At 65.6% G+C, this 57,671-nt stretch carries 47 protein-coding genes and 1 pseudogene (3 of these 48 cut by a window edge); 22 read left to right on the forward strand and 26 right to left on the reverse strand.

The genetic code is table 11. The features are described 5' to 3' along the window. The 4 genes in view from J3S28_RS20955 to glmS are tightly spaced (at most 17 nt apart) and all read right to left on the reverse strand, a layout consistent with a single transcriptional unit that may run on beyond the window. Positions 1-604, reverse strand: the 5' portion of a protein-coding gene (locus tag J3S28_RS20955) for an alpha/beta fold hydrolase (protein ID WP_207842682.1). Its footprint begins 446 nt before the window's first position; the window shows 604 of its 1,050 coding nt (coding positions 1-604); it begins with the start codon at positions 602-604; its stop codon lies off the left edge, out of view. Beyond that, positions 605-1,783, reverse strand: coding sequence for an alanine racemase (gene alr / locus J3S28_RS20960; protein ID WP_207842683.1), 1,179 nt, complete (start codon positions 1,781-1,783; stop codon positions 605-607). Then, positions 1,780-3,261, reverse strand: coding sequence for an NAD(P)H-hydrate dehydratase (locus J3S28_RS20965; RefSeq protein WP_207842684.1), 1,482 nt, complete (start codon positions 3,259-3,261; stop codon positions 1,780-1,782). The genes alr and J3S28_RS20965 overlap by 4 nt, the downstream gene beginning before the upstream one ends. Positions 3,262-3,278: 17 nt before the next feature. Further along, the gene (gene glmS / locus J3S28_RS20970) at positions 3,279-5,141 is read right to left on the reverse strand and encodes a glutamine--fructose-6-phosphate transaminase (isomerizing) (RefSeq protein WP_207842685.1); all 1,863 of its coding nucleotides are present in this window, start codon (positions 5,139-5,141) and stop codon (positions 3,279-3,281) included. Positions 5,142-5,537: 396 nt separating this feature from the next. Between glmS and J3S28_RS20975 the strand changes: the two genes are divergently transcribed. Both J3S28_RS20975 and J3S28_RS20980 read left to right on the forward strand, forming a co-directional pair. After that, on the forward strand, positions 5,538-6,824 hold the full coding sequence (locus tag J3S28_RS20975; protein WP_207842686.1) for an alpha/beta hydrolase: 1,287 nt from the start codon (positions 5,538-5,540) through the stop codon (positions 6,822-6,824). 106 nt (positions 6,825-6,930) lie between these two features. Next, positions 6,931-9,066 carry a bifunctional lysylphosphatidylglycerol flippase/synthetase MprF gene (locus J3S28_RS20980; protein ID WP_207842687.1) on the forward strand — a complete coding sequence of 712 codons (2,136 nt, stop codon included), beginning with the start codon at positions 6,931-6,933 and terminating at the stop codon, positions 9,064-9,066. 67 nt (positions 9,067-9,133) lie between these two features. Here the strand turns inward: J3S28_RS20980 and J3S28_RS20985 are convergent, their stop codons facing one another. After that, on the reverse strand, positions 9,134-10,546 hold the full coding sequence (locus tag J3S28_RS20985; RefSeq protein ID WP_207842688.1) for an alanine--tRNA ligase-related protein: 1,413 nt from the start codon (positions 10,544-10,546) through the stop codon (positions 9,134-9,136). 119 nt (positions 10,547-10,665) lie between these two features. Between J3S28_RS20985 and J3S28_RS20990 the strand changes: the two genes are divergently transcribed. Then, a complete protein-coding gene (locus J3S28_RS20990; RefSeq protein ID WP_207842689.1) occupies positions 10,666-11,520 on the forward strand; it encodes a dienelactone hydrolase family protein in 855 nt (284 codons plus the stop codon). A gap of 13 nt (positions 11,521-11,533) precedes the next feature. Here J3S28_RS20990 and J3S28_RS20995 read toward each other — a convergent pair whose 3' ends face one another. From J3S28_RS20995 to eccCa, 9 genes and pseudogenes are all read right to left on the reverse strand, one after another. Beyond that, positions 11,534-11,914, reverse strand: coding sequence for a hypothetical protein (locus J3S28_RS20995; protein WP_207842690.1), 381 nt, complete (start codon positions 11,912-11,914; stop codon positions 11,534-11,536). Beyond that, the gene (locus tag J3S28_RS21000; protein WP_207842691.1) at positions 11,911-13,452 is read right to left on the reverse strand and encodes a hypothetical protein; all 1,542 of its coding nucleotides are present in this window, start codon (positions 13,450-13,452) and stop codon (positions 11,911-11,913) included. Before J3S28_RS21000 ends, J3S28_RS20995 begins: the two co-directional genes overlap by 4 nt. Beyond that, positions 13,424-13,744, reverse strand: coding sequence for a type VII secretion target (locus J3S28_RS21005; protein ID WP_207842692.1), 321 nt, complete (start codon positions 13,742-13,744; stop codon positions 13,424-13,426). Before J3S28_RS21005 ends, J3S28_RS21000 begins: the two co-directional genes overlap by 29 nt. A 96-nt stretch (positions 13,745-13,840) precedes the next feature. Then, a pseudogene (locus tag J3S28_RS21010) lies at positions 13,841-14,545 on the reverse strand (HAD family hydrolase). After that, positions 14,538-15,875: a phosphoglucosamine mutase gene (gene glmM, locus J3S28_RS21015; RefSeq protein WP_207842693.1), complete on the reverse strand. Its 1,338-nt coding sequence runs from the start codon at positions 15,873-15,875 to the stop codon at positions 14,538-14,540. The pseudogene J3S28_RS21010 and the gene glmM overlap by 8 nt, the downstream one beginning before the upstream one ends. A 153-nt stretch (positions 15,876-16,028) precedes the next feature. Beyond that, entirely contained in the window at positions 16,029-16,574 is a 546-nt protein-coding gene (gene rpsI, locus J3S28_RS21020) for a 30S ribosomal protein S9 (protein ID WP_084895283.1), read from the reverse strand. Beyond that, positions 16,571-17,014, reverse strand: a complete 444-nt coding sequence (gene rplM / locus J3S28_RS21025) for a 50S ribosomal protein L13 (RefSeq protein WP_084838382.1) — start codon at positions 17,012-17,014, stop codon at positions 16,571-16,573. The genes rpsI and rplM overlap by 4 nt, the downstream gene beginning before the upstream one ends. 185 nt (positions 17,015-17,199) lie before the next feature. After that, a complete protein-coding gene (locus tag J3S28_RS21030) occupies positions 17,200-18,408 on the reverse strand; it encodes a type VII secretion-associated protein (RefSeq protein WP_207842694.1) in 1,209 nt (402 codons plus the stop codon). Beyond that, positions 18,405-22,406, reverse strand: coding sequence for a type VII secretion protein EccCa (gene eccCa, locus J3S28_RS21035; RefSeq protein WP_307797295.1), 4,002 nt, complete (start codon positions 22,404-22,406; stop codon positions 18,405-18,407). Before eccCa ends, J3S28_RS21030 begins: the two co-directional genes overlap by 4 nt. 293 nt (positions 22,407-22,699) lie before the next feature. Here eccCa and eccD point away from each other — a divergent pair, with 293 nt between their 5' ends. Next, on the forward strand, positions 22,700-24,184 hold the full coding sequence (gene eccD / locus J3S28_RS21040) for a type VII secretion integral membrane protein EccD (protein WP_207842695.1): 1,485 nt from the start codon (positions 22,700-22,702) through the stop codon (positions 24,182-24,184). Between the two features lie 35 nt (positions 24,185-24,219). After that, positions 24,220-25,626, forward strand: coding sequence for a type VII secretion-associated serine protease mycosin (gene mycP, locus J3S28_RS21045; protein ID WP_207842696.1), 1,407 nt, complete (start codon positions 24,220-24,222; stop codon positions 25,624-25,626). A 24-nt stretch (positions 25,627-25,650) separates the two neighbouring features. On the opposite strand, the gene J3S28_RS21050 is transcribed toward mycP, so the two are convergent. Both J3S28_RS21050 and J3S28_RS21055 read right to left on the reverse strand, forming a co-directional pair. Further along, a complete protein-coding gene (locus J3S28_RS21050; RefSeq protein ID WP_207842697.1) occupies positions 25,651-26,064 on the reverse strand; it encodes a TIGR03667 family PPOX class F420-dependent oxidoreductase in 414 nt (137 codons plus the stop codon). 107 nt (positions 26,065-26,171) lie between these two features. Then, complete coding sequence (locus tag J3S28_RS21055) at positions 26,172-27,140, reverse strand: 4-hydroxy-3-methylbut-2-enyl diphosphate reductase (RefSeq protein ID WP_207842698.1); 969 nt, start codon at positions 27,138-27,140, stop codon at positions 26,172-26,174. A gap of 69 nt (positions 27,141-27,209) precedes the next feature. On the opposite strand from J3S28_RS21055, the gene J3S28_RS21060 reads away from it, so the two are divergent. The 11 genes from J3S28_RS21060 to J3S28_RS21110 all read left to right on the forward strand — a co-directional run bounded on the left by J3S28_RS21060 (position 27,210) and on the right by J3S28_RS21110 (position 40,579). Next, complete coding sequence (locus J3S28_RS21060; protein ID WP_207842699.1) at positions 27,210-27,851, forward strand: lipid droplet-associated protein; 642 nt, start codon at positions 27,210-27,212, stop codon at positions 27,849-27,851. An 8-nt stretch (positions 27,852-27,859) separates the two neighbouring features. After that, on the forward strand, positions 27,860-29,104 hold the full coding sequence (gene xseA / locus J3S28_RS21065; RefSeq protein WP_207842700.1) for an exodeoxyribonuclease VII large subunit: 1,245 nt from the start codon (positions 27,860-27,862) through the stop codon (positions 29,102-29,104). A gap of 29 nt (positions 29,105-29,133) precedes the next feature. Further along, a complete protein-coding gene (locus J3S28_RS21070; RefSeq protein ID WP_207842701.1) occupies positions 29,134-29,409 on the forward strand; it encodes an exodeoxyribonuclease VII small subunit in 276 nt (91 codons plus the stop codon). Positions 29,410-29,481: 72 nt separating this feature from the next. After that, positions 29,482-30,084 (forward strand): DUF4245 domain-containing protein, encoded by a 603-nt coding sequence (locus J3S28_RS21075; RefSeq protein WP_207842702.1) that lies wholly within the window; start codon positions 29,482-29,484, stop codon positions 30,082-30,084. A gap of 71 nt (positions 30,085-30,155) precedes the next feature. Continuing rightward, the gene (locus J3S28_RS21080) at positions 30,156-32,405 is read left to right on the forward strand and encodes an MMPL family transporter (RefSeq protein WP_207842703.1); all 2,250 of its coding nucleotides are present in this window, start codon (positions 30,156-30,158) and stop codon (positions 32,403-32,405) included. 106 nt (positions 32,406-32,511) lie between these two features. After that, a complete protein-coding gene (locus J3S28_RS21085; RefSeq protein WP_207842704.1) occupies positions 32,512-33,687 on the forward strand; it encodes a sigma-54-dependent transcriptional regulator family protein in 1,176 nt (391 codons plus the stop codon). An 84-nt stretch (positions 33,688-33,771) separates the two neighbouring features. Continuing rightward, a complete protein-coding gene (locus tag J3S28_RS21090) occupies positions 33,772-35,583 on the forward strand; it encodes an NAD(P)/FAD-dependent oxidoreductase (RefSeq protein ID WP_207842705.1) in 1,812 nt (603 codons plus the stop codon). Between the two features lie 53 nt (positions 35,584-35,636). After that, the gene (gene glpX, locus J3S28_RS21095) at positions 35,637-36,644 is read left to right on the forward strand and encodes a class II fructose-bisphosphatase (RefSeq protein ID WP_207842706.1); all 1,008 of its coding nucleotides are present in this window, start codon (positions 35,637-35,639) and stop codon (positions 36,642-36,644) included. 55 nt (positions 36,645-36,699) lie between these two features. Then, positions 36,700-38,409: a fumarate hydratase gene (locus J3S28_RS21100; RefSeq protein ID WP_237341860.1), complete on the forward strand. Its 1,710-nt coding sequence runs from the start codon at positions 36,700-36,702 to the stop codon at positions 38,407-38,409. Between the two features lie 3 nt (positions 38,410-38,412). Further along, on the forward strand, positions 38,413-39,813 hold the full coding sequence (locus J3S28_RS21105) for a class II fumarate hydratase (RefSeq protein WP_207842708.1): 1,401 nt from the start codon (positions 38,413-38,415) through the stop codon (positions 39,811-39,813). Positions 39,814-39,946: 133 nt separating this feature from the next. Further along, positions 39,947-40,579, forward strand: coding sequence for a PIG-L deacetylase family protein (locus tag J3S28_RS21110; RefSeq protein ID WP_207842749.1), 633 nt, complete (start codon positions 39,947-39,949; stop codon positions 40,577-40,579). A 67-nt stretch (positions 40,580-40,646) separates the two neighbouring features. Here the strand turns inward: J3S28_RS21110 and J3S28_RS21115 are convergent, their stop codons facing one another. Further along, the gene (locus J3S28_RS21115; RefSeq protein ID WP_307797296.1) at positions 40,647-41,324 is read right to left on the reverse strand and encodes a L,D-transpeptidase family protein; all 678 of its coding nucleotides are present in this window, start codon (positions 41,322-41,324) and stop codon (positions 40,647-40,649) included. A 138-nt stretch (positions 41,325-41,462) separates the two neighbouring features. Between J3S28_RS21115 and J3S28_RS21120 the strand changes: the two genes are divergently transcribed. Next, positions 41,463-43,064 (forward strand): serine/threonine-protein kinase, encoded by a 1,602-nt coding sequence (locus tag J3S28_RS21120; protein ID WP_207842709.1) that lies wholly within the window; start codon positions 41,463-41,465, stop codon positions 43,062-43,064. Between the two features lie 76 nt (positions 43,065-43,140). On the opposite strand, the gene phoH2 is transcribed toward J3S28_RS21120, so the two are convergent. Continuing rightward, positions 43,141-44,451: an RNA 5'-3' helicase PhoH2 gene (gene phoH2, locus J3S28_RS21125; RefSeq protein ID WP_207842710.1), complete on the reverse strand. Its 1,311-nt coding sequence runs from the start codon at positions 44,449-44,451 to the stop codon at positions 43,141-43,143. Positions 44,452-44,768: 317 nt separating this feature from the next. Between phoH2 and J3S28_RS21130 the strand changes: the two genes are divergently transcribed. After that, the gene (locus J3S28_RS21130) at positions 44,769-45,446 is read left to right on the forward strand and encodes a GOLPH3/VPS74 family protein (protein WP_207842711.1); all 678 of its coding nucleotides are present in this window, start codon (positions 44,769-44,771) and stop codon (positions 45,444-45,446) included. Between the two features lie 3 nt (positions 45,447-45,449). Here J3S28_RS21130 and J3S28_RS21135 read toward each other — a convergent pair whose 3' ends face one another. From J3S28_RS21135 to J3S28_RS21145, 3 genes are all read right to left on the reverse strand, one after another. Beyond that, positions 45,450-46,313, reverse strand: coding sequence for an acyl-ACP desaturase (locus J3S28_RS21135; RefSeq protein WP_207842712.1), 864 nt, complete (start codon positions 46,311-46,313; stop codon positions 45,450-45,452). A 40-nt stretch (positions 46,314-46,353) separates the two neighbouring features. Then, a complete protein-coding gene (gene glyA / locus J3S28_RS21140; RefSeq protein WP_207842713.1) occupies positions 46,354-47,652 on the reverse strand; it encodes a serine hydroxymethyltransferase in 1,299 nt (432 codons plus the stop codon). Positions 47,653-47,723: 71 nt separating this feature from the next. Further along, positions 47,724-48,929: a DUF885 domain-containing protein gene (locus J3S28_RS21145; RefSeq protein ID WP_207842714.1), complete on the reverse strand. Its 1,206-nt coding sequence runs from the start codon at positions 48,927-48,929 to the stop codon at positions 47,724-47,726. Between the two features lie 97 nt (positions 48,930-49,026). Between J3S28_RS21145 and coaA the strand changes: the two genes are divergently transcribed. Further along, positions 49,027-49,959 carry a type I pantothenate kinase gene (gene coaA, locus J3S28_RS21150; RefSeq protein ID WP_207842715.1) on the forward strand — a complete coding sequence of 311 codons (933 nt, stop codon included), beginning with the start codon at positions 49,027-49,029 and terminating at the stop codon, positions 49,957-49,959. A gap of 10 nt (positions 49,960-49,969) precedes the next feature. On the opposite strand, the gene J3S28_RS21155 is transcribed toward coaA, so the two are convergent. Next, positions 49,970-50,752, reverse strand: coding sequence for an isoprenyl transferase (locus tag J3S28_RS21155; protein WP_207842716.1), 783 nt, complete (start codon positions 50,750-50,752; stop codon positions 49,970-49,972). 103 nt (positions 50,753-50,855) lie between these two features. Between J3S28_RS21155 and trhA the strand changes: the two genes are divergently transcribed. Then, entirely contained in the window at positions 50,856-51,482 is a 627-nt protein-coding gene (trhA, locus tag J3S28_RS21160; protein ID WP_207842751.1) for a PAQR family membrane homeostasis protein TrhA, read from the forward strand. 184 nt (positions 51,483-51,666) lie between these two features. Here the strand turns inward: trhA and J3S28_RS21165 are convergent, their stop codons facing one another. Then, positions 51,667-52,731, reverse strand: coding sequence for a 3-deoxy-7-phosphoheptulonate synthase (locus J3S28_RS21165; protein WP_207842717.1), 1,065 nt, complete (start codon positions 52,729-52,731; stop codon positions 51,667-51,669). Positions 52,732-52,991: 260 nt separating this feature from the next. Next, positions 52,992-53,438 carry an Lrp/AsnC family transcriptional regulator gene (locus J3S28_RS21170; RefSeq protein ID WP_084890754.1) on the reverse strand — a complete coding sequence of 149 codons (447 nt, stop codon included), beginning with the start codon at positions 53,436-53,438 and terminating at the stop codon, positions 52,992-52,994. 133 nt (positions 53,439-53,571) lie between these two features. Here J3S28_RS21170 and ddaH point away from each other — a divergent pair, with 133 nt between their 5' ends. Together ddaH and rocD are read left to right on the forward strand one after the other, a co-directional pair. After that, the gene (gene ddaH, locus J3S28_RS21175; protein ID WP_307797300.1) at positions 53,572-54,429 is read left to right on the forward strand and encodes a dimethylargininase; all 858 of its coding nucleotides are present in this window, start codon (positions 53,572-53,574) and stop codon (positions 54,427-54,429) included. A 56-nt stretch (positions 54,430-54,485) separates the two neighbouring features. Next, a complete protein-coding gene (gene rocD, locus J3S28_RS21180) occupies positions 54,486-55,676 on the forward strand; it encodes an ornithine--oxo-acid transaminase (RefSeq protein ID WP_372436050.1) in 1,191 nt (396 codons plus the stop codon). Here the strand turns inward: rocD and J3S28_RS21185 are convergent. Then, positions 55,634-57,671: the 3' portion of a thioredoxin domain-containing protein gene (locus J3S28_RS21185; protein WP_207842719.1), read on the reverse strand. The gene runs 2 nt beyond the window's last position; 2,038 of the gene's 2,040 nt are visible here — the last part of the coding sequence; its start codon straddles the right edge of the window (only 1 of its three bases is visible, at position 57,671); its stop codon occupies positions 55,634-55,636. The two genes, rocD and J3S28_RS21185, sit on opposite strands and share 43 nt — an antisense overlap. Continuing rightward, positions 57,645-57,671: the 3' portion of a hypothetical protein gene (locus J3S28_RS21190; protein ID WP_207842720.1), read on the reverse strand. The gene runs 225 nt beyond the window's last position; only the last 27 of its 252 coding nucleotides appear in the window; its start codon lies off the right edge, out of view; it ends in the stop codon at positions 57,645-57,647. Before J3S28_RS21190 ends, J3S28_RS21185 begins: the two co-directional genes overlap by 29 nt.

The following is a 57,671-nucleotide window of genomic DNA, read 5'->3' on the forward strand; positions in this document are numbered from 1 at the left end:
TCTGGAGTCCGCGACCCAGGCCCGCCTCGGCGATGCCGTGCGCCGCGGATGCAACCAGCCCCACGCCGATCACCCTTGTACCGAACAACTCCGGACGTCTGCTCGCCAAAGCCATGATGGCCATACCGCCCATCGAATGCCCGACCAGGACGACCGGTCCCACAGGCACCACTGACCGCAGGACGGCTTCGAGGTCGGCAGCCATCTGCGTGATGGTGCACGACTTGGGTGAGGCCTGCCCGGACTCGCCGTGGCCGCGGTGGTCGAAGAACACCATGCGTACGTCGTCACCCCACTGCGTGGCGAGGTCGCGGCGCTGGAAATGCCATGTCGACATTCGCAGGCAGAATCCGTGGACGAACACGACGGTCAATGGTGCATCCGAGGGTCCGACCTCCCGGACGGCCAGTGGCACACCGTCATCGGCGACGACGATACTCGCGTGGTCGTCGTAGATCAGACCGAAGTCCTCGATGGAGTTCGGATCCACAGACGTCGGTGCGCGACGGGTGATCGAACGCACGGCAGCGCCGACCGCCAGGGCGCCGAGGGTCGCGACACCGGCGGATCCGGCCAAGATCTCGAGCCGTCCAGAACGTTCCATCTATGTCGCCCCGATGTCGTGGGTGCTGCGCGGGCGGGTGTCGGGGGTGCCTACGGGTTCGCTGCTGTACGTGCGGATCGTGCGACCCCGGATGCCGGATACGATCTCGTAGTCGATGGACCCGATGGCCTCGGCCCAGTCCAGCGCGGTCGGTCCACCACCGGCACCCGTCCCGAACAGAATGGCCCGATCGCCTTCGGCGACACCACCACCGTCGGGTCCGACATCGACCACCATCTGGTCCATGCAGACACGGCCGACGCCGGGGAACCCGTGGCCGTTGATGTGCACCCGGAGTTGGTTGGACACCAGCCGTGGCACCCCGTCCGCGTAGCCGGCCGGCAGCAACGCGACAGTGGTATCTCGCGGCGCCACCCACGTGTGACTGTACGAAACCCCTTGCCCCGCTTTGATCTTTTTTACCGAGAGAACCTCGGCCGAGAGTGTCATGACCGGCACCAGCCCGAAGTCGCCGTACTCGGGTGCCGGAGAACGGCCGTAGACGGCGATGCCGGGCCGGACCAGGTCACGGGCGAGATCGGGTCTCATCAGCGTCGCCGCCGAGTTCGCGATGTGCTGCACCTGCGGACGCGCACCCACTCGAACCAGGTCGGCCACGGCCTCGTCGAAGCGCCGCGCCTGCAGGTCGTTCTCGGGATGCTGCGGTTCGTCTCCTCGTACCAGGTGGGTCATCGCACCGCGAAGGACGATCGATTGCTCGGCAACGGCTTTCGCCAGCCCGGCAGCGATCTCATCCCATTCCGCAGGCGCGACACCGTTGCGGGCCAGGCCGGTGTCGATCTTGACCGTCACCGAGGCGCTTTGACCGACCACCCGGGCCGCGGCCACAACCGCGTCCAGTTGTCTGGGCGAGGAGACGCCGACCTGGACGTCGGCAGCGATGGCTCCGGCGAAGTCGGAGCCTCGACTGTGCAGCCAGGCCAGGATGGGCGCGCTCACCCCGTCGCGGCGTACGGCCAGTGCCTCGTCGATCGTCGCCACGCCGAGTTCGGCCGCGCCCGCCGCGAGGGCGGCTCGCGCCACCTGCACCGCGCCGTGTCCGTACCCGTCGGCCTTGACGACCGCCATCACCTGCGCAGTCGTGTGCGACCGCAAGATGTCGATGTTGTGGGCGACCGCAGAGAGATCGATGTGTGCCTCGAGCGCCGGAGAGTTCATCGCTTGTCATCTTCCCATCCGGTCGGGCCGGCGTCGCGGGTCCGCTCGACGAGCAACGTGCGCAGCGTCGGTGATACTGCGCGCACCAGCGCCGATGCCCCGATCGGGGCAGCCCCTGTGGTATTCGACATCGATCCCGCGGACGCGGTGATCGCGGCACGGGCATGCACCCGCGCTGCGGCGGCGGCGGCGAGGGGGGCCGCGATACCGGCGGCGAGCAGGCTGCCCGCGATGCCGGAGAGCACGTCGCCCGCGCCGGCACTCGCAGCCCACGAGGATTGTGCGTCGTTGACCAGCACGTCTCCGTCCGGTGAGGCGATCAGGGTGGCCCGGCCCTTGAGCAGCACCGTCACGCCCAATTCGGCGGCGAGTCCGCGCACGGCCCCCACCCGGTCCGCACCCACCTCGGCGCCGGTGAGACGGGCGAACTCCCCCGCATGCGGGGTGAGCAGCGTCGGCGCGCTGCGGCCGACGACGAGCTCCCGATGCTGCGCCAGCAACGTCAGGCCATCGGCGTCGATGAGGACCGGCACATCGGTGTCCAACACGTGCCGCAGTCGCCGCAATCCGGCGTCTTCGGTACCTGCACCGGGCCCGACCACCCAGGCCTGCACCTTGCCCGCATCTTCGGGTTCTTCGGTCGCGATCACCTCAGGATAGTGCGAAAGGACTTGTGGCCCTGCAGCACCGGCGTACCGGACCATGCCGGATGTAGCCGAGACCGCTGCGCCGCTACACAACACGCCGGCTCCCGGATACCGCGCCGACCCCGCGACGATGCCGACCACACCCTGGCTGTACTTGTCGTCCGTCGGTCCGGGAAGAGGCCACAGCCGCGCGACCTCGTCGTCGGTCAGCTGTCGCAGCGTCGGCTCGTGCGCCGTGATTCCGATGTCTGCCAACACTGTTCGACCGCACTGCGGTGCCGCGAGTACATGTGCGATCCGGAACGCCCCGAAGGTGACGGTGACCGCGGCACGGACGGCGGGGGCGTTGACCTGACCGGTGTCCGCGTCGACCCCGGACGGCAGGTCCACCGACACGACCGGCACAGTCAATGACTCGACGAGGGCGGCAGCCGCGGGCCGCAGAGGTCCTCTACCACTGAGGCCGACGATTCCGTCGATCACGAGATCAAGTCCGGCAGAGAATGTCTCGACGACGCGTCCACCGGCGCGCCGGAAGCTCTTCAGCCCGGCGGCGTGCGTCCGCTCACCGCCGAGCAGAATCGCCTCGACATGGACCCCGCGGCGCCGGAGCATCGCTGCCGCGTGCAGCGCGTCGCCACCGTTGTCGCCGGCACCCGCCAGTACACCGACACAACGACCATAACAACCACCGTTGCGCGTACGTAGTTCCGCGGCAACGACATCGGCGACGGCGTGGGCCGCCCGACCCATCAGCACACCGCGTTCGAGCAGGTCCCCGGTCGCCTCTTCGGCGGCCCGGATCTGCTCGGCACTGAAGTAACCGATCATGGTCTGTGGTCGCGCCCTTACTCGACGGTGACGGACTTGGCCAGGTTTCGCGGCTTGTCCACGTCGTAACCCCTGGCCTGGGCCACCGCGGCGGCAAAGACCTGCAGCGGCACCGTGGACACCAGAGGCTGCAGCAGGGTGGGTACCTGCGGGATCCGGATCAGGTGGTCAGCAACGTCGAGCACGGTGTCGTCACCGTCCTCGGCAATGACGATCGTGGTCGCACCACGCGCCTGGATCTCGCGGATGTTGCTGACCATCTTCGAGTGCAGCACCGCTCTGCCCGTGGGCGACGGCATGACGATGATGACCGGGAGGTTGTCTTCGATCAGAGCGATGGGACCGTGCTTGAGCTCGCCCGCAGCGAATCCCTCGGCGTGCATGTACGCCAGTTCTTTGAGTTTCAGCGCACCCTCGAGTGCCACGGGGTAACCCACGTGCCGCCCCAGGAAGAGGACTGTGGGGCTGGCGCTCAGGGAGCGAGCCAATTCCCGAACCGGTTCGACCGTCTCGAGCACCTTCTCGACAGCGGCCGGCATTGCCTCGAGGGCAGCGAACTCGCGGGCGACCTCATCCGGGTACTTGGTTCCGCGCGCCTGTGCCAGCGCCAGCCCGACGAGGTACGTCGCGGTGATCTGCGCCAAGAAGCACTTTGTCGACGCGACACCGATCTCGGGCCCGGCGTGGGTGTAGAGCACCGCGTCGGACTCGCGCGGAATCTGGGCCCCGTTGGTGTTACAGATCGCCAGGACACGAGCCTTCTGCTCTTTCGCGTGCCGAACGGCCTCCAAGGTGTCTGCCGTCTCACCCGACTGCGAGATGGCGACCACCAAGGTCGAGCGGTCCAGAACCGGGTCGCGATACCGGAACTCGCTGGCCAGTTCGACCTCGACGGGGAGCCTCGTCCAGTGCTCTATGGCGTACTTCGACAGCAATCCGGCGTGATAGGCGGTGCCGCAGGCAACGACGAAGATCTTGTCGATGTCGCGCAGGTCCTCATCGGTCAGGCGCTGCTCGTCGAGGATGATCCGCCCGTTCTCGAAGTGCCCGAGCAGGGTGTCGGCGAGCGCCTGCGGCTGCTCGGCGATCTCTTTGAGCATGAAATAGTCGTAGCCACCTTTTTCGGCGGCGGCGAGGTCCCAGTCGATGTGAAAGGGCCTGCCGGGCTCGGCATTGCCCGTGAAGTCGGTGATCTTGTAGGTGTCGGCCGTGATCACCACCACCTGGTCTTGACCGAGCTCCACCGCTTCGCGGGTGTGTTCGATGAACGCGGCGACGTCCGAGCCGACGAACATCTCGTTCTCCCCGACGCCGACGACCAATGGTGTCGAGCGCCGGGCTGCGACGATCGTGTCGGCGTGATCGGCATGGGTGAAGACGAGCGTGAACGCGCCCTCGAGCCGGCCCAGCACTGCGTAGGCACTGCCGACGAAGTCACCCGCGGTAGGACCCGACGCGTACTGAAGGGCCATCAGGTGGACCGCTACCTCTGTGTCGGTGTCGGAGCTGAACTCGATACCGGCCTGTTCGACCTCGCTGCGCAATGCTGCGAAGTTCTCGATGATCCCGTTGTGGACGACGGCGATTTTGCCGTCAATGCTGGTGTGAGGATGGGCATTGCGGTCGGTGGGGCGACCGTGGGTGGCCCATCGGGTGTGCCCCATGCCGGTCGTACCGGCAAACGCGTCTCGGCCAAGGGTGGCGAGTTCCTTGTCGAGGTTCTCGAGCCGCCCGGCCTTCTTCTCCACCGCGGTGTGTCCGGCCCCGTCGAGAATGGCGACGCCGGCCGAGTCGTACCCGCGGTATTCCATCCGTCGCAGTGCCTCGACAACAATCTCGAGAGCATCGCGTTTGCCCACGTATCCGACGATTCCACACATAGTGCTACAGGGTACTTGCCGACTTCGGCAGGACAGAATCTTCAAACGTCAGCACGAAGTTCGTCATTCGAGATGACACGAAATGACGTTGTGGGCTACAGTGAGCGAACTCTTGGAGTTCACGGGCCAGAGCCCGCGAGAGTCGAGGGGGATGCGTCGGTTGGGACGCCATCGATACGTTCGATCCGTATGTCCTCCACCACCGGTGGTCAGTGATCCACCACAGTCGGCGTCAAACGTCCACCGAATTTCGGTGGACGTTTTTTTGGCGTTTAGCCAGGTCGCCCCATCGTCGGCAATTGCGCCATTTCCCTTCTGTAACCAGGTATTCCGCGCTGTTAGCCGGTACCTTTTTCCTGCAGGCTCATCGACGACCAAGGGCACCGAAGGACACCAATGAACTGGCTGTGGGAAACATCGGTGCTCGACGGCTGGGTGCCGTGGACCATTCTGATCCTGGGAATCCTGGGATTGGCATGGCTGATCCTGCTGTTCCAGAAGGTTTACCTCCTGTACGTGGTCCCACTGGCGGCAGTCGTGGCGATACTGCTGGTGATTCTGGCCAAATGGCTCATCGAAGACGTGTGGAAGCTGTTCTCCGACCCGATACCGCTCAACTGCTACATCTGGGGCGGACTCGCAGTGTTCGCGATCCTCCTCCTCGTTCCCCGGCTCATCCGAGGTAGCGGCGTCTTCGGCCGGATCATCACGGTGCTGGCCACCGTCTTTGCCGTGACGATGGCTTTTTCGCAGATCAATGAACATTTCAGTGAGTACCCGACGGTCGGGTCCGTGTTCGGGATCAACAACGTCAAGACGATCTCTCTCGAGGAAGCCCGAAACAACGACATCAAGACCGTCGAACTGAGTCAATGGAAGAAGCCGAGCAGCCTTCCCGGCGGGGGCGCCGTCATCACCGCCCCGATTCCTGGCACGACCTCGAATTTCAACGCCCGGCCCGCCAAGATCTATCTACCGCCCGCCTACTTCACCGAACCGCGTCCCTTGCTCCCGGTGCTGGTCCTGATGGCCGGGCAACCCGGCTCACCCGAGGATTGGCTCGTCGGCGGTCGCCTCACCCAGACCATGGACCAATACGCCGGCGCCAACGAAGGACTGTCCCCTGTCGTGGTGGTCGCCGATGCCACCGGCGACGAACTCGCCAATCCGCTCTGTATGGACTCCAAACTCGGCAACGTGGCGGCGTACCTCGCCAAAGACGTCCCGGACTGGACGAAGGGAAACCTGCAGGTCGACTCCGACCCCAAGGCCTGGGCGATCGGCGGACTCTCGTACGGCGGCACGTGTTCGCTTCAGATGACCACCAACTACCCCGAGATCTACCCGACATTCCTCGACATGTCCGGGCAGCTCGAGCCGACCCTCGGTGATCGCAAACGCACCGTCGACCAGGCCTTCGGTGGCGACTCGGCGAAGTTCACCGCCGTCAATCCGATGGACATCATGAAGACCAAGCAGTTCCCGGGAGTCGCGGGCGCATTCGTCGTCGGTAAGGACGACGCCGAGTACCGGCCAGGCCTGACCCAGGTGTTCCAGGCAGCGCAGGCGGCGGGGATGGACGTCCATTTCGACACCGTTCCAGGAGGACATTCGTTCGCCGTGTGGTCCGCTGGACTCAAACTCGAGATGCCATGGCTCGGCAAACGCCTGGGTTTGCCGTGAACTGGGCAATAATTCTGTTCACAAGCGACATTTCGCACACCGCTCGCACACTCACCCCGCACAGCGAGACACAGCTCGCACGTCCGGCAACGAACGAAAGGCGCCGATGAGCACGACCGACACCCCCAGCGAGGCACCCCCGTCCGAGCAGGCGGCGGCCCCATCGCCCCTCGCGAAGGTGTTCGGTGCCATCAGCTGGACTGCGCGCAAAGTACCGTTCACGACCACAGTCGTCGTGGCGATCATCGTCATCGGCATCGTCACCGGCGCCCTGTGGGAGACGGTCGGCGACAAGAGCTGGTTCAACGACATCGCGTACGGCTATCCACCGCTGACCGAGAGCAAATGGTGGACTCCGCTGTCGGGCATGTTGTTCAAGTCCAGTCCGCTCAGCTACCTCTTCATCACGCTGCTGTTCGCGATCTTCGTGGGCTGGAGTGAATGGCTCCTGGGCACGGTCAGGGTGGCGATCGTCACCGTCGTGGGGCAGCTCATCGGCGTGCTCGGTGCCATCGCCTTCATCGCGATCTTCCGTCCGACGAGCTGGGCCTGGGTCGATCACCTCGCCGAGGTGCGCGACGTGGGCGTCACCACCGCCATCGTCGCCGCGATCGCCGCCGCAAGCGCCACCCTCAAATCGCCGTGGCGCCTACGGGTCCGGGCTGTTCTCCTGGCGTATGTGGCGATCTCGTTCCTGTTCGAAGGCAAGCTGGCGGATGTGACCCACCTGATCGCGGTGGTGGTCATGCTGATCGTCGGCGAGCGGTTCTTCAGCAAGAGCGAGTCCGGTGTCATGCCTCGTACCCGCCAGGAAATCCGGATGATCAGCTTCCTCGGTCTGGTCCTCATCGGAGTCGTCAACATCGCGGTCGCGGTGTTCCCAGGTGACGGGCCGTTCGGGCCGACGGACTCGAACGACAGCCTCAGCTGGGGTTCGATAGTCAGCGTCCTGATCGTGCTGCTCATCGCCGACCAACTCCGCCGAGGCCGTAAATGGGCCTGGTGGGTCACCGTCGTCTATGGCCTGCTGTACATCGCCTTGCTGGTTCTGGTCCTCATTGCCGTGATCACCTCGAGTTTCGAGGGCAAGGGCGCCGTCACCGTCGGTACCGGACTTCTCTGGATCGTCGAGCTGACCCTGCTGTTCGGTGGCCGCTATGCGTTCATGGTCCCGCTGAACAGCCGGAAAGCCATGGCGGGCATGGGTGGTTCGAATCCCGCAGAACAGGTCCGCAGCCTCCTGAAGAAGTACGGCGGCAGCACCATGAGCTGGATGATCACCTGGGAGAACAACCAATACGCGTTCACCAAGGACGGCGAGGGCGTAATCGGTTACCAACGTCCCGCAGGCACCGTGCTCGCGTTGGCCGATCCCGTCTGTGCGCCAGAAAAACTCGAGGAGACCATCCGCGAGTTCACCGATATGGCCGAGAACAGCGCTCGGATCCCGTGCTGGTTCTCCGTCAGCGAGGCCACCGCCTCCATCGCCCGCGACATGGGCTGGCGAACCCTGCAGATCGCCGAGGACACGATCATCGACCTCCCGACGCTGGCCTTCAAAGGCAAACCGTGGCAGGACATCCGATCGGCTCTCAACCGGGCGAAGAAGGAGGGCATCACCTTCAAACTCACGACCCTGAAGGACGAACCCTTCGCAGTCGTGGCGCAGGTGCGGGCGATCTCCGAAGAGTGGGTGGGCGACAAGGGCCTACCCGAGATGGGCTTCACGCTCGGCAGTGTCGAAGAGGCCCTCGACCCCGAGGTCCGGGTGGCCCTGGCCATCGACGACACCGGGTCCGTACACGGCGTGTTGTCGTGGCTGCCTGTTTTCGGCAGCGGAGACACCATGCGCGGCTGGACGCTGGACGTGATGCGCAGACGCGACGACGGCTTTCGGCCGTGCATCGAGTTCCTCATCGCGAGTTCCGCCCTCGCGTTCAAAGCCGAGGGCGCCGAGATCCTCTCGTTGTCGGGAGCACCGCTCGCACGGGCCGAGGACGAGGCCGGCGAGGTGGTGGCGATGGACCGGATGCTCGACATGATGGGTGCAGCGATGGAGCCGTTCTACGGCTTCCGGTCGTTGCACGCGTTCAAGATGAAGTTCCAACCCCGCTACGAACCGGTCTACATGTGCTTCCGGGACGAGGGCGACCTACCGCGTATCGGAGTCGCGCTCACCCGCGCCTACCTTCCGAACGCCACTCCCGGTCAGATGATCAAACTCGCAACCACCCGGGAATAGCTCGATCGTGGTGGGTTTTGGTGAGCAAACCTGCAGGTCGCGCTCGCCAAAACCCACCATCATCGGATCAGTCGGCGGTGGCGCCGAGCTTGGTTGACGCCTGCGAACGAGCACGCTGCGCTTCGATCTCCGCATCGAACTCCGCCCGCCAATTCACCGTCATCGGCAAGCCACGTGTCACGGCCTCCTCGGCAGACAACTCGACCGGGAACCCGAACGTGTCGGACAACTTGAACAGATCCTTACCGGTCACCGTCTCGCCGGTCTTGCCGAGCCGCTTGAGTTCGCGCAGCCCCTTGCCGAGAGTGCGACGGAAGGACCGCTCCTCCTTTTCCAGCACCTCGATCACGTTCTCGCGGCGCTCGGCGACTTCCGGGTAGGCGTCGGTGTAGAGATCTGCGACCACCGGTACGAGCTGCGTCAGCAGCTTGTCCTGGACGCCGAGCTGGTGAGCGAACCGGATCGCCCGGCGCACCAGCCGGCGCATCACGTATCCCTGTTCCTTGTTCGACGGCACCACGCCGTCCACCGCGAGGAAGACCGCGCCACGGATGTGGTCGGCGATGACCCGCATCGCCACGGTGTTCTCGTCGTACCCGACCCCGGACAATTCCTCGATCTTCTGCACGATCGGCCACAGCAGACTGATCCGGTACACATCAGGACTGTCGATCGACGCGGCCGCGATCCGTTCGAGGCCACCGCCGTAATCGACGTTGAGTTTGGGCAATTCGGCGAAGCCCTCCACCGTCTTGGCGTATTGCATGAACACCGAGTTGCCGATCTCCATGTACTGCCCACCGTCGGAGTTCTGATGTGGGTACTTGCCGAACGCGGTGTCGTGCTCGACCTGCGGGAAGTAGTAGAAGACCTCACTGTCGGGCCCGCCGGGATCGCCGACCGGCATCGTCTCCGGTCCACCGGACCGCGACCACCAGTTCTTGTCGCTGTAGTACGCGATCCGCGCGCCCTGGTTGCCGACCTCGTTGCCGTGTTCTTCGGTCAGCAACACCACCCGGTCGGCGGAAACCCCGGCCTTGGTGAACAATTCGGTCCAGATGTCGGCGCTCTCGTCATCCCGCGGAATTCCGTTCTCGGGATCGCCCGAAAACACGGTCACGTAGATGCGATTCGGGTCGAGACCTACGATCTCGGTGAGGAAATGCCAGAACAACGGGATCTGCTCACTCTTGAAGTAGTCGCCGAGACTCCAGTTCCCGAGCATCTCGAAGAACGTCGTGTGCCGGTTGTCGCCCACCTCTTCGATGTCCTGCGACCTCAGGCACGTCTGCGAATCAGCAAGTCGCTTCCCCGACGGGTGTTCGGCACCGAGCAGGTACTTGAGTAGCGGCTGCATGCCGCTGCCCGTGAACAGCGTCGTCGGGTCATCTTTGGGCACAAGCGGTGCGCGGGGAATCACGGTATGACCGCGTTCGGTCATCAACGCGAGATAGGCACTGCGGATCTCATTGGCATCCATGCGGATTACTCTGCCAAGTTCGGGCCCTGAATGCGCGGTGAATGGCGTGGTCCGTCAAAATACCGAGCAGCGGGCCGGGGGTGCTGCCGGTCCGAAGCACGATCCCCTAGAGTCAGATCGTGGCCAACCCCAAGAAGCTCCTTTCGCAGCTGTCCAAGACCGGACCGCACAAGGTTCTGCGCGGCGACATGGCGATCGTCGGGTTACCCGGCACCCTCTATGCCCCTGCCGAGGGGAAGGACCTCCCGGGAATCGCCTTCGGCCACGGCTGGCTCACCGGCGCCAAGCAGTACTACAAAACCCTGGCGCACCTGGCGTCGTGGGGCATTGTCGCCGCGGCTCCGACCACCGAGAAGGGCATGCTGGCGTCGGATCAGGGACTCGCCGCCGACCTGGAGACAACGTTGTCGGTGATCAGCGAGGTCCGGCTGGGTGCAGGCGACATCACCGTCCACAAACATCGACTGGGTCTGACCGGCCACGGCTTCGGTGCCTCGGCCGCAACTCTCGCCGCCGCCCGAAGCGATCGGGCCAAAGCACTTGCCGCACTCTTTCCGGCTCCGACGAGCAGCGCGGTCCTGCCTGCCGCGCGCGAGGTCACGGTGCCGGCTCTGATCGTCGTCGCGCCGGGCGAACTCGAGTCGATGACGTCCAACGCGCTCGCTCTGCGGCGTGCCCTCCGCGCCGATCACACTGTGCTCCGGATGGCACCGCGGACCGAGAACCGGGGTCTGGCCGAAGGTTTCAGTGTGCGATCCAAGCTCGGAGCCGGCGGCAACGACAGGAAGACCCAGAAGATCAGCAGGGGCGTCCTCACCGGGTTCCTGCTCCATCAGCTCACCGAGGACAGCAAGTACGCCGCGTTCAGCGACCCGGACGCCGGCCTCGGCAAGCTCTTGACCGTCGATCCCGACGCGCTCCCGCCAGGCACAGAAGACCTGATCGATCCGCTGACCCGACTGTTGCGGAAGTAAGTTCTCCGACCGCTCAGCGGTCGGTGAGCCAGCCGCTCGAGAACGAGAAATCCATCGTCCCGTCCTGCTCGTCATCGTTGCGATGAGCCGGCAGCGGTTCGTCGGCGACGGGGACCGACGTAGGCGTCGGGATGGCCGCGGGCACCGAGGCCGCACCCCGCGCCCCGGGCGCCGGAGTGTGGGGACTGAGGTCGATGTCGTCGGCGGGCAACAGGATTGCACCCCGTGCCGCAATCGCTGCGCGGGTACTGCCGCGGCGATGGTCGGCGTTCTCGATTGCGATCCGAAGTCGTTCCTCGAGTGCGCGCTGTTGGTCTCGGTAGGTTCGCACCGCGGATCCGGTCTCTGCCCGTGCGCGTTCGGCGATCGAATCGAAGAGATCCGCGATGCTCATTGGTCACCCGCCAGGGCGAGAACACCGTCGTCGCCAGGTGCGGGTGGGCTTTGATCGGTGGCTTGCGGCGCGACCTGGGTGCTCGGCTCCGGTAGCCGCGCCGGGTGTGGATTCGGGACTTGCCCGCTGGGAGCCGTTCCAGGAGTCACCGGCACCGGGCAGGTGTCGGTTTCGGGCTCTGGCGTGGGTGGTGGTTTTTGCGTCTCGCTCGGTTCGTCGGTCGCACCGCTCTCGGGCGGGCCGACCGCAACAGGGTGATCGGGCCCGTCCGGCCCATCCGCGCAGCCTTGATCTGCGTTGTCCGGGGACGTTCCCCCGCCACTGACGGTCGAGCTCGAGGAACGGCAATCGTCTCCGACCTCGCGTTCGGTGGTCTTCTCACCCAGGGCCGGCGACGCCCCGTCCGGGGGCCCGGCGACCTGCGGAGCTCCGGCAGACCCACCGACCGCCTGCACTGGATGACCGTCGGACTGCACTGAGATCACGGCATCGACGACACCGATCACGGCCCCTGCCACCGCCTGGCTGACTGCTCCGACAAGCGGCCCCAGCAACCCGGTGAGTTCGGGGAGCTCGGTGCCACCCGACGACGCAACCGTTGGTGCGGTGATATGACCTGCGGCAGAGCCCGACCCTGCCGCGATCACCGCCCCGGCACGGGGATCGGTCACCGGCACAGCGGGAGTCGCCGGCGGCCCGCTCACTGGTTCAGCAGGCGTTGCTGTTCCCGAGGACGGTTCAGCCGTCCCTCCAGATCCGCCAGGAACCACGGGGCTGTCGGCACAGACCGGGCCGGAGCCATCCGCCGGGCCGGGGGCGGCAGCAGGAGCGCATGGTCTCGGCTGACCGCATGGGTATTCGGTGGTGTTGATGGCCTGAAGGCCGGTGCAGACCCCGGACAGAATGGCTTCCACCGCCTGATCGCAGGTGTTGACCGACGAGGTGAACAGGTTGACCGCGGCCGTGATCGCCGCGCGTAGTTCTTCTCGCGGAGCGGTTGCCAGCGATTCGACGATGCCGGTCCACGCGCGGATCGGCATGCCGAGCAGGATGTTCGCGTCGATGGTTCCGATAGCGGTGAACTTGGCAACCCGCGATATGTCGATACAGTCGGCGGCCACGAGCAATCCGGTCGCGAGCTCCCCGAGCGACGTGAGGTCCGCGTCTGCGCGGGGTAGGTGCGCCAAGAGCCGTTGGCGGGCAGCGGTTCCCGACCCATCGGGCCAACAATTGACCAGTGGTGCATCCTGCTCGTGCTGGTAGGCGACCTGGGCGGAGGCAGTGGTATGCACGTTCTGGAGGATCCGCCCATCTGCACGCAGTTGATGGGTGTTGATGTCCTCCGTCTCGAAGAACCGCGCCAAGAACGTGTCGAATGCCGGGAAGGCATCGAGACCCAAGCGCCGGGCCAGCGGAGCAACGTTGTCGAAGAAGCACACGCTCGCCCTGGCGACCTCGCGTACGGCCAAGAGCTCCTCGTCGAGAGCACTCGCCGACGGCGCAGGCGGGTTACCCATCGAGGCGACCTGGATCGCCACCGACGAACATGGCCGCGTTCGACGAGTCCTGCCCGGCCAGTGTGTCGGCGGCCGCGGTCAGCGCCTCACCGAACGTTCGGGACGAACCCGCGAGTGCATTCACCGACTGGGCCACCGCGAGAATGCCTGCGGCGTAGTCCGTCGCATGGGTGCCGTAGCGACTCCCCATGTGTGAGCCGAAGTCGCAGTCCACGAGTTCGGTCGCAGCGACGTGCACCGCTGCCGCGCTCTGCCCGAATACACCGCCCAGTGTTCGCAACGCCTCTGGGTCGACCCTGGTCTGATCAGCCATGTTGCCCTCCCGTGGATCAGACGCAGCGCCGACCGGGCCGGTTCCATGATCCGCCAGGATGATTCCGGACACCCTGCCGGGACGGTGTCCCTTGGTTCAGTCGAGCAGGTGCGCCACGGCATCGAGCAGAGCACGGGGACGCTGTGGCACGGGAACCGGCTGGACCAGCGTGAAGTCGCATCCCACGCCGCGGGCGCCACCGTCTGCCTCCTCGCTGTCCCCCACCATGAGTGCGCCCGGACCCGCAACGCCGAGGCTTCTCAGGGCCGAGGTGAAGATGGCCGGATCCGGTTTGGTGACACCGACCTCGTACGAGAGTGTGAACGTGTCGACGAGGCCACCCATGTCATGGACCTCGAAGACATCTCGGAGATCGAACGCGATGTTGCTGACCACGCCGACACCGATGCCTGCAGACCGAAGCGAACACAGGCACCGGGCAGTGTCGGGGTACGGCTCCCACGACCGCGGATCGATGACCCGCTCGTAAAGTGATTTCGCGTGCCCGGGCAAGGTCAGGCCGGAGCCCCGCAGGACCGCCAGGTACGCCTGTCGATGCAACGCAGGGTCGAGGTCCCGGCGCTGCCATGCCTAGCGGCCTTCGTCGTCGAGGTCGACGGGAATCCCCACCGGAGCCGTCATCCGGCGGATCAGCTCAGCCTGCGTATGACCCTGCAACGGATCGCCGGACCCATCGCGCAGGTGCGTGAACCACTCGGCGCGTTCGGTGAACCGGAAAAGTGTCCCCGAGAAGTCGAACAGGACGGCAGAATGTGCCGCGGCGGTGGACAATTCAGGCAGCCTCCACGGCCGCAGCGATCCTCGCGGCCACCGACTGCGCCTGCTCAGCGGTCGCCGCCTCGACCATCACCCGCACCAATTGCTCTGTACCGGAAGGGCGCAGCAAGACACGGCCCGTCGCACCCAGCTCCGTTTCCGCGTCGGCCACGGCCGCCTGTACGGATTGTGCTGCTGCCACCACATTCTTGTCTGCCACACGGACGTTGATCAGCACCTGCGGCAGGGCGTTCATGATCGCTGCCAACTCCGCCAACGACTTTCCAGTACTCGCCATCCGGCCCATGAGGGCCAGGCCGGTGAGGATACCGTCGCCAGTGGTGCCATGCGATGGGATGACCACGTGACCCGATTGTTCTCCGCCCAGAGAGAAGCCACCCGCCCGGAGTTCCTCCAGCACATAACGGTCGCCGACCGCGGTGGTGCGCACGGTGATTCCCGCGGCGGTCATCGCCAAGTGCAGGCCGAGGTTGCTCATCACAGTTGCGACCAGGGTGTCGTCCTTGAGGCTGCCCGCGTCCTTCATCGCGCTGGCGAGCACGGCCATGATCGCGTCACCATCGACGACGGCACCGGTGGCGTCGACGGCCAGGCACCGGTCGGCATCACCGTCGTGAGCCAGCCCGAGATCGGCTCCGTAGTCGAGCACCGCAGCCCGTACCTGGTCCAAATGTGTTGAGCCACAGTCGAGATTGATGTTCTCGCCATCGGGTTCGGCACTGAGTGCGATGACGGTGGCGCCGGCACTGCGATACGCCCGCGGTGCCGCGGTGTACGCCGCACCATGGGCACAGTCGACGACCACCGTCACGGGCTTGAGGTTCACGTCAACGATGCCGGACAGGTGATCGAGATAGGCATCGATGCCATCGGCAGCGTCGCGAACACGTCCGACTGCGGCACCGGTCGGTCGCACCACCGCGGCCCCCGCAGCCGCCTCGATGGCGTCTTCTGCAGCGTCGGAGAGTTTGTGACCGCCCGCAGCGAAGAACTTGATCCCGTTGTCGGGCATGGGGTTGTGGGACGCAGAGATCATCACACCGAATGCGGCGTCGTAAAAATCGGTCAGGTAGGCGACAGCCGGCGTCGGGACGACCCCTACACGTACGGCGTCGACACCGGCAGCGGTCAGCCCCGCGCACACCGCGGCTTCCAGCATCTCACCAGACGCCCTCGTGTCACGGCCGACCACGGCGACCGGCCGCGCGCGGTCATCAGGACCGCCCGCCGGGAGTACCCGGGCAGCGGCCTCGGCCAGCGACAACGCCAGCTCCGGCGTCAGGTCGGCGTTGGCCAACCCGCGGACTCCATCAGTTCCAAACAGTCGCCCCATCGACCATCCCTTTCTTCGAGATCTTTACGCGTTCGAGCCGGTGGACCCGCACCCCGAGTTGTCCGGTCAAAGCAACAGGCAGGCGTCCAGTGAAATCCTGAACGCCTGCCTGTGCCCAAGACCGCCTTGGTGCTCGCGGGTCCTGTAGAGAAATCAGCGCTTGCTGTACTGCGAAGCCTTACGGGCCTTCTTCAGGCCGTACTTCTTGCGCTCCACCGCACGCGGGTCACGGGTGAGGAAGCCGGCCTTCTTGAGGGCCGGACGATCGTCGGGAGTGACCTCGATCAACGCGCGGGCGATGGCCAGACGCAGGGCGCCCGCCTGACCCGACGGTCCGCCACCATGCAATTTCGCAGCGATGTCGAACGTGTCGCTCCGCTCCACCGTGACAAACGGGGCCTTGATCAGCTGCTGGTGCACCTTGTTGGGGAAGTACTCCTCGAGGGTGCGGCCGTTGAGCGTGAACCCGCCGGTACCCGGCGACATCCGGACGCGGACGACGGCCTCTTTACGGCGGCCGACGGTCTGGATCGGGCGATCGAATTCGACCGGTGCGCGGGTGGCGGCAGGCTCTGCGTCGACGCTGTCGTCGACCGAGTAGTCGTCGGCACCGAACTCGGCAACAACTTCTTCGGCCACAACTTCTTCGGCGGCCACGTCAGTCTGATCGGACACGTTCTGCTCCTCCGGCGCCGTCACTGGGCAACCTGGGTGATCTCGAAGGGGACGGGCTGCTGAGCCACGTGGGGATGATTCGGGCCGGCGTACACCTTCAGCTTCGAGGCCATGGCGTTTCCGAGCTTGGTCTTCGGGAGCATCCCGATGATCGCCTTCTCGACGAGGCGCTCCGGATGCGTCGCGATGGTCTCACCGACAGTGCGGGACTTCAGGCCGCCCGGATGACCGGAGTGACGGTAGAGCAGTTTGTCGTCGCGCTTGTTCCCGCTGACGGCAACCTTCTCGGCGTTGATGATGACGACGAAGTCGCCGCCATCCATGTGGGGTGCGTAGGTCGGCTTGTGCTTCCCGCGCAGGAGCGTTGCACTCTGCACGGCGAGGCGGCCGAGCACCACGTCGGTGGCATCGATGACATGCCACGTACGGGTGATGTCACCGGCCTTCGGGGTGTATGTAGGCACAGATAATCCTCTGTCTGATCGGATGGAGCTGGTCGGGCATGCGGCAGAGGTTGTTCCTGGCGACCAGTGGGGACCCAGGCCTCGACTTCGCCGATTTCAGGCGGTCGCGTACCAACCGACAACAGTACCGGCCAGGCACGCAGCAGGTCAAAACGCTCACGACCTGCGGCGCGGGCGCATGGAGATCATCGATCGGCGACACGCGCCGAACCGACCGCCATGATGCACTGCTCGTCGATGGACTCCCCCGCCGATCCGGCTTGACAACCCACGCTGACCTGCAGTCCGGCCGCGACGACGAGATACCACCGGATGGCTCCGCCGGACACCGGCACCTCGCGATAGCTGATGACCTCCCGGCCCGCGTAACGAGTGCTGGCGGAGAATTCCTGGACCACGTCGTCGCCGCGCTGGTCGATGCGGTTGCGCAGGCTGCCGGCCACCGACGACAGTGTCGAGGTGCTGCGGACCGCGTTCTGGAGCAAGATGATGCGCCGATCATCCTGCGGGGCGGCGAAGGTTGTGCGCGATACGACCCCCTCGGCGGCCGGTTCGCTGCTCTGCCGCCAATCCCCTGGCACCGCCAGCGACACGCGGCCGACCTGCGCCTGCCGATCCACCACGGCCGCCTGCGGCTGGGGTCCGTCCCGCACGACGACGGCGATCACCACGGCGACGGCCGCGATGGCGGTGAACACTGCGGCGACCAGCAGCGGTGTGCGACGGGATGGCCCCACAGGTGATGATGGACCGACGTCCGTGATGGGAGGCGGTACCGCGGTGGCGCCCCCGTACCGATGGACCAGAGCGCGGCGCACGCACGCCACCCGGCCGACCACGGTCTCGCGCTCGACGCGAGAGCGGACGGATTCGACCGCACCGGAATCGGCCCCGTCGACCAGGATCGCCTCGACCCCGTTGTCTGCCCGTTCCGCCACCAGCTCGGCGTAGGTCTGATCGGTGGCAACCGTTGTCGACGCGATCTGCCAGTCACCGCCTGCGCGCCGGACCTCGTGGATGTCGATGCGGCCGGCAACCTCGATGACGAGAGCCCGTTGAGCTGTGGCGTCCAGATGCGAGCGCGCGATGACGACGGCACGTGGGACGAGCTCCACCTCGCGGCCCGCCACCGTGGCAGCTTGCCGCAACACGGAGGTCCGCGTGGTCCCCCACGTGCTGGGATGGGCGACGGTGACGTCATCGACACCGGACAGTGCCTGGTCGAACAGCCGTCTCCACGCCTGCACCGAATGCAATCGTTCACCGTCGACGACGACCGTCGAGGCGTTGATCGCAGCCACCAGCGCACCCACCTGTTGCGGCGGACGTCCGCCGACCTCCAGCCGGTCATAGGCCACGTCGGCCACCGCCGCGCGCATCGGTGGCGCGTTCACAGCGGCGGCATGTGGGCGACCTGGATCATCTCCTGCGGACGCGAACGGGACACCAACTCGCCCCGTCCCGGGACCAGCTTCTGCAGGCGGACCCTGCCGAGCAGATACCCCTCGTCCCGGTCTCCGCTCATCAGGAGACCATCACAGGAGAGATCTTTGAGTCGACCGATGATCGGATCGAACAGGGCCCGCCCGGCGCCCCCGGAGCGACGGGCGACTATGAGATGCAGGCCGATGTCGCGGGCCTGGGCCAAGAAATCGAGCAACGGCGCCAGGGGGTTTCCGCTTCCCGTGGCCACCATGTCGTAGTCGTCGACGACGATGTAGACGTCCGGACCCGACCACCATCTGCGGTCCCGTAGCTGCTGCTGGGTGACGTCCGGGCCCGGTAGGCGCGCAGTGAAATAGGCTGCGAGCTCGGTGACCATCGGCGTCAGGGTCTGGGCGGACGTCGCGTATCCCGCAAGGTGATCGGTCTCGATCACACCGAGCATTGTGCGCCGATAATCGACGAGCACCACCTTCGTCTCGGTCGGAGAAGAGTTCTCGATCAGTCCGGCGACGATGTTTCGGAGCAGGTTCGTCTTGCCGTGCTCCACATCAGCGAACACCAGGAAGTGCGGCTGGGTCCGGAAGTCGAGGATGACCGGCGCGAGCTCGGCCTCACCGACGCCGATCGCGACCTCCCCCGGCGCGAGCGCGATGTCGGCATCGCGCAGGCGCGCCTGCACCTCGGACCTTTCGAGGTGGGAGGTCAACTTGCGAACGGCCATCGCCGCACGCCCGGGATACAGGGCCGAGATGGTCGCGACCGTGCTCGCCAGCGCGGCACTCAGGGTATCGAGACCGGTCTCCGAGTCGGTGCGCGGCAGCGCGACGAGCATGTGTAGCTGCTGCGCCGTGAGACCACGGCCGGGACGGCCTTCGGGTACCAGGCCGGCGACCTTGCGGCCCATCTCCGAATCGAGCGGATCCCCCAGTCGTAGTTCGAGTCTGCTGCCGATCAGATCCTTGATCGCCGGGCGGAACTCAGCCCAGCGCGCCGCCGTGAGGATGACGTGGACACCGTACGAAAGCCCCTGCGCGACAATTGTGTTGATCTGCGACTCCAGGAACTCGAACTCGCCGCGGATGACCGCGTACCCGTCGACGACGAGGAAGAGGTCGCCGAACACGTCGTCGGCGAGAACGGAATCGCCGGCCCGGCGGCGCGACCGGAAGTCCCGCATCGACTCGATACCCGCATCGGCGAAACGCAACTCGCGCGAGCGAATCACGGTCGTGACCTCCGCCACCGTTCGTCGTACGGCATCCATGTCCGACCGGCCGGCCACGGATCCGACGTGCGGCAGTCCGGCGATCCCGGCCAGGCTGCCGCCGCCGAAATCGAGGCAGTAGAACTGGACCTGTTCCGGCGTATGGGTGGCTGCGGCACCGAGGATCAGGGTCCGCACCGCGTTCGACTTACCCGATTGAGGTCCGCCGACGATGGCAACGTTGCCCCTCGACCCGGACACATCCACGGTCAGGATGTCGCGCCGTTGGTCGTAGGGTCGATCGACGATCCCCAACGGGAACTCGAGCCGACCGACCTGCGGACTCCGCCACTGCGGGACCAGCATGTCGATCGTCGGAGGCTGATCCAATGGAGGCAGCCACACCTCGTGCGCGGCCGGACCCTGTCCGGCCATGCGGTCGAGCACGGTGTCGAGCAGGGTCCGCACCGCGGGTCCCGCGACGGGCTCGGGTTCCGGCTCGCCCGAGACCGGAATCTCCTGTTCGACAACCGCATCCACGGGTATGCGATCGGCGGTGAACATCTTCAGCTGGCCTGCCCCCGCCATCGAAGGGAGCGATTCGAGTCCGAGGCCGGTCGGCGGGGTGTAAGGACCCGACACGTAACACGTGTTGAACCTGATGGGTTCGGCAGAATCACACTTGAGATATCCCGAGCCCGGGACATTCGGCAGATGGTAAGCGTCCGGCATACCGAGGACCGAACGGGACTCGTTGGCGGAGAAAGTCTTCAGGCCGATTCGATACGACAGATGACTGTCGAGCCCGCGCATCTTTCCCTCTTCGAGACGTTGCGAGGCGAGCAGCAGATGAATGTGCAGGGATCGTCCCAGTCGACCGATTGCGACGAAGAGATCGGCGAAGTCCGGTTTCTGCGCCAGCAGTTCGGAGAACTCGTCGACCACGATGAACAGCGCAGGCAGCGGTTCGAGCGGTGCACCCGACGCACGGGCCCGCTCGTAGTCGCCGACGTTTGCGAAATTGCCTGCCGCTCGCAGGACCTCCTGCCGCCGATTCATCTCACCGGAGAGAGCGTCGCGCATGCGATCGACCATCGACAACTCTTCTTCGAGGTTCGTGATGACCGCGGCCACGTGCGGTGCGGAGTCGAGACCCAGAAAAGTTGCGCCGCCTTTGAAGTCGACGAGCACCAGGTTCAGCGCCTCCGGCGAGTGCGAGGCGAGCATCGACAGCACCAGGGTCCGGAGGAACTCCGACTTTCCCGATCCGGTGGCGCCGATGCACAGACCGTGCGGCCCCATCCCACCTTCGGCGGCTTCCTTGATATCGATCTCGACCGGGGTACCGCTGGCCGAATAGCCGATCGGAACCCGCAGCCGCATCCGGGCGCTACGCGGCGCCCACGCGGTGTGCGGATCCAGCCGCGTCGCATCGGCGATGCCGAGCAGGTTCATCAAACCTGGATCCGAGGGGGCGGCCTCCTGTTCGAGGTTCACCAATTGGGCCGCGGTGGCGAGACGATAACGCGCCATCGCCCTGGCGAACGCTTCGGCCTCAGCGACCCCGAGCGAGTCCATGTCGGCGAACTCCTCGACCCCGAAAGCGCTACGCGCCCCGATCTTTCCCTCTCGCACCACCAACTGCAGTCCACGGCGCACGGCCAGTCCATCGGTGGGTGCGGAGAGATCGAGAATGCACACCGCCTCCATGCCGGCGTCGCCGACGATTCGTTCGTCACCGGAGACGAATCCGTCATCGATGACCACGACCAGCTGGGCCCGCGCTGCGCTCGGAGGCGCCGAGCGTGAGAAGCGGCCTCGCTCGAGCAGGTCGACGGCGAGATCATCCTCGAGGTCCGCCAGCGACCGGTAGACCATCCGGACCGAACCCATACCGTCGCGCTCATACGGATGCTGAAGATGCGGCAGCCACTTGCACCAATCCCATGCCTCGGCACCGGGATCTGCGGTGACCACCGCGATCAGCAACTGATCGGGTCCGTGGAAAGCGCACAGCTCCAGCACCATCGACCGGGCGAGCTGCCTGGTCTCTTGCCGTGCCCCTTCGATGTTGATCGCCGGGAACCCCCTCAGGGACACTGCGGTGGGCAACCCGTGGACCACCGAATGGGTCCGGACGAACCGGCGCAGCGCCACCGCGGACACCGGTTCGATGTCCTCGAGTGGTCCTGTCTCCGGTGGCATCAGGCGCGTCGCGAGCCGCTGCGACCCGACCCCGACGCGGACATGGCCGAAGTCACTGTCGCCGCGCCGCCGCTCCCACATGCGCCGTCCGCCCACCACCGCCAGCAACGCGGCCGGTTCGGGGTGACTCCATTCGAGGGCGTCGCGTTGCGCGGCACCGGTCTCGTGCACCTCGTCACGGACCTGGCACAGGTAGCGGAAGTAGTCTTTGCGCTCTTCGTTCAACTCGGCTGCGCGTTTGCCCCCGCCACGGTTCCCGGCGCCCGCGTACATGCCGAACATCGACATCAGCATCATCATCGGAAACATCATGAACAGCGGATTCGACAGCATGTTGCGCCCGCCGGTCACGAACATCATCGAGATCATGCCGACGACGGCGACCACCATCACCACGGGCATCATCTTCATCAGCAGGCTGCCGGGCACCACCCGAGGCACATCCGGCGGCACCTGGATGTTGACCTCGCCGCCGGGCGCACGTGGTACCGGAACCCGCGCTCGCCGCACGAATCCCTCTGTCGTCCCTGCCGTCACCGAAACATCATGGTTGTACGAACCCCACCCCTGAACCGAATGAATCCCCTGGCCGCACATCATCCACCATGGGCCGGTGTGGGGCACCCCGAAGGGTGCCATTTATCCACAGGAGACGAAGCGGAGCGGAGCTCGACCAGAGGACAGGAGACGAAGCGGAGCGGAGCTCGACCAGAGGACAGGAGACGAAGCGGAGCGGAGCTCGACCGGCGCGAACATCGCCTCTCGTCGCCGCGTGTCCGAGCGATTCGCTATTGTTTCGAAATCTGGTGGGGATCTCTTGGGGGGGAATCATGACCGCTGCTGACCTTTTGGCGGAGTTGGACGCCGCCGCCGCTTCCGAACCTGCGCTGGCGCGGGTGTCGGTCATCGGTGGCACGACCCAGTTCGACGTCGGGCTACCTGCCGCGGTGCCGGTGGCCGCCCTGATCCCGGACCTGGTGGCGCTGATCAGTTCGCGGACGCCTAACGTCGAGGACACCGAGGCCCGGCCTATGCCCATTCGCGATCATTGGACGCTGGCGCGGGTCGGCCGCGAGCCCATCGCGCCCGGGCGGACATTGTCCGAGGCGGGGGTGCGGGACGGGGATCTGCTGATCTTGCGCTCGGTTCCAGCGCGTGAGACCGCGGTGCTCTTCGACGATGTGATCGATGCCGTCGCGCGAATCGGCGAGGCCCAGTTCGCGAGTTGGAGTGCGTTCGCCGCCCGGGTGATGGGCTATGTGGTCGCCGTCGCGGCGTCCGTCCTGTTCGCACTGGCGCTGTTGCGCGAGCGAAGCGAACACGAGAGTTGGTGGCCGTCGGTCATCGCGGTGCTCGTTACCCTGGGTTACGTGGTCGCCGGAGCCGTGATCGGTCGGTACTACCTCGACCGCACCACGGCTGCGATCACCTCGCTGTGTGCGGTCCCCTGTGCCCTCGCGACGGGAATGATGCTGCCGCCAGGTCCTTTCGGGGCGCCTCACCTCACGCTGGCGTGTGCGGTCGCTGTGGTTGTCGCCGCGATGTCGTACCGGATCTCGACCGCCGGGCCCCTCGTGCATGCCGCGGTGATCACAGCTGCGCTGTTCGGCGCAGGCGCGGGTGCGGTACAGATCCTGTGGGCGCCGGGGTCCGCCGGAATGGGTGCGCTGTTGTGCGCCTTCGCGATTCTCGCCACGTCTTTCGCGTCGCGGATCACCATCCTGTTGGCGCGACTGCCGCTGCCGCCGGTGCCCACGGCCGGCGCCGCGATCGATCCGGCGGATTCTGCACCGCGTCCGGCGATCGAGGGCATCGGAGCCATCGGGGCCATGGCGCTTCCCTCCGCGGCCGCCCTTGAACAGCGCACGCGAACGGCCGGCCGATACCTCACCGGCCTCATCATCGGCACCTCCACAGCAGCCGTGGCCGGGATGGCGCTCGTCGCATACCCGACTCCTGACTTCAGTTGGCGCGGTACGGTGTTCGCGACCATCATCGCGGTCGTGCTATGCCTGCGGGGCCGGTCTCACACCGATCTCGCGCAGGCGTCTGTGCTCATCGGCGCCGGCGCGTTCGGATGGGCCGTGGTCTGCGTCGAGGTGGCTTTCGGACCCGGGGAGCACACCGTCCTGGCCGCCGTCGCCCTCGGTGGGACAACGGTGGTCGCGCTGGTGTGCGGCGTCCTCGCACCGCACTCAGACTTTTCACCCGTGTTGCGCCGGATGGTCGAGATCGTCGAGTATCTGCTGATCGCGGCGATAGTCCCGCTGTTGTTCTGGATCCTCGACCTCTATGCAGCGGTCCGCGACCTGTGATGAGCCGGCATCACGCCGGCGGCCGGGCAGGATCGATGCGTTCACGCGTCATCCGAGCGACAGTGGTTGTCGCAACGGCAATGCTGACGGCGCTTCCTGCGCTACCGGCCGCCGCGATCCCGCCACCGGCCGTCGACATCGCGGCGTTGGTTCGGGACGCGCCTGTCGCACCACCCGAGGCCACGGAGCAGAAGATGCTGTGTGCCAAGCCCGTTCTGGCCCCTGGCACGGACATCGCCGAACCGTCCGCCGCGCAGACGATGATGCGACTACCCGAGGCCTGGCGTTTCAGCCGCGGCAGTGGGCAGCGGGTAGCGGTCATCGATACGGGTGTGACAAGGCATCCGCGATTGCCACGTATCACGGCGGGCGGTGACTATGTCTCGCGCTCCGATGGGACCGACGACTGCGACGGACACGGCACGCTGGTGGCCGGGATCATCGGCGCCCAGCCCGCGCCGGGCGACGCCTTCGCCGGCGTGGCCCCCGAGTCGTCCATCATCGCCATCAGGCAGTCCAGCGCGGCCTTCGAGCCGAAGGACCGCAAACGCACCGGGGACCCAGGCGAGAATCCCACCGTCGGAATCGGTTTCGGGACGGTGCAGACACTCGCGTACGCGATCGTGCGTGCGGTCGGCCTGGGAGCCACCGTCATCAACATCTCCGAGGTGGCCTGCGGACCGTCCGGGACGAACCTGCTCGACAAAGAACTCGGCGCCGCGGTGAAGTACGCCTTCGACCGCGATGTCGTGGTCGTCGCCGCCGCGGGAAACCTGGTCGCCAACTCCCAGTGTTCGCAACAGAATCCACCCCCGAATCCCGCCGCTCCGGGCCTGGACGGCTGGGACACGGTCACCACGATCGCTAGCCCGGCCTGGTACAAGCCCTATGTGCTGAGCGTGGCCGCGGTCGACTCCGAAGGCGGTTCGCCTGCGGACTTCAGCCTGGCCGGCCCCTGGGTCGGCGTCGCCGCGCCGGGCACCTCGATCCTGAGCCTCGACAGCACCCGCGGCTCGAACCGATTGGTGAACGCCCAGGAGGGCGATCAGGGTCTGGTGAGTGTCGACGGGACCAGCTTCGCCGCCCCTTACGTCGCCGGCGTCGTGGCGCTGGTCCGTGCGAAGTTCCCCGAACTCGACGCGGGACAGGTCATCGAGCGAATCACCCGTACCGCTCATGCCCCGGGCACCGGACGGGACAACGCGGTGGGCCACGGAGTGATCGACCCGGTGGCTGCCCTCACCTACGAGATCCCCGATACCGAATCCGACTGGACTGTGCCGCAACCTATCTCGGCGCCAGCGGTGCCACCGCCCGTCGACCACCGACCACAGGCGATCGCATTGATCGGCGTCGGGGTGTGCGCAGTGTTGCTTGCGGCAGGATGGGCGGTGTCGATGCCGGCCCGTCGGCTGCGCCGTCTCGACCCCGACGAATACTGATCACGGCGAACCTGATCGGATCGATCACCACCCCCGGACACGTTGGGGGGTGACCCGGATCAACGTCGAGTATTCGGCACGGAACTTCTCCGGGGTGTAGTCCATAGCGGACATCGCCTCCCGGTATTTACCCACATACGCATCCCATTCAGCTCCCGTAGGGCCGGTCGGGTCTTCATCGGCGTCACCGGTGAACACCGCCACGTCACCACCTCCGCTGTTGGAGTTGAAGTTGACCGCCACCCGGCCGCGCACGATGTTCGCGAGCTTGGGCGTCCGGGGTTCACTGAAGATCAGAAACTGCTCTCCAGACCACAGGAACCACACCGGGGTCGGAACCGGTGTCTGCGATGCGTTGATGGTGGTGAGCCATACGACGTCTTCGGAGTCGAGACGCTCACGTTGTCGCGGGGTCAGTGCCAGAGCTGAAGGTGTCATGTTCGTCACAACGCCGTCGCAGCGGGTGATTCTTCCCCATCGTCCACCCGAATCTGCACCGCCCACCGGTGGTGACCGGTGGGCGGTGCGAAAACGGGTGGGTGCGGCTAGGTGGCGCGCGCCGGACGCAACTCGCGGGGCAACGCGAACGTCAATGTCTCCTCCGCGGTGGTCACCTTCTCGACTCCGTCGAAGCCGTTCGCCTGCAAGACCTCGAGCACACCGCGTACCAGGACCTCGGGCACCGAGGCACCGGAGGTGACACCGACGGTCTGCACACCCTCGAGCCAGGCGAGATCCATTTCCCGGGCGTAGTCGATGAGATACGAGGCCTTCGCGCCGGCCTGGAGCGCGACCTCGACCAGTCGGACCGAGTTCGACGAGTTCTGCGAACCGACCACGATCACGAGGTCACACTTGGGAGCCATGGCCTTGACCGCAACCTGGCGGTTTTGGGTGGCGTAACAGATGTCGTCGCTGGGCGGATCGTTGAGCAGCGGAAACTTCTCGCGGAGACGCGAGACGGTCTGCATGGTCTCGTCGACGGACAGGGTGGTCTGGGAGAGCCAGATCACCTTCGACTCGTCGCGCACGGTGACGCCGTCGACACTTTCTGGACCGTCGACGAGCTGCACGTGCTCAGGCGCCTCGCCCGCGGTGCCCTCGACCTCCTCGTGGCCTTCGTGACCGATGAGCAGGATGTCGTAGTCGTCGCGGGCGAACCGCTTCGCCTCCTGGTGGACCTTGGTGACCAAGGGGCAGGTTGCGTCGATGGTGCGCAGATTGCGGCTGGCAGCGGAGTCATGAACCGCCGGGGACACCCCATGGGCGGAAAAGACCACCAGGGCACCTTCGGGCACCTCATCGGTCTCGTCGACGAACACCGCCCCGCGATCAGTCAGTGTCTCCACGACATGGCGGTTGTGGACGATCTCCTTACGGACATACACCGGAGCACCATGCTTCTCCAGGGCTTTTTCCACGGTTTCCACCGCACGGTCTACGCCGGCGCAGTAACCGCGCGGCTCTGCGAGCAGGATTGTCTTGCCCGATGGGCTGTTCTCGGCCGAACTCATGATGTTCAGCCTACGGGCAATACGACCCTACTGGTGGTCACCACCGGTGGCATGAGGCACAGTATTGGCATGATTCGACCACCTTATGCCGCCAGGGTCGCCGCCGGGGTAGTTGTAACCGTGCTGGAAGAGACGCGAAAACTGCCCACCACCGCCATCACATTGCCGATGAGTGCGGTCAGTCAGACACTGCAGGCCGTGATGCGATTTCAGCAGGGCATCGCTGAAATGGCGATCAAAGGGGACGACATCTTCGAATCCTTGCTCGGCCGGGCCGAAGAGGAGCCCGAGTGGGCGACGTTCGATGAGGACGACGACGCCGAGGACAGCGACGACAGCGCACCCACGGTTGCCGCCGCACCGATCACCCCGGCGACGACCACGGTGACATCGGAGGACGAGAAGCCCGAGACCGCCGACGACGACCCCGAGGCCACCGCCGCACCAGCAGGCACCGGGCGATTCGCGCTCTACAGCTCGACACCCCACATCGAGAAAGAAACTCCTGTCGCCCGACGATCCGCGCAGAAGTCGCCGGAAATCGTTGTGATGCTCGATTACGACACACTCACCCTGGCGCAGCTGCGGGCGAAGTTGCGTGGCGTCGGTCTGCCCGAGCTCAAAGAGCTGGCCGAGTACGAGAAGGGCAACCGCGCGCGGGCACCGTTCCTCACCATGCTCGACAACCGCGTGACGGCTGCGAGCAAGTAGCCTGCCGCGTGAGCAATACGCCCGAATCAGCGTGGCCTGTCCGCACCATCAACACGAAGATCGCCGAGTGGCTCCACAAGCTCGGGCAGGTCTGGGTCGAGGGTCAACTGACCCAGATCAATCGCCGTCCCGGAACACGGACGGCGTTCTTGACACTGCGCGACCCGGCTGCCGACATCTCGATCCAGGTGACCTGCAGCCCCGACCTGCTCACCCGCGCGCAGGTCCCCCTCACGGAGGGCGCACGGGTGGTGATGCTCGGTCGTCCGGTGTTCTACACCGGACGCGGGACCGTGTCACTGCGGGTCACCGAGATCCGGCCGGTCGGGATCGGTGAACTCCTCGCTCGCATCGAGCGGCTGCGTCGACTACTCGCAGCCGAGGGATTGTTCGACACCGCCCGCAAGCGGCCGCTGCCATTCTTGCCCGGAACCGTCGGGCTCATCACCGGCCGCGCCAGCGCCGCCGAACGCGACATCATCTCGGTGGCTCGGTCCCGCTGGCCCGCAGTTCGATTCGAGGTGCGCAACGCGCCGGTCCAGGGGCCTTCGGCGGTCCCGCAGATTCTCGGGCACCTTGCCGAACTGGATGCGGACCCACATGTCGATGTGATCATCCTGGCCCGCGGCGGAGGCAGCGTCGAGGACCTGCTGCCGTTCTCCGACGAGGCGTTGTGCCGTGCTGTGGCCAAGGCGTCTACGGCGGTGGTCAGCGCCATCGGGCACGAACCCGATTCCCCGTTGCTCGACCTGGTCGCCGACCTGCGCGCGGCGACGCCGACCGACGCGGCCAAGCGAGTGGTCCCGGACGTGCTCGCCGAGCTCTCCCAGATCCGAGAGTTGCGAGCGAGAAGTGCTGGTGCACTGCGAAATTGGGTGACCACCCAAGTTCGCGGTCTCGATTCTCTGCGCGGGAGGCCGGTACTGGCCCATCCGTATCGGATGATCGACGACCGGGTCGACGAGATCGAGCGCGCAACCCGGGACATCCGGCGTGACGTCGCCCGGTGCGTCGGGAGTGAGGAACAACGCGTCGACCATTTGGCCGCGCGTCTTGCGACCCTCGGCCCCGCCCAGACCCTGGCCCGCGGGTACGCGGTCGTGCAGCGTGTCCCGGGGGCGGCGAGCAACAGCGACGAGCAGCCCCATGTGGTGAACTCGGTGCACGACATGCCGATCGGCAGTCAACTGCGGGTCCGGGTCGCGGACGGCGCCACCAGGGCCGCAGTCATGGGCGTGGAGAAGAAGAACTGATGTGAGCCGATGCTTGGAGGAAAGAAGACGTGCCACCGAAGAAGCCGGCAGAAGACGACGCCACGCCGATCGCCGAACTGGGATACGAAGAAGCGCGCGATGAGTTGATCGTTGTGGTGCGCACCCTCGAGCAGGGTGGCCTCGACCTCGATGCCTCGCTCGAGATGTGGGAGCGCGGTGAGGCTCTCTCGCGGCGTTGTGAGGAACACCTCGAAGGCGCGCGCAAACGTATCGAGTCCGTGCTCGGCAGCGACGATCCAGATGGCGACCTCGACGACGACGAAGACTTCGACGACGAGAACTGATCGGGCGCTGCGCACCCTCTCCTCGGTCCGCGCGTTTATGTGGCTGCGGCACGTCCTGCAATACTCGAAAGCGTGGCCGCTAAACCTCGCATCCTGAACAACAACAAGGACATGATCTGGTCGTTGATCCCCTTGTTGTTGCTGTGCGTGTTCGTGGCGATGGTGTCGGGGAACTGCTCGGTCGGTCTTTCGGGCGGTTCGGGCGACGACAAGGTCCCGGCCTACGACATCGACAGCGGACTCAAGGCCGACGCCAGGAGCCTGGCCTTCCCCATCCGGCTCCCCGCCACCCCGAACGACTGGAAGCCGAACAGCGGCACCACGACCGCGCTCGAGAACACCTCGGTGTCGAACTCCGGTTACATCACGTCCAACGGCGTGTACATCCAGCTCAGCCAGACCGACGCGACGGAGGATTCTCTGGTCGGGTCACTCGCCGGAGACGAGCGTCTGCTCGGAGCGGGTACCCGTGAGGCCGGGGGGTCGAAGTGGGTCGTCTACGCCAAGCCGGATGGCGGACGAACGGTCTGGGTCACCGACCTGGGAGACGTGCGCATCGGCCTGATGTCGAACAAGGGCAAGGAAGAGGATTTCCAAACGCTCGCGACGGCCACCCTGTCCGCTTCGCCCCTGCCGGGCCGCGGCACCGGACCGCAGGTGCTCCCCACCAAGTAGTACTTTCGTCGCTCAATATCCACCTATTGGGTGAGGACTGATGTCCTCAGGTCCCTATAAGCTTCCTTCCCATGGCAATGTTCTTGTATCGGCTGGGACGGTTCTCTTTTCGACACAAGTGGTGGGTGATCGTCAGCTGGTTGCTGCTCGGTGCTCTGGTGATCGCGTTGGTCGCCGCATTCAACCCCGAGTTCTCCAAAGATTTCGAACTCCCGGGTACCGACTCGGACAAGGCGATGTCGATCATGGAGAAGGACTTCAGCGCGGTCAACGAGCGGCAGATGGAGGCATCGACCAGTGTTCTCATCGCCGCGAGCGACGGGCTGGCGGCTCACACCGATGACATCGACGGGCTCGTCGCAAAACTGAAGACGCTGCCCGACATCTTCGAACCCGAGACCATCGTCAACCCAGTCACCGTGGCCGCCGCCGACCCGGCGATCGCCGCCTCGGTCCTCGGCGACAACGGGCAGGTCGGCCTCATCCAAGTCCAGCAGAACATCAACGTCGAAGACCTCACGATCGACGACAAGGAACAGTTCGAGGACATCATGAAGGAATTCCGGACCGGTGGACTCGACGTCCGCGGTACGGGTTCGCTCATGCAGGTCCAGGAACAAGGCGGAACGGCCGAGATGCTCGGCTTCGTCGTCGCGTTCGTGGTGATGATCGTCGCATTCGCAGCACTGGTCGCCGCGTTCATCCCGATCATCACCGGCATCTTGGGTGTTCTCATCAGCATCAACCTGGTCACCCTCGGTGCCGGGATCTTCAACATGAACGAGAGCGCGACCGGCATCATCACGATGCTCGGCATCGCGGTCTCCATCGACTACGCGCTGTTCATCGTCTCCCGGTATCGCACGGAGCTGAATCTGGGCGGCACGCGTGAGGCCGCGGCCGGGCGCGCCGTCGGCACCGCGGGAACGGCCGTGGTCTTCGCGGGTCTGACGGTTGTCATAGCGGTCGTTGCGCTGGCCGTTGTGGGCATCCCGTTCGTCTCGCAGATGGGTGCGGGCGCCGGACTCGCGGTCGTCATCGCGGTCCTGGGGGCCATCACGCTCATCCCGGCCCTGCTCGGGGCCTTCGGCAGATTCGTCTTCTCGCCGCGGATCAAGGGCCTGCGGCATGGTGACGAGCCCGAGAGCAAGGTGTCCAACGGCCAGCGAACCGCGAAGTTCCTCGTCAAGTACCCGCTTCCGGTCGCGCTGGTGGGACTGGCGTTCCTCGCGATCATCGCCACCCCGATGACCAAGCTGGAGCTGGGGCTGTCCTTCTCGTCCGACGCCGAGGTGCCGGCGACCGAACTCCTCAAACGGGGATTCGGCGAAGGTGTCAACGGGCAGTTGCTCGTGGTCTTGAACGAGAAAGAGGGCGGCGACGTCGCCACGGTCGCGACGGAGACGATCGATCACATCAAAACCCTGTCCAATGTCGCGAACCCAGACCAGCTGGTCTGGATCGGCAACGGTCCGGACCAGGCGAACTCGCAAGAGGGGGCCACCGCTGCCCTGATCTCGGTGACGCCGCAACAGTCGCCCAGCGGTGAGCAGACCCATGAATTGATGGAACAGATCCGGGACTACTCGTCGACCGCCGAATCCGATGGGGCGACGCTCAATGTCGGCGGCCAGACGGCGATCATGTCGGACATCTCGGCGAAGCTGAGTTCGGCGCTGATCCCCTACCTGATCTTGGTGGTGGGACTCGCCTTCATCATCCTGATGGTGGTGTTCCGGTCGATCCTGGTGCCGCTGACGGCGACGATCGGGTTCATCTTCTCGATCTGCGCGACCTTCGGTGCGACCGTTGCAATCTTCCAGGAGGGGATCTTCGGCCTGATCACCCACACGCAACCGATCATCTCGTTCCTGCCGATCTTCATGATCGGCGTGGTGTTCGGACTGGCGATGGATTATCAGGTCTTCCTGGTCACCCGAATGCGCGAGGAATACGTGCACGGCCTGTCGGCGAAAGAGGCGGTGCTGGTCGGCTACAAACACGGCGCCCGCGTCGTCGCCTCCGCAGCGGTCATCATGATCTCGGTGTTCGCGTCGTTCATGTTGGCGCCCGACACCACCTCGAAGATGATGGGCTTCGCCCTCGCGGCGGCCGTGTTCTTCGACGCCTTCATCATCCGGATGATCGTGGTTCCTGCGGTCATCGCACTCATGGGTGACAAGGCCTGGTGGATGCCCGGGTGGCTCGACAAGATCGTGCCGGACGTCGACATCGAGGGTGCTTCGATTCGGGAGATCCCGATCGACGACACCGTCGCGCCCGACGGAAAGCCGTTGGCGAAGGCAGACGCCACCAGCTGATCGACTCTGCGAACAACGGACCCCCTCGGCCACGGCCGAGGGGGTCCGTTTGTTGTGACGCGCCTCACGTACGATTGCGTAGACCCTTCGAGCTCCGGAGAACCGTGTGCCGCCACCGCTGACCCGACCGTCGAGCGCGCTGCGTATCGACCAGGATCCCCGAGTCCACCTGCGCCATCTGGACTCGCTGTTCGAGCAGTGGTCCTCGACCGGCGCAGTACCCACCGGTGTTCGCGAAGAGGTCGCCCGGTCCTGGCAGCGTCAGCCGGCGCACTACCGCGGGGCCGACTATCGCCCAGCCGACGAGGTCGCCCGTCGCCGCGACGCTGATCCGCTGCTGAACCACGCATCGGCCGCGTTGCGCGAACGCTTGCTGACCAGTTGCACCGACACCGCCACCGAACTCGTCCTGTGCGACAGCGACGGGGTGGTGCTGTGGGTCGCCGGCCCGCCGAACGTACGCAAACGGTCGGAGAACCTCGGTTTCGTAGAGGGTGCCTCGTGGACCGAGAAGGCCGTCGGCACCAACGCTCTCGGAACCGCGATGGCCGACCGGTCCCCGGTGCAGATCTTTGGTTCCGAACACGCGCACCCGAGCCATCACAGCTGGGTCTGCACCGGGGCCCCGATCATCGATCCTCGCGACGAGTCCGTCCTCGGGGCCATCACCCTCTCGGGCGGGCTACGCACCGCGCACCCGCACACACTGTCCCTGGTCTGCTCGACCCTCGACGCGGTCAACGCCGAGCTCCGGATGATCCATCAGGACGGTCTGCGCGGTCGCAGCGACGCGGCGTCCGGTTTGCTCGGGCCACCCGGTGCCGACTCCCTGGTCGTCGACGGCAACGGCTGGGTGATCGCCACCCGGGGTATCGCTGTCAGCGATCGGCTGTTCATTCCCGGCGGTCTGGCGTCGGGCACGGTGTGGATTCCCAGCCTCGGACACTTCGACGCCCAGGCGGTCGGCGACCTGTGGCAACTGCGGCGTGCCACCCGCAATGCCACCTCGCTGATCCTGCAGGCCGAACCACCCTGCGCACTGGTCTCGTTCGATGACCAGGAGCAGGCGACGCATCCGTTGACGCGCCGGCAGTTCGACCTGCTCCGCATCCTCGCCGCACACCCCGCGGGCCTGAGCGCCAGGGAGCTGGCGACGAAGCTCTACGGCGGCGGCGATCACACTGTGACCGTGCGGGCCGAGGTATCCCGGATCCGGCGATCTCTCGGCCCTCTGCTCGCCCAGCGGCCCTACCGGCTGACGGTGCCGGCGTCCTGCCGGTAGATCTGCAACTCCCTGCAACCCTTCTCCACGGTCTGGGACCCTTCTACCGTCAGGTGTGATCCACCTCACGCGAAGGAGTTGACCATGACCACCACCGTCTCGCCCACCCAGACGGCACGGGCCTTTCTCACCGACCTGGAGCAGGCGCTAGCACATGCCCAGCAGACCGGCGAAGTCGGCGCTGTCACCGAACTGTTCGTCGACGATTGCTACTGGCGCGACCTGGTGGCACTGAGCTGGAATCTCACCACCGCCGAGGGCAAGGACGACCTCGCGGCCATGCTGACCGCGACCCTGCCGACCTCGGCTCCGAGCAACTTTCAGCTCGAGGGTGAGGCGACTGAAGACGACGGCGTCACCACCGCTTGGTACACCTTCACGACACCGGTGTTACGAGGCAAAGGCCTGATGCGCCTGCGCGACGGCAAATGTTGGACGTTCCTGACCTCCGCCCAGGAGCTGCTGGAGTTTCCCGAGAACAAGCGCAGCAGGCGCATCAAGGGCGCGGAACACGGTGTGGTCCCCGGCCGGAAGAACTGGCTCGATCGACGCACCGAGCAGCAAGAGACCCTCGGCATCACGACCCAGCCGTACACGCTCATCGTCGGTGGCGGGCAGGGCGGCATCGGCCTCGCCGCCCGCCTGCGCCGCCTCGGCGTCTCGACCCTGGTCATCGACAAGCACCCACGGCCCGGTGATGAGTGGCGCGGACGATATTACTCACTGTCCCTTCATGATCCGGTCTGGTACGACCACATGCCATACCTGCCGTTCCCCGACGACTGGCCGGTGTTCACCCCCAAGGACAAGATGGGTGACTGGCTCGAGAGCTACGTCAAGATCATGGAACTCGACTACTGGAGCAACACCACCTGTAGCAACGCCACCTTCGACGAAGCCACCCAGCAGTGGACCGTCGAGGTGGAACGGGACGGGGAAACAGTGATTCTCACCCCGACCCAGCTGGTGCTCGCCACCGGCATGTCGGGTATCCCGAACATTCCGGAGATCCCGGGTGCGGACACCTTCACCGGCGACCTCGTGCATTCGTCGCAGCATTCGGGCGGGGCAGAGTACGCGGGCAAGAAGGCAGTAGTCCTGGGCGCCAACAACTCCGCGCACGACATCTGCGGTGACCTGTACGAAAACGGCGCCGACGTCACGATGATCCAGCGCTCGACCACGCACATCGTGAAATCGGAATCGCTGATGCGGGAGGTGCTCGGTGGGCTGTACTCGGAAGAGGCCCTGGACAACGGTATCGACCATGAGACCGCCGACCTGATCTTCGGATCAATCCCTTACGGTCTGCTCGCCGACTTCCAGATCCCGGCGTGGAACACCATTCGCGAGCAGGACAAGGAGTTCTACGACAAGCTCGAGGCCGCCGGTTTCATGCTGGACTTCGGCGACGACGACTCCGGACTCTTCCTCAAGTACCTGCGTCGAGGCTCGGGCTACTACATCGACGTGGGTGCGTCCGAGCTCATCGCCGACGGGAAGATCAAACTCAAGTCGCCTGCCCACATCACGGAGATCAGACCCCGTTCGGTGGTGCTCTCGGACGGCACCGAATTGGAGGCCGATCTCATCGTGCTGGCCACCGGTTATGGATCGATGAACGGCTGGGCGGCGAAACTCATCTCCCAGGAAGTCGCGGACAAGGTCGGCAAGTGTTGGGGCCTGGGGTCGAATACCACCAAGGACCCGGGACCGTGGGAGGGCGAGCTGCGCAACATGTGGAAGCCCACCGCACAACAGAACCTGTGGTTCCACGGCGGCAACCTCCACCAGTCGCGGCACTACTCGCGCTATCTCTCGCTACAACTGAAGGCCCGCGAAGCCGGGATGAACGTCAATGTCTACGGCCAGGCACCGGTGCATCACCTGCAATAACGGGCATGAAAGGATGGCCTCAACCCTTTCGCCGCGATTTCAGGAGGCCCTCCATGTCAGCCGATTCCACCCAGTTCGAGGCCCCCGACCGCAACTTGGCGATGGAGCTCGTGCGGGTCACCGAGGCCGCTGCCCTCGCAGCGGGCCGCTGGGTCGGTAAAGGCGACAAGAACGGCGGCGACGGCGCCGCGGTCGACGCGATGAGGCAACTGCTCTCCACCGTGTCGATGCGCGGCGTCGTCGTGATCGGCGAAGGCGAAAAGGACGAGGCGCCGATGTTGTACAACGGCGAGGAGGTCGGCAACGGCGAGGGCCCCGAGGTCGACGTGGCGGTCGATCCGATCGACGGCACCACCCTGATGGCCGAGGGCCGCCCGAACTCCATCGCGGTGCTCGCGGTGTCCGAGCGCGGCACCATGTACGACCCGTCGGCCGTCTTCTACATGGAGAAGATCGCCGTCGGACCCGAGGCCGCCGGTGTCATCGACATCAACGCGTCGGTCGAGTTCAACGTGCAGGCAGTTGCCAACGCCAAAGGTATCGAGGTCGCCGACCTCACCGTCGTCGTCCTCGATCGCGAACGCCACGAGGGTCTGATCGGCGAGATCCGGGCGGCCGGCGCCAAGGTTCGGCTCATCTCCGACGGCGACGTCGCGGGCGCCATCGCGGCGGCCCAGGAAGAGAGCTCCGTCGACATGCTGATGGGCATCGGCGGCACCCCCGAGGGCATCATCACCGCCGTGGCGATGAAGTGCATGGGCGGCGAGATCCAGGGCAAACTCTGGCCGCGCAATGCCGCCGAGAAGCAGAAGGCGCTCGACGCCGGCCACGACCTCGACCGGGTCCTCAAGACCGAAGATCTCGTCAGCGGCGAAAACATGTTCTTCTGCGCCACCGGCGTCACCAACGGTGACATGCTCCGCGGCGTCAGCTATCGCGCCAACGGTGCGACCACCCGCTCCCTCGTGATGCGCTCGCGGTCCGGCACCATCCGCAACATCGAGGGCCGGCACACCCGCCAGAAGGTCGCCGAGATCGCCCAGAACACTTTTCAGGACTGAGCGCCTCTCGAGTAGTCCGAAGCCTGGCGTTTGCCCTGCAGGTCGCAGCGATACGATGCAGCGCGTGAGTGAACAAGCTTCAGCCCCAGAGTTTCTCTACTCAGATCTGCTCCCGACCGACGGCGACGACACCCCCTACCGACTGATCACCACCGAGGGGGTGTCGACGTTCGACGTCGACGGTCAGCGCTTCCTCAAAGTGGATCCGGAGGCCATCCGGACGCTGACCGCCGAGGCGATGCATGACATCAGCCATTACCTGCGGCCGGCCCATCTTGCGCAGTTGCGCAAGATCATCGACGACCCCGAGTCCTCCGGGAACGATCGTTTCGTCGCGCTCGATCTGCTGAAGAACGTCAACATCTCCGCCGGTGGTGTACTCCCCATGTGCCAGGACACGGGCACCGCGATCGTGATGGGTAAGAAAAGCGAAGGTGTGTTGACCGGCGCCGACGACGCCAGGTCCATATCGCGGGGCGTATACGACGCATACACGCAGCTCAACCTGCGGTACTCGCAGCTCGCGCCGCTGACCACCTACGACGAGAAGAACACCGGCACCAATCTGCCCGCACAGGTGGAGATTTACGCGACCGAGCAGGGACCGAAAGGTCCCGAATACAAGTTCCTGTTCATGGCCAAGGGCGGCGGCAGCGCGAACAAGTCGTTCTTGTTCCAGGAGACCAAGGCCATCCTTAACCCGACCGGGATGCTGAAGTTCCTCGACGAGAAGATCCGATCACTGGGTACCGCGGCCTGCCCGCCGTATCACCTGGCTGTCGTCATCGGGGGCACCTCCGCCGAGTTCGCGCTCAAGACCGCGAAATACGCTTCCGCCCACTACCTGGACAATCTCCCCACGACGGGGTCGATGTCGGCACACGGCTTCCGGGACCTCGAGCTCGAAGACGAGGTCTTCAAGCTGACCCAGTCGTTCGGGATCGGCGCTCAGTTCGGCGGCAAATACTTCTGCCACGACGTCCGCGTGGTCCGACTCCCCCGCCATGGCGCGTCCTGCCCTGTCGCGATCGCCGTTTCCTGCTCGGCGGACCGGCAGGCGCTCGGCAAGATCACCGCCGACGGGGTGTTTCTCGAGCAGCTCGAGACCGATCCGGCGAAGTACATGCCGGCAGCCGGTGTGGCCGAAGACATCGCCGGTGGCGAGGTGGTCGAGGTCGACCTCAACCGTCCGATGTCGGAGATCCTCGAGCAGCTGTCGCAGTATCCGGTGAAGACCCGGCTGTCCCTCAGCGGACCGCTGGTGGTGGCCCGCGACATCGCCCACGCGAAGATCAAGGAGCGCCTCGACGCCGGCGAGCCGATGCCCGACTACCTACGCGACCACCCCGTCTACTACGCCGGGCCCGCCAAGACGCCCGAGGGCATGGCGTCCGGATCGTTCGGTCCGACGACCGCGGGCCGGATGGACAGCTACGTCGAACAGTTTCAGGCCGCAGGTGGGTCAATGGTCATGTTGGCCAAGGGAAATCGTTCGAAGCAGGTCACCACGGCCTGCAACACCCACGGCGGCTTCTACCTGGGTTCGATCGGAGGCCCCGCGGCAAGGCTGGCCCTGGACTGCATCAAGAGCCAGGAAGTCATCGAATACCCTGAACTCGGCATGGAAGCCGTGTGGAAGATCGAGGTCGAGGATTTTCCGGCCTTCATCGTCGTCGACGACAAGGGCAACGACTTTTTCACCGATCCCGGCGGCGCCGTCAGCGTCCCGCTGAGTGGCGTCAGGATCCGATCCAAGGAGCGTTGAACATTGAGTGAGCAGGCCTATCGCATCGAGCACGACACCATGGGCGAGGTCCGGGTGCCGATCGACGCCCTGTGGCGCGCCCAGACGCAGCGTGCCGTGGAGAACTTCCCGATCAGCCACCGGCCGCTCGAGAAGACGCAGATCCGGGCGATGGGTCTGCTGAAGGCCGCGTGCGCCCAGGTAAACAAGGACCTCGGGTTGCTCGACGCAGCGAAGGCCGATGCGATCATCGCCGCCGCCACCGAGATCGCCGATGGCAAGCACGACGACCAGTTCCCGATCGACGTGTTCCAGACCGGCTCTGGCACCAGCTCCAACATGAACGCCAATGAGGTCATCGCCTCGGTGGCCAAGGCCGCCGGGGTCGACGTGCACCCCAACGACCACGTGAACATGTCGCAGTCGTCGAACGACACCTTTCCGACGGCCACCCATGTGGCGGCCACCGAGGCAGCGGTCACCGATCTGATCCCGGCGCTCGAGCACCTGCAGAAGGCGCTGTCGGAGAAGGCCACCGAGTGGCGCACGGTCGTGAAGTCGGGCCGCACCCACCTGATGGATGCAGTACCCGTGACCCTCGGCCAGGAGTTCGGTGGCTACGCGCGTCAGATCGAGGCCGGCGTCGAGCGCGTCACCGCGACCCTCCCCCGTGTCGGCGAACTGCCGATCGGCGGCACGGCCGTTGGTACCGGTCTCAACGCCCCAGGCGGGTTCGGTACCAAGGTCGTCGCCGAGCTGATCAAGCTGACCGGTGTCGAGCAACTCGCTCTGGCCAAGGACAACTTCGAGGCGCAGGCCGCCCGCGACGGACTGGTAGAACTGTCCGGCGCGCTCAAAACCGTCGCGGTGTCGCTGACGAAGATCGCGAACGACGTCCGCTGGATGGGGTCCGGCCCGCTGACCGGTCTTGGCGAGATCGCTCTCCCCGACCTACAGCCCGGGTCGTCGATCATGCCCGGCAAGGTCAATCCGGTTCTTCCCGAGGCAGTTACTCAGGTCGCCGCGCAGGTCATCGGTAACGACGCCGCCGTCACGTGGGGCGGCGGCAACGGAGCGTTCGAGCTCAACGTCTACATCCCGATGATGGCGCGCAACGTCCTCGAGTCGGTCAAGTTGCTGGCCAACGTCTCCCGGCTGTTTGCCGACCGATGCATCTCCGGTCTCGTCGCCAACGAGGAGCATCTCAAGGAGCTCGCCGAATCGTCCCCGTCGATCGTTACCCCGCTCAACAGCGCCATCGGTTACGAGGAAGCGGCAGCCGTCGCGAAACAGGCCCTCAAGGAGAAGAAGACCATCCGCCAGACCGTGATCGATCGCGGCCTGATCGACGACAAACTCTCCGAGGAAGAGCTCGACAAGCGCCTCGACGTCCTCAAGATGGCCAACCTCGACCGCGAGCGGTAACCCCGGCCCTCCCGATTTTGGTGGCTTTTGGTGAGCCCGACCTGGGCTTTTACTCACCGGAAGCCACCAAAATCGGTATCGTGGGGCGGTGCTGTTCCCGTTTCCGACCGACTGGCAGACCGCGCTGGTCCTGATGCCGCACCCGGATGACCCCGAGTATGGCGTCGCGGCGGCGGTCGCGAAGTGGTCGACGGCCGGCAAATCCGTGGTTTACGTGCTGGCCTCCCGCGGCGAAGCCGGCATCGAGGGCATGGCGCCCGCCGCGGCCGGTCCGGCCCGCGAGATCGAACAACGCGAATCAGCCCGGATCGTCGGTGTCGAGTCGATCGAGTTCTGGAACTTCCCCGATTCGGCCATCCAGAACACACCCGAACTCCGTGCCGCAATCACCGAGGTCATCACGCGCGTGCAGCCTCAGGTCATCATCTCGATCTACGGCGGGCCTGGATGGGGTCCGGAGTACCTCAATCAGTCCGACCACATCGAGTTCGCCGCCGCTGTGCTGCAGGCCTACGACGCCCTCGATGACAAACCCCGATGGCTGTTCGAGAACAGCCCGGACGTCACACATGTCGAGGAGGTCCGGGACTTCGTCGGCGTCGCGGTGGAATCACTTGCGGCACACGCGCAGTACCTGTCAGTACTTGATCCGGCCACACCCGTCGTCGAGCAGGCCCGCGCTCAGGTCGAGACGGTCACCGCCGCCCGCGAGGACTACGACAACCAGCGGGTCGTGACGTTCGAACTCAAACGCCGCACCCGATGATGGGTTGTTTTGGCGAAGCTGACGTGCGCTTTTGTTCGCCAGAACGACCCATTATCGGGGGTGGAGGCTAGGCGAGGCCGATGCTGATCACCGGCTGCCTCGCGGGATCGAGCCACTGGACGACCTGGCGCATGACATCGCGGTCGATGGCGACGCATCCCCAAGTCGGTTCCCCGTTGCTGACGTGCAGGAAGATCCCGGCGGCGTACCCGGCGACGCGTTGCGGGTTGTGGGCGATGTTCACGACGTAGTCGTAGATCTCACCGGTCGACAGGATGTGTTCGCTGTCGCCGCCGGGATTCTCTGCCTGGCGGACGTGGCTGTTGTAGGTCGGTGATCCCGGCAGTGCGTCCCACCAGTCCTGATCGTCGGCCTGGAAGTACGACATCTTCGTGCCCGGGTTCGGTTGGTTGCCGAAGGCCTGATCCAGCGCGAACGTACCCATCGGTGTCCGCCAGACGTTGTCGCGCGGTACCCCGAGTCCCTCGGATCCGAGGTAAGCCTCGGTGGGTCCGATCACGCTGGTCCACTCACCGGATTCGCCGCGCTCCCAAGCGGTCAGCGTCGCGGTGGTGTCCGAGACCGATTCGGCGGTCACAGTGATCATCTGCGTCGAGGTCGGGAACGACGACGGCGACGTGACATCGGCGCGGGCGGGGGCAGGAGCGACCAACACGGTCGCGGCACAGACAAGAGCGGCCATTGCAAACATCAGCCACATACGTCTCATAGACAACTTCAGCACCAGGAGATTATGTCAGCGCCGTAAGCCGTACTACGTATCGGAGCGGTCACAGTGCTGCACTATTCTGATCAAGGCCAGCGGGGCCTGTCACGCACGTCACTTCACTGCTGGCATATTCCACTAGTTTCGGGGGTCTTTATGCCGCTCGCTCCGGGCAGCGTCTTTGCCGGCTATCGAATCGAACGCCAGCTCGGCGCCGGTGGTATGGGTGAGGTCTATCTGGCACAGCACCCGCGCCTGCCCCGCTCGGATGCGCTCAAGATCCTGCCGACGTCCATTCCCGGTTCGAGCGCTACGTCCGACGACGACTACCGTCGCCGCTTCGTCCGCGAAGCCGACCTCTCGGCGAAGCTGTGGCACCCCAATATCGTCGCGGTACACGATCGCGGCGAATACGAGGGCCGGCTGTGGATCAGCATGGACTACGTTCCCGGCACCGACGCCGCGGAACTGCTGGCCGTCTACCCCAAAGGCGTCCGACCCGACCTGGCGTTGCAGATAGTCACCGAGGTGGCCGCGGCGCTCGATCACGCGCACGCACAGGGACTACTCCATCGCGACGTGAAGCCGGGCAACATCATGCTCACCGAGGCCACCCCACATCGGGTGATGCTGACGGACTTCGGGATCGCACGATCCATCGGTGACGTAGGCGACATCACCCAGACCGGCCTGGCGGTCGGGACCCTTGCTTACGCGGCACCGGAGCAGCTTCGCGGGCAACCCGTCGACGCGCGTGCGGACATCTATGCCCTCGGCGCCACCGCCGGCGCACTCTTGACCGGCGCACCACCGGGCCTCGGCCGCGACCTACCTCCCGCCGCGGCGCAGGTCATCAACCGTGCTCTCGCAGCGGATCCGGAGCAGCGGCAACACAGTTGCGCCCAGTTCGCGAGCGAGCTCGCTGCGGCGCTAAATCTACCGCCCGCGCAACCGGTTTCACCGGCGCCAGAATCGGACCTGACCAAAGGCGACCACCCGCCCCACGCCCCGACCCTGCTCGGGCTCCCCACCGCTCGGCCGAGCACGAGCCCGGTGTCGCCATCGCAGGAGAACACTCCGACCCAGTTCGCCGCGACGCCGCCACCAACTCCTCCACCACCACCGTTTCGGCCGGGTCCGCCGGCCCCGGATCGGCCTTCCCGGACACCGCTGATCGTCGGTCTGCTCGCCGTCATCACCGTGATGGCACTCGGAGTCATCGCAGGCGTCATGTTCTGGCCGAAGGACGATGGAGCCGATCAGACTGCGTCGCAATCGGTCTCGACTCAGGCGAGCCCGGTGCCCGGCTCGGTCGCCCCCGGTGTCATCGAGCAGGCCCCGCTCACCCCGACCACAGGTCCCACCCAGACCACACCCACCGCGTCCACCACCGCTCCACCTGTCCCGGCGCCCAATCCCGCTGACCTCGGCTTGGCGACCCCCATCAGCACTCCGGCCTGCGACGGCGCGGGCATCGTTGTCGTCGCGAATGCGACCAATCCATCGTCCTACCGGGACGAGATGGCGGCAGCGCTGGCGGCAAATCCCGGGGCCCAGTACCTGCGGACAGACTTCTCGTGCCCCTCGCTACGTCAGCGCGACGACAACGGCAACCTGATCTATGCCGCGTATGTCGTTGTCGGGCAGGGTAAGACCGCTATCTGCAACGCTTTTGGCCGTTTCGCCGATGACGACTACGGCAAGGTACTGGACACGGTGAGCGATCCGACGGTGTTCATCACTCGGTCGGACTGCTGACCCCGACCACCCACCCGTTTTCGCGCCTTCCACCCACTGTTTCCGGTGGCGGGCGCAAAAACGGGTGGGTGAGGCGTTACATCCCGCTCGGCGCGAACTCCTCCAGCATCTCGGTGACAAGCGCCGCGATCGGCGACCGTTCACTCCGGGTGAGCGTGACGTGGGCGAACAGCGGGTGTCCCTTGAGCTTTTCGATCACCGCGGCCACACCGTCATGACGTCCGACCCGGAGGTTGTCCCGCTGCGCGACATCGTGGGTGAGGACCACCCTCGACCCGGATCCCAAGCGCGACAAGACCGTCAGCAACACGTTGCGTTCGAGGGACTGGGCCTCGTCGACGATCACGAAGGAATCATGCAGCGACCGACCACGAATGTGGGTCAGGGGCAACACTTCCAGCATGCCGCGGCTGAGCACTTCTTCGATCACCTCGGTCGATGCCAGCCCTTCGAGGGTGTCGAACACCGCTTGCGCCCAGGGACCCATTTTCTCGGACTCGCTGCCCGGAAGGTAGCCGAGCTCTTGTCCGCCAACGGCATACAGTGGCCGGAACACCACGACCTTGCGCTGCGTCCGTCGCTCCAGCACCGCTTCGAGACCGGCGCACAAGGCCAGCGCCGACTTGCCGGTACCGGCCTTACCGCCCATCGATACGATGCCGACGCTGTCGTCGAGGAGCAGGTCGAGCGCCACTCGCTGTTCTGCGCTGCGACCCCGCAGTCCGAACACCTCGCGGTCACCCCGCACGAGTTGCACCTGCTTCTGCGCGTTGACGCGACCCAGTGCACTGGATCCGCCTCCGAGAAGCCGGATTCCGGTGTGGCAGGGCATGTCCCGTGCCCCATCGACATCAACGACCCCTTCGGCGAACAGCGTGTCGATGGTCGAGGAATCGCATTCGAGCTCAGCCATCCCCGACCAGCCCGACGTCACCACGTCCTGGGCGTGGTACTCGTCGGCGGCCAGCCCGACCGCGCCCGCCTTGATGCGCAGCGGCGTGTCCTTGGACACCAGGACCACGTCCTTGCCCTCAGCACGAAGGTTCAAGGCACAGGCGAGGATTCGGGCATCGTTGGTATCTGTGCGGAACCCCAGTGGCAGTACCGACGGGTCCGTGTGATTGAGCTCGACCTGAACCGTTCCACCGGCATCCCCGATGGGGATCTCTTGATCGAGCCGACCGTGCTCCAAGCGCAGATCGTCGAGCATCCGCAGCGCTTCCCGAGCGAACCAGCCGAGTTCGTGGTGGTGACGTTTACCCTCGAGTTCTCCGATGACCACCAACGGGAGAATCACGTGGTGTTCGGCGAAACGTGTTGCTGCCCAAGGATCGGACAACAATACAGACGTGTCGAGGACGTAGGTACGAGCATCGCTTGTAGTCACGAAAGGCTCCTAGGCCTGGTGGCACCACACAGGCTGGTGTTGCTGGACCGGTCGGTTCCGGTGAAACCGGCAGAGTTGCCGCCTCCACAAGGACCGGGGCCGGTCCTCTCGCACTCACGTGAGCAAGTCAACGATCGAACCTCCCGGACGAACCACTTCCCCGCGGCCCGTCACTCGTCAAAGTACGCCGAGTGCGGCGTGTCGGCAGGGCGGGAACGGCGCGTGTCCGTGAATAATCGGTTAACTGTTCGACTTGGCAACGGGCGGTATTTCTGCGGCCATTTGCACCCCGTTCCGGGTTGCTATCGTCGGACTGTATGAGCACCCTCATCGCCGAAGACCTGCTATTGCTGCTGCTCGACGACGAGAAGGGCACGACCCCCGCATCTGTGCCGGTGCCCACGGTTCTCGGCGGGGCAATCCTTATGGAACTCGCTCTCATCGAAGCGATCGGCATCGGAAAGAGGCCGAGCAGGTGGACCGCGGCCAAGGTCAGGGTCGCGCGGGCGGAGGCCGCCACCGACCCCGTCTTGCGCCGCGCCGTCGGCATCGTCGCGGAGAAGGAGCTTCCCGCTCAGAGCCTGCTCGGTCGTCTCGGAAAGGGACTCAAGGACGAGCTCGGTACACGTCTGGCCAAGATGAGCTTCGTCGAACACCGATCCGAACGCATCCTGGGGGCGTTTCCCCACACCACCTGGCCCGCGGTGAATCGCAGCCACAAGCTCGACCTACGCCGCGACATCACCGCGGTCCTCGTGCACGGCAACCCGCCCGACGACAGGACCGGCGGACTGATCGCCCTGCTCTCGAGCATCAACCGCGCGCACATGGCGGTCGACACCGACGAGGTTCCCCGGCGAGAACTCAAGAAACGCGCTAAGACGATCGCAGAGGGCGACTGGGCGGCACAGGCGGTCGCCGATGCCATCGCCGCAGCGACAGCTGCCATCACTGCCGCAACGGTGGCATCCGTCGCGGCTTCCTCCGGGAGCTGAGTTCTACAGGCCCGCGGCCGACAGCACGCGCCGGCGCGCTGCCTCGCTGACCTCGTCGAGCCCGTCGAGGCTCTCCAGTTTGAGGTCCGCCACCAACGAGCGCGCGACGAACCCCACGGCGTCAGCGTTGAACTTGGCAATCGCATCCAGTTCACCGAAGTTGTCGACGTCGGCACCGATCAGTTCCAGTTCGGCCACAGCCTTGTCGACAGACTTGAGGGCTTCGGTGATGTTGGCGTCTATTCCGGCGTTGATGAAGGCGGTGAACGTCTTCGCCTGCACGCGGTCGTCGTGCAAGATTTTGCCGACGATGCCTTCGAGCACCTCACTGTCGGACTCGGCGATCAGCTTCTCCTCGAAGGCGACGCACTGCAGTTCGTGAACCGCCAGCAACGCCAGGACGTCGAGGATCTGGTAGTCGGTGAGCGAACGTGGGGTCTGCAGCTTGCCCTTGGTCATGTGTTGCAGACGCAGGGCCTCGGCGACCTCGGGGTCCATGAGCCGCGAGACCACCAGGTAGTCGCGCAGCGCGATGGCATGCCGGTTGTCTTCGGCCGTCCAAGAGCCGATGACTTCTTGCCAGGCACCGAAAATCGAGGCTTTCTGCGCCATCAGCCGGTGATAGGACGGCATGTTGTCCTTGGTCAGCAGCAGCGCGAGCAACGCCGACGTGACGTCCTCCGGCAGTGGCCGCGGCTGGTCGGGGTCGAAGTCCTCCCCACCCAGGAATGCGTAGTTACGTCCGTCGGTCCACGGCACCCAATCATGCGGATTCCACGGCGACGCGGCCGCGTTGTGGTCTTCCATGATTTCCGGGATCGCCTTTTCCAAGGCATAGAGCAACTCGTCCTGGGTCAGATCATTCACCCGGACAGCGTAGAGGTCGTCCTCGCATATGTGAAACCGGCTACTGCTGCGTGCTCAGCAGTCCCCACTGTTCGAGACCCTCGTACAGCGGGAAGTCGAGCGCGAGCTGCGAGACGCGGGCCCGCAGGGCCGAGACGTCCGCCGACTGTCCCGCGGCCAGCGCGGTGCCGATGATGTCGGCGACCTCACGGAATTGCTCCTCGCCGAAACCGCGGGTGGCCAGCGCCGGCGTACCGATACGCAGACCCGAGGTGACCATCGGGGGACGCGGGTCGAAGGGCACCGCGTTGCGGTTGACGGTGATGCCCACCTGGTGGAGCAGGTCTTCGCCCTGCTGGCCGTCGAGCTCGCTGTTGCGCAGATCGACCAGCACCAGGTGTACGTCGGTGCCACCGGTCAGGACCGATACCCCGGCCTTGGCGACGTCCTCGCCGTTCAAACGCTCGGCCAGAATGCGGGCACCGTCGAGAGTGCGCCGTTGGCGCTCCTTGAACTCGTCGGAGCCGGCGATCTTGAGGGCCACGGCCTTCGCGGCGATCACGTGCATGAGTGGACCGCCCTGCTGACCGGGGAACACGGCCGAATTGAGCTTCTTGGCCCATTCCTTCTTCGCCAGGATCAGCCCGGAGCGGGGTCCGCCGAGGGTCTTGTGAACAGTCGTCGAGACCACGTCCGCGTACGGCACCGGCGAGGGATGCAGGCCCGCGGCGACCAGGCCGGCGAAGTGCGCCATGTCGACCCACAGGTGCGCGCCGACCTCGTCCGCGATCGAACGGAAGGCCTCGAAGTCCAGCGTGCGCGGGTACGCCGACCACCCGGCGACGATCACCTTGGGCTTGGCGTCGAGGGCGATCTTGCGGACGTCGTCCATATCGACGCGGAAGTCTTCTTTGCTGACGCCGTAGAAAGCGTTCTCGTAGAGCTTGCCCGAGAAGTTGAGCCGCATGCCGTGGGTCAGGTGACCGCCGTGTGCCAGGTCCAGGCCGAGCAAGGTCTCACCAGGCTCCATCAGTGCGGCCAGCACTGCCGCATTGGCCTGTGCGCCCGAATGGGGCTGCACATTGGCGAAATCGGCGCCGAAGAGTTCCTTGGCACGATTGCGCGCGATGTCCTCGACGACGTCGACGTATTCGCAGCCGCCGTAGTAGCGGCGTCCGGGGTAACCCTCCGCGTACTTGTTGGTCAGGACACTGCCCTGGGCCTGCAGAACTGCCCGAGGCACGAAGTTCTCGGAGGCGATCATCTCGAGGGTGTCGCGTTGCCGAGTCAACTCCCCGTTCATCGCGGCCGCCACATCCGGGTCCAGCTCAGCCAGGGATGCGGTGTTGACGTCGGTCATGTGTCTCCTTAGACGCTCGCGGCGCGGTAGATTCGGCACCCGCCAGTGTAGGAGACCTGCCGGGGCCTGGGTTAATCCCCTGCCAGCTCGGCACGTAGCGCCGCGGGCGTCAAGGGTTCGTCGAGCAAGCGACCGAACCGGCCGAGGCGATCGGCTGCGGGTGCGACATCCAGCCATGAGCCCAGCAACCGATACCCCTCGACATATGTGCTGATGTACGCACGCCAGAGCGGCGACGACAGGAATCGAAGCATCTGCCGAGCTCGTTCGTCGGTCGCCAGCAGCCACGTCCGCAGGTAGGCGGCCACCGAGTCCGGATCCCCTCCCCGATCGTGCAGCAACAGCGCGGCATCCTGCCGGACCCCGAGCAGTCCTCCCGTGGCCGCGCCGATCGCCTCGGCGCGCTGCCCGTCGAATCGCAATCCGAGGTCTGCATAGATCTCTTGCGCCCACCTGCCCCACCCCGGCCCGATGGCGGCCACGAGCGCGTGATCCGCAAGTCCCTCCGCCATCAGGCACTGGGGCGTATTCACGAGAAAGATCGACTGTTCGTGCTGACCGGCACCGACGAGAAATTGTTCTTTTCGGCAGTGTTCGGTGTGATGGCCCGGGTACGCCTCGTGTGCGATCAGGTGCGGCAACGACGACATGTACTGAGTGAGATCGCCATTGATCGCGACCCGCGAGCGGTAGTCGCCGAGGTAGTAGTTGAAACCCGACCACGGCTTGTCCGAGACCACCTCGAACTCGACGACCTCGGCATCGGGAAGCGGGTACGTGTCGCGGACCTTCTCCCGTAGCGCTCCGCTGAACGCGGACACGGCGTCTGCGATCATCTCCCGCGGGATCTCCTCAGAGCGGCGGTGGGCGGCGTACCGGACCGCGAGGTCGCCGGTACCCGGGAGCAGGGCATCGAGGTCGGCGTGCGCCTGCCGGTAGAGCTCGGGGTCACCCATCTCTATGTCGACGTCGAAGTAGTTGCGAACCTCGTCCACGAATCCGATGTCGTCGCCGGCGAACTTGCGGGCCGAACATTCGAGCGCCGTGAGCGCCGAATCGATGAACCCGGTCCGGGTCTTGTCGAGTCCTGCACCCGGGAGTTCGGTGCGTAACCAAGCCGCCTGCCGGGCAAGCGCTCTCGGATCGGGCGCCGGCGCGTTCTCGACCTCTCGCCGTAGGGACGGGTCCCCCGTGAAGGCATCGACGAATCCGGGTTCGAGGCCGTCGAAGGCCAATCCGAGTCGTAGATACTGCTCGACGAGCGCGGCGGTGTTCATGGGCGTAAACGCTACCGAAACCACCCCGACGTTTCCTCGTCAAGACCGGTTCGCAACACTGAACGCATGCCAGGGGCCGCACGGATCGAGTGTTGACATGTCACGGATAACCGAGCCGAGCCCGTACATCGAACTCGACCGCAGGCAGTGGCGTGGTCTGCGCCAGTCGATGCCCATGGTGCTGACCGAAGGTGAACTCCGGGAATTGCGGGGTCTCGGAGAGCAGATCGACCTCACCGAGGTCGCGGACGTCTATCTGCCGCTGTCCCGTCTGATCCACCTCCAGGTCGCCGCGCGCCAGCGGTTGTTCGCCGCGACCTCCACCTTCCTCGGAGAACGGCAACCCGAACGACAGGTGCCGTTCATCATCGGCGTGGCGGGCAGCGTCGCAGTCGGCAAATCGACCACGGCACGCGTGCTGCAGGCCCTACTCGCGCGCTGGGAGAGTCACCCCAAGGTCGACCTCGTCACCACTGACGGCTTCCTCTATCCGACCGCCGAGCTCGAGCGTCGGGGCATCATGCACCGCAAGGGGTTTCCTGAATCCTACGACCGCAGAGCGTTGCTGCGCTTCGTCACGGAGGTCAAGTCGGGGGCACGAGACGTCTCGGCTCCGGTGTACTCCCACGTGTCGTACGACATCGTCCGCGGGACCAAACATCATGTGCAACAACCTGACATCTTGATCGTCGAGGGTCTCAACGTACTCCAGACCGGCTCCAGGCTCATGGTGTCGGATCTCTTCGATTTCTCGATCTACGTCGACGCCAGGATCGAAAACATCGAAGACTGGTACATAACCCGCTTCTTGGCAATGCGCACAACGGCTTTCGCAGACCCGCAGTCACATTTCCACCACTATTCGTCTCTGACCGACGACCAGGCAACGCTGGCCGCCCGGGACATCTGGAACGGCATCAACCGGCCCAACCTGGTGGAGAACATCCTCCCCACCCGCCCTCGCGCCACGCTCGTGCTGCGCAAGGACGCCGATCATGCGATCAATCGAGTGCGGCTACGCAAGATCTGACGCGGGACGATCACTTGCCGAAGCGCCGGCTGCGAGCGGCGTAGTCACGCAACGCGCGGAGAAAGTCGACGCGCCGAAATGCCGGCCAGTACGCGTCGGTGAACCAGATCTCCGAGTAAGCACTCTGCCAGAGCAGGAAGCCTGAAAGCCGTTGCTCACCTGATGTTCTGATGACGAGGTCGGGGTCAGGCTGTCCGCGGGTGTAGAGGTTCTGGTCGATGGCCTCCACGGTCACCGCGTCGACGAGTTCGTCGGGCGAATCGCCGGCAGCGATCCGGTCGGCGAGCAACGACCGGACCGAGTCGACGATTTCCTGCCGCCCGCCGTAACCGACCGCCACGTTCACGTTGGGTCCCGTACGTCCGGAGGACTGCTGTTGCGCCGCCTTCAGCCGCGCCGAGACCTGATCGGGCAGCTGGTCGAGCGCCCCGACGATGTTCACCCGCCAGGGCTGTCCCGGAGCGGAGATCTCCTCGACGATGTCGGGAACGATCTCGAGAAGCGCGCCCAGTTCTTCGGAGTCACGGCTCAGGTTCTCCGTGGAGAGCAAATAGATCGTCACGGTCTCGATACCCAGTTCACTGCACCAACTCAGCACCTCGGCGATCTTCTGCGCACCGACACGATGACCGTGGTTGACGTTCTCGAAACCAGCCGCCCGGGCCCACCTACGGTTTCCGTCACAGATGATCGCGATGTGCCGCGGATATCTGGACGGGTCCAGATAGTGCGTCAGCCGACGTTCGTAGACCCGATACATGGGTCCGCGCATGGTGTCGGGGATCAGCTTCACCCGCTACACCTTACGCGGCGACCGTGTCGCAGGACCACAACCTACGGTACCGTAGGTTGTGGTCGAATCTGAATTGGCACTGCTGGCCGAACTCAAGCCGCGGATGCGCGGATGGATCCATCTGTACGCCGGATTCGTCGCCATCCTCACCGGGCTGGTACTGGTCACGGTCGCCTGGGCTCTGGTTGGGCCCATGGCGGCCCTGGCCTGCGGAATATACGCACTCACCGTGTGTGGTGTGTTCGGTGTGAGCGCCACCTACCACCGCGTCGACTGGACCTCGGACGTCGCCAGGACCTGGATGAAACGCGCGGACCATTCGATGATCTTCGTGTTCATCGCCGGGAGCTACACCCCCTTCTGCGTGATGGGCCTGGAGCCGCCGGAACAGGTGATCGTGTTGATCATCGTCTGGTCTGGAGCGCTGGCCGGAGTCACCCTCAAAGTCCTCTGGCCCGGGTCCCCGCGCTGGCTCGGGGTCCCCCTCTACATTCTTCTCGGCTGGACGATCGTGGCGGTGATACCCGCGCTGATCGACTCCGTCGGGGCGGCCGTGGTCGTGCTCCTGGCGATCGGTGGCCTGTTCTACACGATCGGCGGCATTCTCTACGCCACCCGCTGGCCCGACCCGTGGCCCACCACCTTTGGACACCACGAGTTCTTCCACGCCTGCACCGTCATCGCCGCGCTGGTGCACTACATAGCCGTCTGGCTCGTCCTGTTCCAGTAACTGTGCTGGTCTGGCTCGCTACGCTCGCGGCAGCTTCGGCCTTTGAGCGCGTGTTCTTCCCTCCTCGATCGCATCGCTTCGCTCGCTCCTCGTCAGTCCAGAACACGCGCGGCCGGCTGCGGACACTCCCATCGGTCGCTTCGCTCCCTCGCTCGTGTCATCTGAGCCCGTCGCCGTCGTGCCTTCAGCGCTTGGCTGCCGAGAGGGCTCCGATCACGTCAAGCGTGGCGTCCCAGTCCATGCACTTGTCGGTGACCGACTGGCCGTAGGTGAGTGGGGTGGCCTCGGTCGACTGAGCACCGGCAACAAGGAAGCTCTCGAGCATGACACCGCTGATCCCCCGCTGACCGTCGGAGATCATCGCAGCGATCTCCGTGGCGACCTCGGCCTGCCGAATGTGGTCTTTGCCGGAATTGGCGTGCGAGCAGTCGATCATCAAGAGTTCGGGAAGACCCGCCTTGGCGAGCGAGGCGAGGGCACCCTCGATCGATGCGGCGTCGAAGTTCGGGCCGCCTGTGCCACCACGCAAGATGATGTGGCAGTCGTTGTTGCCCGCGGTCTCGACGATCGCACCCCGGCCGAAGTCGTCGACACCGAAGAAGACGTGTTCGGCCGCTGCGGCTTTCACACCGTCGGTGGCGACCTGGATGTTGCCGTCGGTGCCGTTCTTGAAGCCGATGGGCATAGACAGCCCGGAAGCGAGCTGCCGGTGCACCTGAGATTCGGTGGTGCGGGCGCCGATTGCGCCCCACGCCACCGCATCGGCGATGTATTGCGGGCTCGTGGGTTCGAGGAACTCACAACCGACTGGTAGCCCGAGGTCGATGATGTCGAGCAGCAGCGAACGAGCCACGCGCAGGCCACGTTCGACGTCGAAGCTGCCATCCATGCCGGGGTCGTTGATCAGACCCTTCCAACCGACGGTGGTGCGCGGCTTCTCGAAGTAGACCCGCATCACGATCTTCAGACGATCAGCATGCTCGGTGGCGATCGGCGCGAGGCGACGGGCGTACTCGAGGGCAGCGATCGGATCGTGAACCGAGCACGGCCCCACGATGACCAGCAACCGGTCGTCGCGGCCGGCGAGGATGGCGGCGATCTCGTCGCGGTCGCGCTGAACCACCTCAGCGCGACGGGCGGTCAGCGGCAGTTCCGAACGCACGGTATCGGGCGACGGGATCTCGCGGAACGACCGGATACGACGGTCGGAGGTCTGGGGTCCGGACAGGATTCCCTGTTCGTTACTCATGTTGTGTGCCTTCCTGATTCGGCGGGCACCTCAACACGGTCGTCCGGGTGCCCTGACAAAGAAAAAGCAGCGACCACGATCGGTCACTGCTCGGGGCTCCGGGTGTTGTTGCGCGTCAGCGTAGCGCTGTATCGGCGGCTCCACCCGGAGCCTCGATAAAGCGCCAATAGGCACGTACGCGGTTGATCACGTCGGCCAATCTAGCACGACCGCGCCGAGGCGGGTAGTTCCCCCTCGCGCTGTACCCCGAGTCAGAGCCCTCACGGCTGACCCCGGTCGATGACCCGGGAGAGCACGATGATGCTCTCGGAATGGTCGACGGTCTCGGCGGCCCGAATGCGCTCGAGCGCCGCCTCGAGATGCTGCACGTCCCGCGCCACCACCCGCAGGATCGCGTCGGCCTGACCGGTGACCGTCGCCGCACTGACGACCTCGGTGATGTGCTCCCAGGACCGCGCGAGGATGTCCGGAGCGATGGTCCCCCGGCAGAAGACCTGCACATACGCCTCCGTTGTCCATTTCAGCGCCGCCGGATCCGTCACGACGGTGAAACCTCGGATGACGCCTGAAGAGACGAGGCGGTCGACGCGTCGTTTCACCGCAGGCGCCGACAGCCGGACCTGCTCGCCGATCTGCGCATACGTCTGGCGCGCATCGCGCGTCAGGCACGCCAGAATCGCCTCGTCGAGTTCGTCGAGCGCCGCCATGACCACCCTCCTGAGCGTTTCGTCCGCGTCACGCAACGGATTCGACTATTCTGCCAGAAGACACAACAGATGCCGGGTACAGACGCAATGTCCGACGATTGATTGCGCATTGGGCCCTTCATACGATCAACTTGTGACCATCACCGACCTCGCGCCCCTCCCCTCCCGTGATCGAGTCTCCCGGCCGCGCGCTTACGCCATGACCATCCCAACCCACTTCGAGGTCAGCTACTGCATCAACCCGTGGATGGATCCGGCGATCCCGGTCGACACCTCGTTGGCGATCGCGCAGTGGAAGAGCCTCCGGCGCATCTACCTCGACCTCGGGCACACTGTGGACCTCGTGCCTGAACAGCCCGGCCTCCCTGACATGGTCTACGCCGCCAACGGCGGCCTCGTCGCCGGTGGCGTCGCAATCGCCGCCAAGTTCCGGCATGACGAACGCCGGGCGGAGGGTCCCGTGTACGCGGCGTGGCTGGCGGGTGCAGGGGTCGGCCCGGTCCATCACCTCGACGGAATCAACGAGGGTGAAGGCGACTTCCTCGTCGTCGGGAACAGGATCCTGGCCGGTACTGGTTTCCGCACCGATCACGGTGCGCACGAACAGGTTCAGCGGCTCACCGGGATGCCCGTCATCAGCCTCGAACTCGTCGATCCGCGCTACTACCACCTCGACACCGTCATCGCGGTCCTCGACGATCAGACCATCGCCTACCACCCCGCCGCGTTCTCTGCGGCTGCACAGGACACGTTGGCCACGCTCTATCCCGATGCCATCATCGCGTCCGATCCTGACGCCGCCGTGCTCGGACTCAACCTCGTCTCCGACGGGCGCAATGTCGTGATGACCGACGCCGCACCGCAGTTGGCCGCCGCCATCGGCGGGGCCGGGTTCGCCGTCATCGAGGTCGACCTGTCCGAACTCCTCAAGGGCGGCGGCGGAGTCAAGTGTTGCACTCTCGAACTACGCAGGACAGGAACAGCATCATGAGTATCGACCTCACCAGCGCCGTCGGACCGGTCTTCAGTTCGGGCGAGCACATCGCCATGGTCGATGATCATGCCGCGCACAACTACTCACCACTGCCCGTCGTCGCGGCCACCGCCGAGGGCGTATGGATCACCGACGTCGAAGGCAAACGCTACCTCGACGCCCTGGCGGGGTACTCCGCCGTAAATTTCGGGCATCGGAACACCGAGATCGTCGCCGCAGTGACCGACCAGTTGAGCCGATTGACATTGACCAGCAGGGCTTTCCACTCCGCCCGCCTCGGACCGTTTTGCCGAGACCTGGCGGCGTTGTGCGGTAAAGACATGGTGCTACCGATGAACACCGGTGCCGAAGCGGTCGAGTCCGCGATCAAAGTGGCCCGCAAGTGGGGCACCGACGTCAAAGGCGTACCGACCGATCAGGCCTCGATCGTGGTGGCCGCGGGAAACTTCCACGGTCGCACCACCACCATCGTCAGCTTCTCCGACGACCAGACGGCACGGCGCGGTTTCGGTCCGTTCACACCGGGCTTCCGGATCGTCCCGTTCGGTGACGTCGACGCGATGGCCGCCGCCATCGACGACACCACCGTCGCGGTCTTGATCGAACCGATCCAGGGCGAGGCCGGAGTGGTCGTGCCGCCCCCGGACTACCTCCCCGGGGTGCGGGACCTGTGCACCACTGCGAAGGTGTTGATGATCTGCGACGAGATCCAGTCGGGCCTGGGTCGAACCGGCAAGACGTTAGCCTCAGATCACTGGGGAGTGGTGCCGGACCTGTACACCCTGGGCAAAGCGCTCGGCGGCGGCGTACTCCCGGTGTCGGCCGTGGTCGGCGACAGCGATGTACTCGGCGTCCTCGCGCCCGGCGAACACGGTTCCACCTTCGGTGGCAATCCTCTTGCCGCCGCAGTCGGTTCGACGGTGGTGAGCATGCTCGGCACCGGCTACTGGCAAGACCGCGCAACCGTCATGGGCGCACATCTGCACGGCAGGCTCGCCGACATGGTCGGTTCCGGGGTGACCGCCGTGCGTGGCCTGGGACTCTGGGCGGGGGTCGACGTGGATCCAACCCTCGGTTCGGGCAAGGACCTGTGCAAAAAACTCGCTCAGCGTGGTGTCCTGGTCAAGGACACCCATGGCTCCACCCTACGATTCGCCCCGCCGATCGTCATCACCATCGACGAGATCGACTGGGCCATGGATCAATTCGCCGACGTGCTGGAGAGTGCCGCCGACAAGGCCTGAGCCGTGGTCACGGGCAGCCCACACACCGAGCCCCGGCACACGTAAGCGGCCGCCTGGCCATCGACCGTCGGGCGGCCGGCCAGCAAGGGTTGTGAATCGACTGGCCCGCCCACCACCACGGAACCGCCGGGAACCAGCTGCCGAGTGCGGATCAACAGCTCACTCGGTTCCCGTCCCGGCTGGGACACCGCCACTTGGAGTGGCCCGGCGAGCCGCGCCGAGATCACCGCGAGCCAATGACCGGCGGAGCGAGGCAGCTTGTCGAGCAGCACGCCGCCCCTGGTGAGGGTCGCATCGGCCAGCGCCGCATGATCACCGGCGGAGCGGCGGGTTCCTCCGACCGGCGTCAGTGGTGCTGCGGTCAGCAGTGCCTCGGCGATCAGAGAAGTGCCCGCGGGGGTCGCGCCGTCGATCGGGTCTCGTGGCCTGGCGAGCAGGCTCTCGGCATCGGAGCCCGCGTCGTACCACGATCCCGGTGCCTGCGGGTCGGCAAACAAGTCGATCGTGTTGTCCAGCAGATCGAGTGCCGCATCGAGCCACGTCGTCTCGCCGGTGACCTGGTACAGCGTCAACAAGGCGGTCACGAGGGCCCCGTGGTCGTCGAGCGCTGCCAGCGGCTCCCCCACGACGCCATCGAGCGATGAACGACGCAGCCGCCCGTCGACCAGATGACGGTCCAGGATCTCGCGGCCGCACCAGGCCGCGAGGTCGACCCATTCCGGCCGGCCCAGTCCTGCACCGGCTTCGGCGAGCGCGGTGATCGCCATCGCGTTCCAGCCGGTCACCACCTTGCCGTCGCGCGCCGGCTGCGAGCGTTGCGCACGCACAGCCCATAGTCGGGTACGTACGGATTCGTAACGAACCGCATCACTCGGGTCCGCGCGCAGCTGCAACGTCGACGCACCCGCTTCGAAGGTCCCTACCGGCGTCACCGCGAAAAGCTCGGCGGCCCACTGTCCGTCTTCCTCGCCCAACACCTCGGTCAGTTCGCCGGGCGTCCAGACGTACGTCAGCCCCTCGTGCCCGTCGGTGTCCGCATCCAACGCCGAGGCGAACCCGCCCACCACCGTGAGGTCGCGCTCGAGGAAGCCGACTGTCTCTTCGGTCACCCTGCGCATCAGAGGATCTGACGTGACCCGCGCCAGATGGGCGTACACGCGGAGTAGTTGCGCGTTGTCGTAGAGCATCTTCTCGAAATGCGGGACCACCCAGTCCTGATCGACGGCGTATCTGGCGAACCCGCCACCGAGTTGGTCGTAGATCCCACCCCGCGCCATCACGTCAGCGGTTCGGGTCACGGCCTCGACCACTGCCGGGTCAGCTGTCCTCTCGTACTCGCGGAGCAGGCCTTCCATCAGCGCAGACGGTGGGAACTTCGGGGCGCCGCCGAAGCCACCGTGAGCGCGATCCTCGTCCCCGAGAACGTCGGCGACAGCCTTTGCCAACAACACATCGTCGAGTGGGTGCTGCGCGTCCGGAAGGCCGGAGGCGTTTGCCCGTAGCTGCTCCGTGACAGCGACACCGACGCGGTCGACCTCCTCGCGTTTGGTCTTCCACGTCGCCGTGATCGCCTCGAGCAGTTGCACGAACGACGGCATACCCTGCCTGGGCGCGGGCGGAAAGTAGGTGCCGCAGTAAAACGGTTCGCCGCCCGGACTCAGGAAGCAGGTCATGGGCCAGCCACCCTGCCCGGTCATCGCGACTGTCGCATTCATGTAGATGGCATCGATGTCAGGGCGTTCTTCGCGATCGACCTTGATACAGACGAAGTCCCGGTTCATCACCGCCGCAGTGGCCGGATCTTCGAACGATTCGTGGGCCATCACGTGGCACCAATGGCACGCGGCGTATCCGACGGACAGCAGGATGGGCACGTCACGCTCGCGTGCCCAGGCCAGGGCGTCGGGACTCCACTGTTGCCAGTGCACCGGATTGTCGGCGTGCTGGCGAAGGTATGGGCTGGTCGCCTCAGCGAGGCTGTTGGTGCCGCGGGTC

Source organism: Williamsia soli, assembly GCF_017377795.1.
Classification (GTDB): Bacteria; Actinomycetota; Actinomycetes; order Mycobacteriales; family Mycobacteriaceae; genus Williamsia; species Williamsia soli.

Bases quoted from the DNA above. Each gene is read 5' to 3' on its own strand.
- J3S28_RS21120 (WP_207842709.1), top strand. From the start codon at position 41,463: ATGCCGCTCGCTCCGGGCAGCGTCTTTGCCGGCTATCGAATCGAACGC.
- mycP (WP_207842696.1), top strand. From the start codon at position 24,220: ATGCGTTCACGCGTCATCCGAGCGACAGTGGTTGTCGCAACGGCAATG.
- J3S28_RS21050 (WP_207842697.1), bottom strand. From the start codon at position 26,064: ATGACACCTTCAGCTCTGGCACTGACCCCGCGACAACGTGAGCGTCTC.
- glmS (WP_207842685.1), bottom strand. From the start codon at position 5,141: ATGTGTGGAATCGTCGGATACGTGGGCAAACGCGATGCTCTCGAGATT.
- J3S28_RS20995 (WP_207842690.1), bottom strand. From the start codon at position 11,914: ATGAGCATCGCGGATCTCTTCGATTCGATCGCCGAACGCGCACGGGCA.
- rocD (WP_372436050.1), top strand. From the start codon at position 54,486: ATGGTCGATGATCATGCCGCGCACAACTACTCACCACTGCCCGTCGTC.
- J3S28_RS21060 (WP_207842699.1), top strand. From the start codon at position 27,210: ATGATTCGACCACCTTATGCCGCCAGGGTCGCCGCCGGGGTAGTTGTA.
- J3S28_RS21055 (WP_207842698.1), bottom strand. From the start codon at position 27,140: ATGAGTTCGGCCGAGAACAGCCCATCGGGCAAGACAATCCTGCTCGCA.
- alr (WP_207842683.1), bottom strand. From the start codon at position 1,783: ATGAACTCTCCGGCGCTCGAGGCACACATCGATCTCTCTGCGGTCGCC.
- J3S28_RS21165 (WP_207842717.1), bottom strand. From the start codon at position 52,731: ATGAGTAACGAACAGGGAATCCTGTCCGGACCCCAGACCTCCGACCGT.
- J3S28_RS21130 (WP_207842711.1), top strand. From the start codon at position 44,769: ATGAGCACCCTCATCGCCGAAGACCTGCTATTGCTGCTGCTCGACGAC.
- eccD (WP_207842695.1), top strand. From the start codon at position 22,700: ATGACCGCTGCTGACCTTTTGGCGGAGTTGGACGCCGCCGCCGCTTCC.
- J3S28_RS21005 (WP_207842692.1), bottom strand. From the start codon at position 13,744: ATGGCTGATCAGACCAGGGTCGACCCAGAGGCGTTGCGAACACTGGGC.
- J3S28_RS21110 (WP_207842749.1), top strand. From the start codon at position 39,947: ATGCCGCACCCGGATGACCCCGAGTATGGCGTCGCGGCGGCGGTCGCG.
- coaA (WP_207842715.1), top strand. From the start codon at position 49,027: ATGTCACGGATAACCGAGCCGAGCCCGTACATCGAACTCGACCGCAGG.
- J3S28_RS20975 (WP_207842686.1), top strand. From the start codon at position 5,538: ATGAACTGGCTGTGGGAAACATCGGTGCTCGACGGCTGGGTGCCGTGG.
- J3S28_RS20980 (WP_207842687.1), top strand. From the start codon at position 6,931: ATGAGCACGACCGACACCCCCAGCGAGGCACCCCCGTCCGAGCAGGCG.
- J3S28_RS21170 (WP_084890754.1), bottom strand. From the start codon at position 53,438: ATGGCGGCGCTCGACGAACTCGACGAGGCGATTCTGGCGTGCCTGACG.
- J3S28_RS21090 (WP_207842705.1), top strand. From the start codon at position 33,772: ATGACCACCACCGTCTCGCCCACCCAGACGGCACGGGCCTTTCTCACC.
- J3S28_RS21100 (WP_237341860.1), top strand. From the start codon at position 36,700: ATGCAGCGCGTGAGTGAACAAGCTTCAGCCCCAGAGTTTCTCTACTCA.
- trhA (WP_207842751.1), top strand. From the start codon at position 50,856: ATGCGCGGATGGATCCATCTGTACGCCGGATTCGTCGCCATCCTCACC.
- glmM (WP_207842693.1), bottom strand. From the start codon at position 15,875: ATGGGGCGACTGTTTGGAACTGATGGAGTCCGCGGGTTGGCCAACGCC.
- J3S28_RS20965 (WP_207842684.1), bottom strand. From the start codon at position 3,261: ATGATCGGTTACTTCAGTGCCGAGCAGATCCGGGCCGCCGAAGAGGCG.
- J3S28_RS21145 (WP_207842714.1), bottom strand. From the start codon at position 48,929: ATGAACACCGCCGCGCTCGTCGAGCAGTATCTACGACTCGGATTGGCC.
- J3S28_RS21080 (WP_207842703.1), top strand. From the start codon at position 30,156: ATGGCAATGTTCTTGTATCGGCTGGGACGGTTCTCTTTTCGACACAAG.
- glpX (WP_207842706.1), top strand. From the start codon at position 35,637: ATGTCAGCCGATTCCACCCAGTTCGAGGCCCCCGACCGCAACTTGGCG.
- J3S28_RS20985 (WP_207842688.1), bottom strand. From the start codon at position 10,546: ATGGATGCCAATGAGATCCGCAGTGCCTATCTCGCGTTGATGACCGAA.
- glyA (WP_207842713.1), bottom strand. From the start codon at position 47,652: ATGACCGACGTCAACACCGCATCCCTGGCTGAGCTGGACCCGGATGTG.